We start from the raw sequence: 51,859 nt of genomic DNA on the forward strand, positions 1-51,859 counted from the left end.
GGCGAAAAAATGAGGTTAATGCTGTGGTAAAGTAAGCAAGAATACTTGAGTAAATTAGTCAGGTAAATAGTTGACCAAATTACTCAGGTATGTCACAATTATTGCATATTTTACCACGGAGTATTTATGTTATGAGACTCACTTCTAAAGGGCGTTACGCAGTAACTGCGATGTTAGATGTCGCGTTACATTCTCAGACAGGTCCAGTACCTTTAGCTGACATTTCTGAACGTCAGGGAATTTCCCTCTCTTATCTTGAGCAACTCTTCTCTCGTTTACGTAAAAACGATTTAGTTTCTAGTGTGCGCGGTCCTGGTGGTGGTTATCTGCTTGGGCGTGACGCAGACCAAATTTTTGTTGCTGAAGTAATTGCTGCGGTTGATGAATCCGTTGATGCGACTCGTTGTCAGGGTAATAAAGAAGGTTGTCAAAATGGTGACCGTTGCTTAACTCACGCATTATGGCGTGACCTAAGTGACAGAATTACAAGTTTCCTCAGTAGCATTAGTCTTGATGAATTAGTTAAAAATCAAGAGGTTATGGATGTTGCTGACAGGCAAGATAATGAAAAGCGTAAAACGATGCTAAACGGCATTACGCCAGAATCCATTATCAATATTCGTGCCTAATAGTTCGTATCTAACATAAAGATAGATTATAAATTGCAGTCGATCACCAAATAGTGAAAAAGCCCAGTTATAGCGGTTTCCACTCTTGGGGTCATTAAAAAATTAAAGGCAAAGTTGTCTTGTCCTTTGGAGTATGTGAGCAATGAAATTACCGATTTATCTAGATTATTCAGCTACAACGCCAGTTGACCCACGCGTTGCTGAAAAAATGATGCAATGTTTAACAATGGATGGGAATTTTGGTAACCCAGCATCTCGTTCACACCGTTTCGGCTGGCAAGCTGAGGAAGCGGTAGATATTGCACGTAATCAAATCGCTGAATTAGTGAATGCGGATCCGCGTGAAATCGTTTTCACATCAGGTGCAACAGAATCTGATAACTTAGCTATCAAAGGTGCAGCCCAATTTTATCAGAAGAAAGGCAAGCACATCATCACATGTAAAACAGAGCACAAAGCTGTTCTGGATACATGCCGCCAATTAGAGCGCGAAGGTTTTGAAGTGACTTACTTAGCACCTCAAAGCAACGGCTTAATCGACCTGAAAGAGTTAGAAGCGGCAATGCGTGAAGATACTATTTTAGTGTCAATCATGCATGTGAATAACGAAATTGGTATTGTTCAGGATATTGCTGCAATTGGCGAATTATGTCGCAGCCGCGGTATCGTATTCCATGTGGATGCGACGCAAAGTGTAGGTAAATTACCTATCGATTTGTCAGCATTAAAAGTTGACTTAATGTCATTCTCTGCTCACAAACTATACGGACCAATGGGTATCGGCGCGCTGTATGTTCGTCGTAAACCGCGTATCCGTTTAGAAGCGCAGCAACACGGCGGTGGTCATGAACGTGGTATGCGTTCAGGAACATTACCTGTTCACCAAATCGTGGGTATGGGCGAAGCGTATCGCATCGCTAAAGAAGAAATGGCTCAAGAATCTGAACGTCTGCGTGGTTTACGCTTACGTTTATGGAACGGTATCAAAGATATCGAAGAAGTTTACCTGAACGGTGACTTAGAAAATGGTGCGCCGCACATTCTTAACGTCAGCTTCAACTATGTTGAAGGTGAATCATTAATGATGTCGTTGAAAGACCTAGCAGTTTCCTCTGGTTCCGCTTGTACATCTGCAAGTTTAGAACCTTCTTATGTGCTGCGTGCTTTAGGTATGAATGACGAACTGGCTCATAGCTCAATTCGCTTCTCTTTAGGTCGCTTTACCACAGAAGAAGAAATTGACTATGCAATCAAACAGATTCATGGTGCAATCGGCCATTTACGCGAGCTGTCTCCTTTATGGGATATGTTTAAAGCAGGCGTGGATCTTAACAGCATCGAATGGTCTCACCATTAATCAGACAGTTTTAGGAGTTTAAGAATGGCTTACAGCGAAAAAGTTATCGATCATTATGAAAATCCACGTAACGTTGGTTCATTTGATAACAATGACCCAAGCGTGGGTAGCGGTATGGTGGGTGCACCTGCTTGTGGTGACGTCATGAAATTGCAAATTAAAGTCAATGATGATGGCATTATCGAAGATGCACGCTTTAAAACTTATGGTTGCGGTTCTGCGATTGCATCAAGTTCACTGGTTACAGAGTGGATGAAAGGCAAAAGTTTAGACGAAGCCGAGTCAATCAAAAATACAGCAATCGCTGAAGAGTTAGAATTACCACCAGTGAAAATTCACTGTTCAATTCTGGCTGAAGATGCAATTAAAGCTGCTATTGCTGATTATAAAAGCAAACGCCAAAGCAAATAATAGATAAATATCAGTAAGTAAGAGCTATTTCTTAGATTATATTAACAACAAAATATATAGCTCAGTTACTGATAAATAAGCTCAAATTAATTAAAGATGTATTTATTATGCAACTTTAAATATAATGAGTTGTACCGATGATTTGAAGGCGGATGCTAATAATTTCTAGCATCTGCCTTGTTTGTTTCTAAAGTGAGGTTTGCAATGTCGATTTCTCTTACAGAAAGTGCAGCGCAACGAATTCAATCGTTCTTGAAAAATCGTGGTAAAGGCGAAGGTTTGCGCTTAGGTGTAAGAACTTCAGGTTGCTCAGGAATGGCATACGTGCTTGAATTTGCTGACGTAATTAATGAAGAAGACACCGTTTTTGAAGATAAGGGTGTTAAGGTCATCGTCGATGGCAAAAGCATGGTTTATTTAGACGGCACTGAGCTGGATTTTGTGAAAGAAGGCTTAAATGAAGGGTTTAAATTTAATAACCCTAACGTTAACAGTGAATGCGGATGCGGTGAAAGTTTTCACGTATAATGTCTTTAAATGAGCATGACTTTGACCAATGTAACTAATGCAGCGCTAATAACCACATGATTTTTAGCAAAACTTAGCTACATTGGTACCCGGTTCGAGAAACTGAGCACTTATGGATTACTTTACTCTCTTTGGGTTAACCCCTAAATATGCGATTGATAGTGAGCAACTCACACATCGCTTTCAAGAATTACAGCGACAATATCACCCCGATCGCTTTGCTACCTGTTCAGAACAGGAAAAAATGCAGGCACTTCAGCATGCTGCAACTATCAATGCGGCATATCAATCGCTTCGTCATCCGCTAAAACGTGCGGAATATATGCTGTTATTGCAAGGTTATGACATTAATAACGAACAACATACCTTACATGATACCGCATTTTTGATGGAGCAACTCGAATTACGCGAAGAGTTAGATAACATCGAAAACAGTGCTCAACCTCTTGAGCAGCTGTCTGTTTTTATGAAAAACGTCAAACAAATGCAACAGACTCGTAGCGCTTTGATGGTCTCTGAACTCGACTCTATGCAGTGGGAAAAAGCCGCTGATACCGTCCGAAAATTGCGTTTTCTCGATAAGTTACAGCAACAAGCTGAGCAACTCGAAGAACGGTTACTAGACGACTTTTAAGAGAAAACGATTATGTCTTTATTACAAATAAGTGAACCGGGAATGACCGCTGCACCGCACCAACGTAAATTGGCGGCGGGCATCGATCTTGGTACAACACATTCATTGATTGCGACGGTTCGTAGTGGTGAAGCTGCGGTGTTACCCGATGAACACGGTCGTTATCTGCTACCTTCAATCGTGAACTATCAAACGGATAATCGTATTGTCGGCTGGGAAGCAAAACAACTTTCTGAGCAAGACCCAGTGAACACTGTCATTTCTGTAAAACGAATGATGGGGCGCTCATTGGTTGATATTCAAGCTCGTTATCCAAATTTACCTTATCAGCTGACAGCTAGCGAAAATGGTTTGCCTTTTATCCAAACGGCTGCCGGGCAAGTCGATCCAATTCAAGTTTCTGCTGATATTTTAAAAACGCTCGCAAAGCGAGCAGAGCAAACGCTTGGCGGAGAAATGGATGGTGTCGTGATCACTGTTCCAGCTTATTTTGATGATGCGCAGCGCCAAGGGACGAAAGATGCTGCTCGTTTAGCGGGATTACATGTTCTACGTTTATTAAACGAACCCACAGCAGCTGCGATAGCTTATGGTTTGGACTCAGGCCAAGAAGGAGTTATCGCGGTTTATGATTTAGGTGGCGGTACGTTTGACGTTTCGATTTTACGCCTGAGCCGAGGTGTCTTTGAAGTATTGGCAACAGGTGGTGATACGGCGTTAGGTGGCGATGATTTCGACCACGTATTGGCGCAGTGGATTGCACAGCAAGCGGGACTTTCCATTCAGGGTGACCACCATTTAACGCGCCAATTATTAAACATTGCTACCGAAACAAAAATCGCATTAAGTGACGCAGATTCCGCGACAGTTACGCTGCCAACTTGGCAAGGTACAGTTAGCCGTGAAACGTTTGAGTCACTGATTGAAACCCACATCAAACGTACACTGATGGCGTGCCGTCGTGCCTTAAAAGATGCCGGCGTAGAAAATGACGATGTCTTAAATGTGGTCATGGTTGGTGGTTCGACTCGCGTACCATTAGTTCGTGAAAAAGTGGGCGAGTTTTTTGGTCGCACACCATTAACCTCTATCGATCCAGATAAAGTTGTGGCAATTGGGGCGGCAATTCAAGCTGATATTTTAGTGGGTAATAAACCTGATAGCGAAATGCTGCTATTAGATGTCATCCCACTTTCATTAGGTTTGGAAACGATGGGCGGCTTAGTGGAAAAAGTGATCCCACGAAATACCACGATCCCTGTGGCTCGCGCGCAAGAATTTACAACCTTTAAAGATGGGCAAACCGCGATGAGCGTTCACGTAGTACAAGGTGAACGTGAAATGGTGGCAGACTGCCGGTCATTAGCCCGTTTTACTCTGCGAGATATTCCGCCAATGGCAGCGGGTGGGGCTCATATTCGTGTCACATTCCAAGTTGATGCAGATGGCTTACTCAGCGTGAGTGCGATGGAGAAATCCACGGGTGTAGCAGCATCGATTCAAGTTAAACCCTCTTACGGTTTAACTGATACTGAAATTTCAACCATGATTAAAGATTCAATGACTAACGCGCAAGAGGATTTGAATGCGCGCCGCTTAGCGGAGCAAAAAGTTGAAGCAGCAAGAGTGCTTGAAAGTTTAACGACTGCATTAGAGCAAGATACACATTTACTGACTCCAACCGAAGAGTTAGAAATTGATAATGCAGTCAATGAGTTAATCCAAGCAGTAGAAGGCACAGACCCTACTGTTATTGAAAATGCAATTAAACAACTGGATAAGAAATCCCAAGAATTTGCCGCTCGCCGAATGGATGCTTCTATTCGTCAGGCGTTGTCTGGCCATTCTGTGGATGAGATATAATTATGCCTAAAATCGTTTTTTTACCTCATAGTACGTTATGTCCGGAAGGTGCTGTCGTTGAAGCACAAGAGGGCGAATCTATTTTAGACGTAGCACTGCGCAATGGAATTGAAATTGACCACGCCTGCGAAAAGTCCTGTGCATGTACAACTTGTCACTGCATCGTGCGTGAAGGATTCGACTCACTTGAAGAGAGCAGTGAACTCGAAGATGACATGCTAGACAAAGCTTGGGGTCTAGAGCCGGAAAGCCGTTTAAGCTGCCAAGCATTAGTGGCGGATGAAGATCTGGTTGTCGATATTCCGAAGTATACGATTAACCATGCTAGAGAATGAGTTAGCTATGAGCCTAAAATGGACAAACAGTCGTGAAATCGGTGAAGCGCTCTATGATGCTTATCCGGATACAGACCCAAAAACCGTGCGTTTTACCGACATGCATCAATGGATCTGCGATTTAGAAGATTTTGAGGATGACCCTCAGAAATCTAACGAAAAAATCCTTGAAGCCATTTTGTTAGTCTGGCTGGATGAATACGAATAAGATAGTTGGATAAAGCCGGATAGCAATGAATAATTGCATCCGGTTTTTTTTCATCTGTGATATGACCTATTAGAAAATAAAATGGTCCAAAAGAGCCTATTAATCTGATAGGTACTAAACTCAATATTATGACCATTTTTAGGGTATAGTTGGTGAATTAGCAAAGATTTATAGCAGAAAGTGATAAGCTAAATTTAATGGTCTGCTAAATTCAAGACCCGCAATAATTAACTTAGTGGATAAAGTGAGAAAAATAATGACCAAACAAATTATGCCAGTCATGATTACATGTGAACCAGCAGCGCCATGCTGGGGTGAAGGCGCTCTATTAAGTTCAAACGATAAAGGCATGACTATCCATCTTAAGCACCCAGGCAAACTGTGTGCAGTACAAAGTGCTGGTCGCAAATTAGATAGCCAAGGTATTCGCAATGTGTCATTAACTGGCGAAGGCTGGGACTTAGAAAAAAGTTGGGCATTTTGGCAGGGTTTTCGTGCACCAAAAGGGGCGAGAACCATCGAATGGCCAGCACTGCAAGAAGCGGATCGCAAAGAATTAGAACAGCGTATTAATACGATTGATTGGGTTCGTGACATCATCAATGCGCCTGCTGAAGAATTAGGACCGGAGCAGCTCGCTCAACGTTCAATCGACCTAATGTGCAAAGTGGGCGCTCAAGATATTAGCTACCGCATTGTCAAAGGTGATGATCTATTAGAACAAGGTTACACGGGTATTCATACCGTGGGGCGTGGATCTAGCCGTCCCCCTGTATTGCTGGCGTTGGACTACAACCCAGGCAAAGACGAAAAAGCGCCAGTGTTTGCTTGTTTAGTGGGTAAAGGGATTACTTTCGATTCAGGAGGCTATAGTATTAAGCCTTCTTCTTCAATGAACTCGATGAAAGCGGATATGGGTGGTGCGGCAACATTGGTTGGCTCGTTAGCGCTTGCGATTACTCGTGGTTTAAACAAACGTGTGAAATTATACCTGTGTATTGCTGATAACATGGTGAGTGGTAATGCCTTCAAGTTAGGGGATATTATCCGTTATCGTAATGGTAAATCTGTTGAAATCATGAATACAGATGCGGAAGGTCGCTTAGTTCTGGCAGATGGCTTGATTGATGCAAGCAACGATAAACCAACCTTACTGATTGATGCAGCAACCTTAACTGGGGCTGCGAAAACAGCCGTGGGTAATGACTACCACTCCGTACTGAGCTTCGATGACAAACTCGTGGCAGAATTAATGTCCGCCTCAGATGAAGAGTTCGAATTATTCTGGCGCTTACCATTAGCGGAATTCCACCGTCAACAATTACCTTCTGGTTTTGCTGATCTGAATAACATCGCTGCACCATCTCATACGGCGGGTGCAAGTACAGCGGCCGCCTTCCTGTCTCACTTTGTTGAAAACTACCGTCAAAACTGGGTACATATCGATTGTTCAGCAACTTACCGTAAATCACCAGTGAGTTTATGGGCAGAAGGGGCAACCGGTATTGGTGTGAGAACATTAGCCAACTTACTTCTCAAAAAATCAAAATAATTCGCGTTATAATGAAATCGCAGTGGTGCAGTCAATGCAGCCTGCGATTTTTTCTTTAACATGAATGGTTTTTGAATTTAGACGATATTATTTTTGGTTGTAGAGGATATTGAATGACGCAACAATCCCAAAACCTAACAACAGACTCGCAATCCGATGTTCAGTTTACTGAACTCACGGTGCCGGAAGGTTCTTCATTAAAATTAAGCGTTCTCGAACAAGAACCTGAAGAATTGACAGCGGCGCTCAGTGAGTTTTTTAAACAACATAAAGTCGTACGACGCGCGTTTATTGTTTCGGTTCAAGAAGTGGAAGATGAACAATTTGATGATATTTTGATGATAGCGTTGGAATTTGTCCCGGGCGCAGAAAATATCGATGAAATTATTCAAGAAGCTGGCGCAACCGCGTGCGAATATATCGATGAGGATGAATCCATTGATTTTTGCATCGTTAACGAAGACGAAAAAGGGTTAAGCCACATTATTACCCAGCACGTTGCGCCATTTTATCAACGCCGTCTAGGCAGCTTCTTACGCGACAGCATCCCCATCAAAAATACCTAATTTCCTCCTCTAAAATAAAGATGCGGCTTTTACCGCGTCTTTATTTTTTCATGTCATTTTTTCCGTTTTGTCTGATAGGTGTTGGTGTTACATTCTGTTAAATTATGCATTCAATTAATGCGCATGCTTATTATTGCGGATTACACACTAAGCTCAATCATCGCAACGTATTTAAGTTCAAGAGCTGCTCTTGAGCTTCATTAACATAATAAATTAACTTAATAAGGGATGGGGCGGTAATGAAACAACAATCAAGTTGGACTTCATTGGCGGGTCTAAAAACGAAAAAGCGTTATGTAGCATTAGCCTTAGCGTCCGTTATGGCATTAGCGGGCTGCGATAATACTGACGATACCACGAAAAAAGAGGGTAATGTCTCCACCTCAGCGGCAGAAACGAGTACTAAAACGGCGCCTGTTGCAGAACAAAAACAGGCAGCGCCTAAGCTTTCCAATGAAGAGTTAGTGAAGAAATATGCCGGGAAAGATCTGGAAATTTTGGATGCCTCAGAATTGCAACTTGATGGTGCGAGCGCCATGGTGGTGACGTTCTCGGTGCCATTGCAACCGAATCAAAACTTTGGACAGTACCTAAATCTGGTGGATGTGAAATCCGGCAAACTGGATGGAGATTGGGAACTGTCTGATAACCAAATGGAGTTACGTTTCCGTCATTTACCGCCATCGAAAGAATTAAATCTTTCCGTTAATCCGGGTGTGAAAGCCGTTAACGAGCGTACCATTACAAACAGTTTCGAGAAAAAATTCCAAACTGCGCAGATTATTCCAACCGTTGGGTTTGCGAGTAAAGGGTCGCTGTTACCCAGTAAAGTGGCACAAGGTTTACCGGTTATCGCTTTGAACGTGGATAAAATCGATGTTAACTTTTTCCGTATTGATGAAAAGCAGTTACCGCAATTCCTCGCAATGTGGCAATACCGCAGCAATTATGAATACTGGTATTCCGATGAGTTCCTCGACAAAGTTGAATTAGCCTACACTGGGCGCTTTGATTTAAACCCAGACAAAAATACCCGTCAATCCATTCTCTTGCCATTGAAAGATATTAAAGAGCTGCAACAAGATGGCGTCTACTTGGCGATCATGCAAAAAGCGGGTAGCTACAGTTATCAATTCCCAGCGACAGTCTTTACCTTAAGTGATATCGGTGTGTCATTACATAGCTACCATGATCGTGTGGATATTTTCACGCAATCATTAGCGAAAGGTTCGGCAATCAAAGGCGTCGAACTACGTATTTTAGATGAAAAAGGTCAGTTAGTGACGAAGGGCACTACTGATGGTGACGGTCACGCTCAGCTAGATAAACTAGCGGGTGGTAAATTATTGCTGGCAACCCACGAAGGGCAAACCAGTATGATTGACCTGACTCAGCCTGCGTTAGACTTGTCTGAGTTTGATATCTCGGGTCCTTCCGGTTATGCCAAACAGTTTTTTGTTTTTGGTCCTCGTGATTTATATCGTCCCGGTGAATTACTGTTAGTGAATGGTTTACTGCGTGATGGCGATGGTCAGCCTGTGAAATCTCAGCCAGTTAAAGTGGATGTCTTAAAGACCGATGGTCAAGTCTACAAAAGCTTTGTGTGGCAGGGCGATGAAAAACAAGATGGTCTGTATCAGTATCAGCTAGAGATCCCTAAAAATGCTGAAACGGGTGGCTGGTCACTGCGTTTTGATTTAGGTGACGGGTCTCCACAACGTTACTACAAATTTAACGTTGAAGATTTTATGCCAGAGCGTATGGCTCTGGATATTACAGGCAGCGAAAAACCTGTATTAATCACGCAGCCTGTTGAATTTGATATTAAAGGTCGTTATCTCTATGGCGCACCAGCAGCAGATAATCAGCTGCAAGGGCAAGTATTACTGAAAGCAAACCGCGAAGCAGTGGCGAAATTACCGGGTTTTGAGTTCGGTGCGATTAATGAAGAAGGCTTACCCCGTAAGCTGGATGAGTTTGATTTAACCTTGAATAACAGTGGCGAAACTGTGATTTCCCTACCACAAAGTAATTGGGAATCAACACGCTCCCCGATTACCGCTGTTCTGCAAGCTAGCTTACTTGAGGCGGGCGGTCGTCCGGTGACTCGCCGTGCTGAACAAGCGATCTGGCCAGCGAAAAAACTTGTTGGTATTCGTCCGTTATTCGAGAAAAAAGAGATCTACGATTACCGAACTGACCGTTACGCAAAACGTTATAACGTCGATGAAAACTCTTTAGCTGAGTTTGAAATTGTCATGTCAGACATGGCTGGACACAAGCTGGCTGCTGAAAACCTCACGGCGCGTTTAGTGTATGAGCGTCGTGATTACTATTGGAGCTGGTCAGAAAGTGGCGGCTGGGTCTCTAACTACGACCAAAAAGATTTGGTGATGGCGAATGAAAATATATCTATTGCGAAAGATGGTACCGCTAAGATTTCATTCCCAGTGGATTGGGGCTCATTCCGTTTAGAAATTACCAACCCTGACAATGAGCTTGTCAGTAGCATTCAATTCTGGGCAGGCTTCTCTTGGCAAGATAATACCGGAGGTAGCGGTTCTGTTCGCCCTGACCAAGTGAAACTCAGTCTGAATAAACCAGCTTACTTACCGGGTGAAAAAGCCAAAGTCCGCATCGAAGCGCCAAAAGCAGGTAAAGGTTATATTCTGCTTGAATCTAGCAGTGCCCCATTATGGTGGCAGGAAATTGATGTCCCAGCTGGCGGGTTAGATGTGGAAGTGCCGGTGAATAAAGAGTGGGCACGCCATGATTTATATATCTCTGCGGTGGTTGTTCGTCCGGGGGATGATTCCAAAGAGGCGACTGTTAAACGCGCCGTTGGGGTATTACACCTGCCGCTAGCCGATGAAAATCGTAAGATTGCATTGGCGCTGAACGCACCGACAAAAATGCGTCCAAATGAAGATTTGAAAGTGAAGATCAAAGCCACTTCTCAAGATGGCAAGCCACTGCCTGAAACAGTGAATGTATTGCTGTCTGCGGTCGATACTGGCGTATTGAATATCACGGATTTTAAAACGCCAGACCCTTACGATGCTTTCTTTGGTCGTAAGCGCTACAGCGTTGACCAATACGATGTGTATGGTCACTTAATTGAAGGGCAAGGGAAGCTAGCCAATCTGCGCTTTGGTGGTGATGGTGAAGATGCCGCACTTGAGCGTGGTGGTATGAAACCATTAACTGAAGTGCAGATTATTGCAGAACAAGCGCAACCTGTTGCCTTAGATAAAAATGGCGAAGGAGAAATTACGTTAGCTATCCCTGATTTTAATGGGGAGCTGCGCCTTATGGCGCAAGCGTGGAACCAAAAAGATTTTGGTCATGCTGACAGCAAAGTAGTGGTTGCTGCACCATTAGTGACGCAAATGTCGATGCCGCGCTTTATGGCGGGGGGTGATAAATCTTACTTCGCGTTAGATCTTACCAACATGACCGACAATACGCAGAATGTGACCGTCACATTTAAAGCGTCGGGCATGGTGAAATTAGACGGTGCACCAACCCGTGATATCGAACTGACCAAGGGCAAGCGTACCACAGTGACGCTGCCAGTCAGTGCTGATTATGGTTTTGGTGAAGGTGAAGTCTCCATGACCATTAACGGCGTGAAAGTCGAAGGGGAAGCGGAGAAAGAGTACAAAAACAGTTGGAAAGTGGGCGTGCGTCCAGCACAACCGGCTGAAACTGTGGCATTTGCTACCGCGATTGAGCCGGGTGAAATTTGGTCATTACCAACCAATGATTTTGCTTATTTACAGCAAGATACGCTGGAAGGGCAAGTTCTGTTAACGAGTCGTCCACCACTGCAAATTGCACGCTATATTCGCGAGCTGTTCGCGTATCCATACGGCTGTTTAGAACAAACCGTGAGTGGGCTGTATCCGTCACTGTTCTCTACACAAGCTGAACTGCAAAAACTGGGGATTAATTCACAAACTGACGCGGATCGCCATAAAGCGATTGAGTTAGGGATCCCTCATTTATTGAGCATGCAGCGTGACGACGGTAGCTTCTCCTTGTGGGATAAAATGGGACGTGAAGAGTATTGGTTAACCGCCTATGCGACGGATTTCTTAAATAAAGCCAATCAGCGTGGTTTCTCCGTACCACAAAGTGCATTGAATAACGCTAACGCACGCCTGTTAAGCTACTTACAAGATGGTAGCCAAGTGAGTTATCCGTACACGGATCAGCCAGACGCATCCCGTTTTGCGATCCAAGCCTATGCGGGCTTAGTGTTAGCGACTCAGCAGAAAGCGCCATTAGGAGCACTGCGTCAAATCTATGGTCAAGCCAACAATGCGACCAGCGGTTTAGCGTTAGTTCAACTGGGTGTGGCATTAAACCTGATGGGTGATAAAGCGCGTGGTGAAAGTGCCATTATTGATGGTATGAAGAAACAGAGCGCACGTTACAGCAGCATTGGTGACTATGGTTCAGCGATCCGTGATGATGCGATGATCGTGGCATTGTTAAATGAATATAACTTGATGCCAAAATCCCGTGACCAAAAACTGCAAACGCTATCTAACAACCTGACTTCACAGAAGTATTTCTCAACTCAAGAGAGCAATGCCCTGTACTTAGCCGGTCGTTTCTATGCTAATGAAACAGAAACACCATGGAAAGCGCTAGTCAATGGTCAAGAGCCACCATTGGTTTCAGATAAACCAGTGAGTGAGTTCTTAACTAAACAACAGCTAGTAAATGGTTATAGTGTTGAAAACAGCGGTACAAGCACACTGTATACTCGCTTGAATGTTGTCGGTTATCCGATGCGTTCACCGAAGCCATACTCAAATGTGCTGGATATCAAACGCAGTTACTACGATATGAAAGGCAACCGTATTTTAATCGATAGATTAAGAAGCGGCGAAATGGTGGTGGTGAAGTTGGAAGTGAATGCCAACCAAACTGTCCCTGATGCACTGGTGGTGGATTTATTACCTGCGGGCTTAGAGTTGGAAAACCAAAACTTAGCCAATAGCAGCGCGAATCTCAGTGAATCTGCGCCAAATCTGCAAGAGATGATTGATGATATGCAGCAGTCGCAAATTCGTCACATGGAATACCGTGATGACCGTTTTGTTGCGGCAGTAGAAGTTCAACAATATCGTCCGACAACACTGGTTTACTTAGCTCGCGCGGTAACGCCGGGTGTATATAACAAACCAGTACCACAGGTGGAATCCATGTATGTGCCAGAGTGGCGTGCAACGGGTTACTCCGATGGTCAGTTGGAAGTGGTTCGTTAATTGACATTGAATCAATATCGCTATTGATTTAGATGAAGATAAAGAGGGAAGCGTGTGTTTCCCTCTTTTTTTAGTATCATAAAAACAAATAATAACTCTCGGTATATTGACGAATGAAGAGATGGCTACGTCGCATTGGATGGACGCTACTGGTTTTGGTCGTGGTATTGCCACTGGCCTTTTTAGCCGCAGATAAAATTTGGCCGCTGCCAATCAAGCAGATTGAGATGGCACGCACGGTTGTCGCGGGGGATGGGACTCCGTTATGGCGCTTTGCCGATAAAGACGGTATTTGGCGTTTCCCCGTGAAACTGGATGAGGTCTCGCCTGAGTATATTGACGCGTTATTAACTTATGAAGATCGCCATTTCTATCAGCATCCGGGTGTTAATCCATTTTCACTTATGCGTGCGGCGGGGCAGTTAGTGAGCTCAGGGCGCATTGTCTCTGGGGGCAGCACCATCTCAATGCAGGTGGCAAGGCTGATTGACCCACATGAGCGTACGTTTGGCGGAAAACTCAAACAGTTATGGCGTACCGCACAGCTGGAATATCACTATTCCAAAGATGAAATCCTCGAAATGTATCTTAACCGTGCGCCTTATGGGGGCACGATTGAGGGCATAGGTGCTGCCAGCTGGGTTTATTTGAATAAATCCCCCGCAAAATTAACCGCAAGTGAAGCAGCATTATTTGCGGTTTTACCCCAAGCGCCAAGTCGTTTAAGACCTGATAGATACCCAGAACGGGCGCAAGCAGCACGAGATAAAGTACTCGACAGACTGGCTGAATACCAAGTTTGGAGTACTGAAAAAGTTAATGAAATTAAGCAAGAGCAAATCTGGCTTGCGCCACGTAAAAATCCGCATTTAGCGCCATTGCTGGCGCGTCGGATGGTCAAAGATTCTCAAGAGTCCATCGTGGAGACAACCATTGATGCAAGCCTGCAAAAGCAGCTTGAAGATATGGCGATGAACTGGAAAAACCAATTACCTAAGCAAACTTCTTTAGGATTGCTGGTGGTTGATCACACGGATATGAGCGTGAAAGCGTATATCGGGTCGATTGATTTTCAGGATGATAGTCGCTTTGGTCATGTCGATATGATCAGCGCGTGGCGTTCACCGGGCTCCACACTCAAACCTTTTTTATATGCCTTGGCAATGGATGATGGGTTGATCCATGCAGAGTCGCTTTTGCAAGATGTACCGCGTCGATTTAATGATTACCGCCCCGGTAACTTTGATAGCGGTTTCAATGGTCCCGTGAGTGTTAGTGATGCATTAGTGCGCTCGTTAAATTTACCTGTTGTGCAGCTACTGGATGTGTACGGTAGTAAGCGTTTTACCGCGCAATTACGTAATGTCGGAACCGAGCTGCGTTTTCCTGTGGGGGGAGAACCCAATTTATCGTTGATCTTAGGCGGAACAGCAGCGCGTATGGAAGATTTAGTGTCGGCATACAGTGCATTTGCTCGCCAAGGAAAAGTGTCTCCACTGCGTTATCGACCTGCGGATGTGATTCGCGACCGAGCCTTGATGTCACCGGGGGCGGCATGGATTGTTCGTCGAATTATGGCTGGAGAAGCGCGTCCTGTACCGGATGCAAATCTATCTGGACAACCAAATCTTGCCTGGAAAACAGGAACCAGTTATGGTTACCGTGATGCGTGGGCGATTGGTGTAAATCCTCGATATACCATTGGCGTTTGGGTCGGGCGCCCTGATGCGACACCTGTTGCAGGGCAGCTCGGCTATGCCACAGCGATCCCAATTATGAACCAAGTGAATAACATGCTATTGACGCGGATTTATCAATCTCGCGAAGTGCTCCCCAAAGATTCAAGGCCAGCAAGTGTTAGCCAAGCCGTGATCTGCTGGCCGGGGGGAACCTCATTACTGAAAGAAGATAGTAATTGTCGCCAGCGCCGTTTGAGTTGGATTTTAGACAATACGATTCCACCAACACTCATGGCTCGGGATCAAGAATCCTCTCTTGGACTCAGGCAAAAAGTGTGGGTCAATGAACAAGGTTTACAAGTGGCGGCGGATTGCCCGAATGCGGAAGAAAAAGAGATCCATTTATGGCCGATCACTGTAGAGTCATGGTTGCCGGCAAGTGAAAAACGGGTAAATCGACTACCTAAACCAGATACGGCATGTCCGCCATTGAACCTTGAAATGCCACCATTGTTAATTTCTGGGATCCGCGAAGGGGAAGTTCTCCAGCGTTTACCCGGAAAAACCAGTTTAGACCTGCGTTTACTCACTCAAGGTGGGCAAGGACAAAAATGGTGGTTTTTAAACGGTGAGCAAGTGAACAATACAGAGCAAAATGGGGCAATTTTGCTGACGCTCGAAAAAAGTGGAAACTACCAAATATCGGTCTTAGATATGAGTGGACAGGTGACTGCTATCAACTTTAAGGTGAAGTGATAGCATAAAACAGTGACTTAATTAAAAAGTTAGCATTTTTTGCTATAAAAAGATTAACAAAATGTTGTTGTGACTGTAGGAAATTGTAATCCAAGCCCCTATAATCAACGCCCTATTTTTCTGCTTCCTAACATCAGGAATAGAAATAATATAAAAACTACAACAGACACATATTCTTGGTTCTTCATATGCCCCTCTTGAAATCCTAGTGGGAACATTGGGTTAAGTAAGAGAAATAAAGCAGAGAATAAAGAGTAAAAGTCAAGTCAATCGCTAAGAGGTTATTTATGGCTGTTCAACGTACATTTTCTATCATCAAACCAAACGCAGTTAAGAAAAACGTCATCGGTGCAATTTACAACCGTTTTGAAAGCGCAGGCTTCAAAATCGTTGCAGCTAAAATGATGCACCTGACTCGTGAACAAGCTGAAGGCTTCTACGCTGAGCACAAAGGTCGTCCTTTCTTTGATGGTCTGGTTGAATTCATGACTTCTGGTCCAATCATGTTACAAGTGTTAGAAGGCGAAAACGCAATTCAACGTCACCGTGACCTGATGGGCGCAACTAACCCAGACAACGCATTAGCAGGTACTTTACGTGCTGATTACGCTGACAGCTTCACTGAAAACGCAACTCACGGTTCAGACTCTGAAGAATCTGCTGCACGTGAAATCGCGTATTTCTTCGCTGCTGACGAAATCTGCCCACGCTAAGGCGTTCTCAATAATGCATTAGCATTATTGTTATAATATTTGTACAATATGTCGCCCTGTTAATTATTGCGTTAACAGGGTGATTTATTTTTAGTCGTCCTGACTAATCGCAATCCCTATTTTACGTCGTGCTTTTCGCACTGCCGAAAGTGTAATAACGAGGCAAACTCAATGTCTGATATGACTACTAATGCACAGTGTGCAACTCCTTCTGCTGTATCTGTTACGCCAGAAAAAAACGATCAACCGCAAAGAAATAATCAAAAAATCAATCTACTGGACTTAAACCGTAAACAGATGCGCGAATTTTTTGCTGAGCTCGGCGAAAAGCCTTTCCGTGCAGATCAAGTTATGAAGTGGATTTACCACTATTGTTTCGATGATTTCGATCAAATGACCGATATCAACAAGGTGCTTCGTGCCAAATTAAAAGAAGTCGCGGAAATTCGTGCGCCGGAAGTTGCTGATGAGCAACGTTCATCGGATGGCACAATTAAGTGGGCTATCAAAGTGGGTGATCAACTGGTTGAAACGGTGTATATCCCTGAAGCTGATCGCGCAACACTGTGTGTCTCTTCTCAAGTTGGCTGTGCACTGGAATGTAAATTCTGTTCTACCGCGCAGCAAGGTTTTAACCGTAACTTACGTGTTTCCGAAATCATCGGACAAGTTTGGCGTGCGGCTAAAATCATCGGTTCGCTGAAGTCTAGCGGTCGTCGTCCTATCACCAACGTGGTGATGATGGGGATGGGTGAGCCGTTATTGAACTTAAATAATGTGGTTCCTGCGATGGAAATCATGTTAGATGATTTTGGTTTTGGCTTGTCAAAACGCCGAGTGACTATTTCAACATCAGGGGTTGTTCCTGCGTTGGATAAACTGGGCGATATGATTGATGTGGCGCTGGCAATTTCGCTGCATGCGCCAACAGATGATGTACGTGATGAAATCGTACCAATCAATAAGAAATATAATATCGAAACATTCTTAGCCAGTGTGAATCGTTATTTAACAAAATCCAATGCGAATGCGGGACGTGTCACAGTCGAGTACGTCATGCTTGATCATATCAATGATAGCGTTGAGCAAGCGCACCAATTAGCGGAATGCTTGAAAAACACGCCGAGTAAAATCAACTTAATCCCATGGAACCCGTTCCCAGGTGCTCCCTATGGTCGTAGCTCCAATAGCCGCATTGACCGTTTCTCTAAAGTATTGATGGAATACGGTTTTACCACTATAGTTCGCAAGACTCGCGGTGATGATATTGATGCTGCATGTGGACAGCTTGCAGGTGATGTGATTGATAGGACGAAACGAACCTTGAAAAAACGCCTTGCTGGGGAACCTATCCAGGTTAAATCAGTCTGATATATAGATAATATCTAATCAGTTGGTTAGCTTATGATTCAGGGCGTTTTATGGTTAGGCAAAACGTCCTGGTTCGCCTACAATAGTTAAAGCGGCATATCATGTTTATTGTTGTTGAAAACTATGACGTACGCAGACGGGTAAGGTGGCGTAAAATCCACTTTATATTTATTAAACTTGGAAACAGTGTTGCCAGCAAATGACTATCGAAAATAATACCGAACAAACTTCTCTCACTGTAGGACAATTATTATCCCGAGCGCGTGAACATATGGGTTTAACGCAAGAAGCGGTTGCGGAGCGACTGTGTCTTAAAGTGAGTACGGTAAAGGAAATAGAACAAGATATTCATCCTGCGGGTGTTGAACCGACGTTTTTACGTGGTTATATTCGTCTGTATGCGAGAATGGTTGGAATTCCTGAGAATGACATCAATTCCCTCTTGAAAAGTGATGTTCCCGCACAGGCCCCGAATGTTTCTCCAATGCAAAGTTACTCATTAGGCAAAAAGCGCAAAAAACGTGAAGGTTGGCTAATGAAATTGACTTGGTTGATCGTCATTATTTTGATTGCGATGATTGGTATCTGGTGGTGGCAAGACCATAATGCGCAACAAAAAGATTTGCTGACGATGGCTAACCAAAATGACTTAGTGCTGACTCAGCAAGATACGAGTAGTGAGCCTGTTAGCAATGTCACTGTTGATGCACCGCTTGCGAACAACAATAGTGCCGAACAGGCAGAGCCTGCTCCCGTCTTAACGGATGCCCAAGCAACCACGACGAATACTGAGACAGATGGCGTAAAAACGATCCCTCTGCCGAATGCGCCACAAACTATCCCTTCCGTTGATAGAGTCCAAGCGGATGCGACTCAAACAGCAGATATGCCAGCAGTAACGAGCAATGGCTTAACGTTGAATTTCTCTGGTCAGTGCTGGTTAGAAATTCGTGACGCAAATAATAAAGTGTTATTCAGCGGCATGAAAAATAGTGGCGATAAACTTGAACTTGATGGGGCGCAACCTTACCGTTTAAATATTGGGGCTCCGGCGAATGTCACGGTGCAATTCCAAGGTAAAGACGTTGATTTAAGCCGCTTTATCAAAGCGAAACGTTCCGCGAAATTTAAGCTGCCAGAAGCATAAAAATGTAACGAATTGAAAGAAGCAAACTCTATCCTAAAACACTCTTTGTGATAGTTTATAGTTTGCTTTCTTGTGTATAGTGGGGCGCGTTAAAGCAATGACCATACACTATGCCATGATATTAAAGAGCGCCATGGTATTAATGAGCACATGGATGTTCGGAGAATTAAACTAAAATGCATAACGAATCACCAATCAAAAGACGTAAATCCACGCGTATTTATGTAGGTAATGTTCCTGTCGGTGACGGCGCACCTATCGCTGTTCAATCAATGACCAATACCCGTACAACTGATGTTGAAGCCACTGTCCGCCAAATTAAAGCGCTTGAGCGCGTTGGGGTGGACATTGTGCGTGTATCTGTTCCAACAATGGATGCAGCAGAAGCCTTTAAGCTCATCAAACAGCAAGTTGAGGTACCTCTGGTCGCTGATATCCATTTTGACTACCGTATTGCCCTAAAAGTCGCAGAATATGGCGTTGACTGCCTACGTATCAACCCTGGCAATATCGGCAGTGAAGAACGAATTCGTCAAGTTGTTGATTGTGCTCGCCATTACAATATTCCGATCCGTATCGGTGTGAATGGGGGATCGCTAGAAAAAGATATTCAAGAGAAATACGGTGAACCAACGCCGGAAGCTCTAGTTGAATCGGCAATGCGCCATGTGGATATTCTGGATAGGCTCAACTTTGACCAATTCAAGGTTAGCGTCAAAGCGTCCGATGTCTTCCTTGCGGTAGGATCTTATCGTTTATTGGCACAAAAAATTGATCAACCTCTTCATCTAGGGATCACAGAAGCGGGCGGCGCACGTTCAGGTTCAGTGAAATCGGCTATCGGTTTAGGTATGCTGCTCTCGGAAGGGATTGGGGATACATTACGTATTTCTCTCGCAGCAGATCCTGTTGAAGAAGTTAAAGTCGGTTTTGATATCCTCAAATCATTGCGTATTCGTTCTCGGGGCATCAACTTTATTGCTTGCCCAACATGCTCACGTCAAGAATTTGATGTGATTGGCACAGTGAATGCGTTAGAACAGCGACTGGAAGATATTATTACGCCAATGGATGTGTCTATCATCGGTTGTGTCGTGAATGGTCCAGGAGAGGCGGAAGTCTCTACCTTAGGTGTTGCGGGTGCGAAAACCAAAAGTGGATTCTACGAAGATGGTGTTCGTCAAAAAGAGCGTTTTGATAATGACAACATTATTGACCAGTTAGAAGCCAAAATTCGTGCCAAAGCGGCAATGCTGGACGAAAGCATGCGAATAAATGTTAATCAAATCGAAAAATAATAATTAGAAACTGGCTCCTCATGAGTCAGTTTTTCTATTTATGCCCGTGATTAGCGGTGTTAATCACGGTAATTTTTTCTTAAAATTACGCCATAGCGACCAAAATCAACAGATAATTCCCGATTCCTCGGTGGATTTGCAGTTTGTTGATTGAACCTGATGACATTTCGCTCTTATAATCGACCTTATGTAATTCTGAAAATAGAGAAATAAAGTGGGAAAAAATATCCAAGCCATTCGCGGCATGAATGACTATTTGCCAGCAGATACTAGAGTGTGGCAAAAAATCGAAGCAACATTGAAAAATATCTTACAAGGTTATGGTTTCAGTGAAATTCGTACCCCGATTGTAGAGCAGACCCCGTTATTTCGTCGGGCGATTGGTGAAGTGACTGACGTTGTTGAAAAAGAGATGTACACCTTCAATGACCGTAACGAAGAGAGCCTCACACTGCGCCCAGAAAATACCGCAGGTTGTGTCCGTGCCGGTATTGAGCATGGTTTGCTGTACAATCAGGAACAGCGCTTGTGGTATTTAGGACCTATGTTCCGTTATGAGCGTCCACAGAAGGGGCGTTATCGCCAATTTCATCAACTTGGCGCTGAGGTTTTTGGTCTAGCAGGTCCTGACATTGATGCTGAAGTCATCTTAATGACTGCCCGCTGGTGGCGTGCACTTGGGATCAGTGAGCATGTGACTCTTGAGCTTAACTCAATCGGTTCATTAGACGCGCGTGCAAACTATCGCGACGCATTAGTGGCGTTCCTTGAACAGCACAAAGATAAACTGGATGAAGATTGTAAACGCCGTATGTATAGCAATCCTCTGCGTGTTTTGGATTCTAAAAACCAAGACATCCAAGCATTATTAAATGATGCTCCTGCTCTGTTTGACTATCTTGATGCAGAATCCCGTGAGCACTTTGAAGGTCTGTGCAAGTTACTAGATAACGCGGGTATTCAATACCGAGTTAACCAGCGCCTAGTTCGTGGTTTAGATTACTATAACCGCACGGTATTTGAGTGGGTCACTACCGCGTTAGGCTCACAAGGCACTGTCTGTGCTGGTGGTCGTTATGATGGTTTAGTTGAACAACTGGGCGGTCGTGCGACGCCAGCAGTGGGTTTTGCTATGGGCATGGAACGTATGGTTCTGCTCGTACAAGAGGTGAACCCAGAATTTACAGCGGACACGTCAGTTGCAGATGTGTATCTGGCTTCATTTGGTGAAAATAGCCAACAAGCTGCGTTATTAATTGCAGAGAAAGTCCGTGATGAGTTACCAACCTTACGTTTAATGACTAACCACGGTGGCGGCAACTTTAAGAAACAACTCGCTCGTGCCGATAAGCAAGGGGCGAAAATTGCCCTGATCTTAGGTGAAGACGAAATTAACAATAGCCAAGTGACGTTGAAAGACTTACGTACTGGTGAGCAAGAAACTATTTCACAGCAACTCGTGGCATCGCGTATCGCTGCGCTGTTAGGTTAAGGAGAGACAAGTGGAAGTCTATACAAACGAACAAGATCAAGTTGATGCGATCAAACGTTTTTTCGCGAATAACGGCGTTGCATTAGTTGTTGGGCTGGTAATTGGTGTCGGTGGTGTATTTGGTTGGAACTATTGGCAATCACACAAGTCGAATGTGTTGCAAGAAAGCGCAGCAAAATACGAAGTGGTGAATACACAACTGCGTTCAGGCTCAGCTGAAGGTATTCAAGCTGCGCAAAAATTTGCAGCAGAAACTAACGATGTTTACAGTGCAATGACTGGACTGGAACTGGCGCAAGTTTTTGCTGATAAAGGCGATTTAGCCGGTGCTGAGAAAGCACTGACGGACGCATTAGCGAAAGCAAAAACTGTTGATATGCAAGATGTGATTAATCTGCGTTTAGCACGTATCCAACTTGCGCTCGGTAATGCAGATGCAGCGCTTGCTTCAGTTGCAAAGATTCAAGGTAAGTCATGGCAAGCTACGGCACAGGATGTCCGTGGGGATGCTTTACTCCAGAAGGGTGATAAATCCGGCGCTAAAGCGGCATACACTCAGGGGTTAGAAAGTGAAGGTTCTCAATCACTCAGAGGCATTTTGACTCTGAAATTGAACAACGTATCTAATTCATAAGAAGAAAGGAAACGACACACTATGCAGTTGCGCAAAACTCTTTTGGTAGGCCTGGTTGCTTCAGCTTTACTTGCCGGTTGTTCCAGCGAAACTGATTCTATTGTGATGGCGCCATTACCACAGGTTGAGAATCAATTTACACCTTCAATTGTTTGGGATAAGTCCGTTGGTAATGGTGTTGAGCAGTTCTATTCTGAACTCTCTCCAGCATGGGATGGCTCGGCAGTTTATGCTGCGGATCGCAAAGGTTTAGTTAAAGCGCTTGAGCTTGAAAGCGGCAAAGAGCTGTGGTCTGTCGATTTATCGAAACGTACTGGTTTTCTTTCTGCCAATTTATCTGCGTTACTGTCTGGTGGTTTGACCATCTATGATGACAAAATTTTCATCGGCACTGAGCGTGGTACAGTTATCGCGCTGAATAAAGAAAACGGTGAAGTGCTATGGGATGTGGAAGTGGCGGGCGAAGCCCTATCCAAACCAGTCGTTAATGGCGATATGGTTATCATCCACACTAGCAATGGTCAATTACAGGCACTGGATACCGCGACTGGCGCGATTAAGTGGACTGTGAATATGGACACTCCATCGCTTTCATTACGTGGTGAGTCTGCGCCTGCGGTTGCATTTGGTGCCGCTATTGTTGGTGGTGATAATGGTCGAGTTAGTGCGGTTCTGTTGTCTCAAGGTCAGCTGATTTGGCAGCAACGTATCTCTCAAGTCACCAGCTCAACAGAAATTGGTCGTTTGAATGATGTGGACATGACGCCAGTTATTGATGATGGCAAAGTGTATGCAATTGCTTACAACGGCACATTAGCTGCGTTAGATATGCGTTCCGGTCAGATGTTGTGGAAACGTGATTTGGGTTCTATCAACGACATGGTGTTATCGGGTGATAACTTATATTTAGTTGACCAAACGGATCGCGTTCTTTCTGTTCGTAAGAGTGATGGTGTGACGTTATGGACTCAAGACCAGCTGCTTAACCGCGGATTATCGGCACCAGAAGTTTATAATGGCTACATCGTTGTGGGTGACAAAGAAGGTTACTTACACTGGCTAGATACCAGCACTGGCGGATTTGTGGCACAGAATAAATTGAACAGTTCAGGGATCCACAGCCGTCCTGTCATTGCAAGTGATAAACTGATGGTTCAGGCAAGAAACGGAACAGTTTACCTGTTAACACGTTAATTTCCTGACAAGCAGACAATTTATCGATAAAATAAACGGTTCCTGAATACAGGGGCCGTTTCGTTTTTTTGTTTTCTGAGTTTAAGCCTCAGAATTCTATCAGTTAATTAAAGTTGTGAGGCACTTAAGAATGATACCCGTCGTAGCGCTGGTTGGGCGTCCAAACGTAGGAAAATCCACGTTATTTAATCGATTAACCCGTACCCGTGACGCACTTGTAGCGGACTTTCCCGGTCTGACTCGTGATCGTAAATATGGTCGTGCAGAAGTTGAAGGGCACGAATTTATTATTATCGACACGGGTGGTATCGATGGTACAGAAGAGGGCGTAGAAACCCACATGGCGGCACAGTCGCTCCAAGCGATTGAAGAAGCTGATGTTGTCCTCTTTATGGTAGATGCCAGAGCGGGATTAATGCCTGCGGATGAAGGCATCGCTAAACACTTACGCAGCCGCAAGAAAAAAACCTATTTAGTTGCCAACAAGACTGATGGTATTGATGCCAATATCGTTGTTGGTGATTTTTATTCACTGGGTCTGGGGGAAATCTACCCGATCGCCGCATCTCATGGTCGTGGTGTAACTCAGCTAATTGAGCACTCTTTAAAACCTTTCATTGAGGTTGAAGACGAAGAAATTGAACTCACCGACGAAGAAGCTAACGCAGCTTATTGGGCGGAGCTTGAAGCGGAAGGTGAACTTTCTGAAGAAGATGAAGACGATTTCGATCCCTCTACGTTACCGATTAAACTGGCGATTGTCGGACGCCCAAATGTGGGTAAATCAACGCTGACGAACCGTATTTTAGGTGAAGATCGCGTTGTTGTCTTTGATATGCCGGGGACGACCCGTGACAGTATTTATATCCCAATGGAGCGTGATGAGCGTGAATATATTCTCATCGACACTGCTGGGGTTCGTAAGCGTGGTAAAGTCACCGAAACGGTTGAAAAATTCTCGGTGATCAAAACGCTGCAAGCGATTGAAGATGCGAACGTTGTACTTCTGGTCATCGATGCGCGTGAAGGTATTTCTGACCAAGATCTTTCCCTGTTAGGTTTTATCTTGAACGCAGGTCGTTCACTGGTTATTGCAGTGAATAAATGGGATGGAATGAAACCTGAAGATCGCGAGCACGTTAAAGATATGCTGGAGCTACGTCTTGGGTTTGTGGACTTTGCACGTATTCACTTTATCTCTGCATTGCATGGCAGTGGTGTCGGTAACTTGTTTGAATCGGTACAAGAAGCTTATGAGTCAGCAACTCGTCGCGTCGGTACTGCACTGTTAACCCGTATCATGAAAATGGCAGAAGATGAGCACCAGCCACCACTGATTCGTGGTCGCCGTGTGAAAATGAAATACGCCCATGCTGGGGGCCATAACCCGCCAATCGTCGTGATCCACGGTAACCAAGTCTCTGATTTACCCGATAGCTATAAGCGCTATTTAATGAACTATTTCCGCCGTTCATTAAATGTGATGGGAACGCCAATTCGTATTCTATTCAAAGAGGGTGAAAACCCATATGCGGATAAGAAAAACAAATTGACGCCAACTCAGCTACGTAAACGTAAACGCTTAATGCAGCATTTGAAAAAGCGTTAATAGCGAACTGTTCGCGCGATAAACAGACCAAAGCCGTAACGTAAATGTGTTGTTACGGCTTTTTCTTATTAATAATCGGCACTCCCACAGCCCTAAAAATTAACGTTGTTTTAATGACTGAGGAAAACCATGGAAATCAATTCAACCACACGCCTGAATAAATACATTAGCGAGAGCGGTATCTGCTCTAGACGTGAGGCTGACCGTTATATCGAGCAAGGTCATGTTTTTATTAACGGTAAACGTGCAGGGATCGGCGACCAAGTTTCTGCTGGAGACGTGGTGAAGGTTAATGGGCAGCTGATTGAGCCGCGCAATGAAGAAGATTTAGTGTTAATTGCCTTAAATAAGCCGGTTGGGATCGTGAGTACTACGGAAAGCGGCGAAAAAGACAACATTGTGGATTATGTCAATCACAGCACTCGTATCTTCCCAATTGGTCGCTTAGATAAAGATTCCCAAGGGTTGATATTCCTGACGAACCACGGTGACTTGGTGAATAAAATTTTACGAGCTGGCAATGACCACGAGAAAGAATATATTGTCACCGTCAATAAACCTGTGACGGATGAGTTTATTCGCGGTATGGGTGCCGGAGTGCCTATCTTAGGAACGATGACTAAGAAATGTAAGGTCAAAAAAGAAGCCCCTTTTGTTTTCCGTATTACGTTAGTCCAAGGTTTAAACCGTCAAATTCGTCGTATGACAGAGCATTTTGGTTATGAAGTCACTAAGCTAGAGCGTGTGCGGATCATGAATGTGAGACTGACAGGCATTCCTGTGGGTGAATGGCGTGATTTGACGGATGATGAGCTTATTGAATTGTTTAATCTGATTGAAAAATCAGAATCGGATGTTAAACCAAAAAAAGCTGCAAAACCTCAAGCACGTACCGGTAATAGCAAGTCATCGGGAAAACAAGGCTCCGGTAGTCAAAAACCTAAGGTAAATGCAGAACCACCGAAAAAGAAATTTACCCAGCCTGGACGTAAAAAGAAAAAACGTTAATTGAATTCAGAAGTGAAAAAAGGTTGAGAATAAGTGAATTAACTGCATTCTTGACCTTTTTTTATTATGTTAGGTAAAAGTCAGCCTCTCTGTGGGCCGACAATAATCGATAAATCACAAATTAGAACTTAGTTTAATTTTAATCCTACATCCAACCAGCTTTGGCGAGTTGCCAATTCAATTTTCTCATCAAAGAGATTTTTTGCTGAACGGACTGTGGCATTAGCAAATTCAATAAATGTCGCCGTATTTGACACGCTAGGATCAGAGACTGCCGCCACCCATATTTTGCCTGCAACTTCCCAAGAGTATCCTCCCAGTTTTGTTGCCAATAAATAGAAGGCTTTGTTTGGAATACCTGAATTGATATGAACACCACCATTATCAACATATCGTGGTAAATTTCGGTATTGATCCATATGGCCGACTTGTGGGTCTTGGTTTGATTTTGTGAAATAGTAGGCGGTTCCCGGCGCTTTCATTGAGCGTAAAGCAGGTCCTTTTTTCTTGTCGATGAATAATTTTTCACCCAGTAACCAGTTAGATTGCTCCGCGGTTTGTTTTTGAACATATTGCTTCACCATGATACCTAATACGTCAGCAACAGATTCATTTAATGCGCCGGATTGGTCAACATAGTCAAAATCAGCCTGGGAGCTAATAAATCCATGTGCAAGCTCGTGAGCGATTATATCAATATCGTTGTAGAAGGGACCAAAAACTGTTCCATCACCATCCCCAAAGAAAATAGCTTGAGAATTCCAAAATGCATTGGCGTAGTTTTTATCATAATGGATAACCGCATTGATATCAGCATCACAACCAAACATCTGATCAATATTGAGTTTCTCCTTGAGGAATGAGCGGATCAGTCCAATGGCGTCAAATACGCGATGGGCTGGCTCGGTTGGCGCTACCTTATCCTCCTCTCGCATGATGATTGCAAAATCGCTATGTGCCATATGCTCATCGGCAGGCATTTCTTCGCGGCGACAAATCGGTAGGCTAGAGTGATTATGTGTGTAGTTTTCTACGCGTTGCTGTGCATCGCGGATCAGGCGATTGTAGGTTCCTCCCGTTATATTACAAGCGCTAGATAATAACTGACGTTGATAACTCGCATCTTCATGTGTATAAGTGCGGCTCATAATGTCATTGATATGGAATAATGTAGATTTTAAATTATTACACAGGCTTTCTTGGTAGAAGTGTGAAATTAAGCTAGGTGATAATAGTGAACGACCAAGTATTTGACTCATTTAGAACTCCATTTTGTTTGACGAAATGGAATCATAAACGGTTGTGATTTTATTGTAACTACATGATAATTAAGCTATTAAATCAATATCTGCTAATTTTTATTAGAAAAACCAGCAGATAAAAATCTGATTAATTACAAAAGTTTGTATTATTTATTATGCACGAGCCAATTTTTACCAGTGATTAAGAAATCAGTATATAGCTTAGCCTCTGGGCTGCCTTCTTCAGGATGATAATCGTATTCCCAGCGGACTAAAGGTGGCATGGACATTAGAATGGATTCAGTACGTCCACCACTTTGCAAGCCGAAAAGGGTGCCTCTATCCCAAACGAGGTTAAACTCGACATATCGCCCTCGACGATATAACTGGAATTGGCGTTCACGCTCGCCCCAAGGTATTTCACGACGTTTTTCCACGATGGGAACATAAGCTTGTAGAAAGCCATTTCCAACATCTTGGGTGAAAGCAAAACAGGTTTCAAAGTCCCATTGATTTAGGTCATCGTAGAATAGACCACCGATACCCCGCGGTTCATTCCGATGTTTTAAAAAGAAATAGTCATCGCACCATTGTTTAAACTTAGGGTATACCTCATCACCATAAGGCGCACATAATGCATTAGCGACAGAGTGCCAATGTACAACGTCCTCTTCAAAACCGTAATAAGGGGTTAAGTCGAATCCGCCGCCAAACCACCATACGGGCTCCATCCCTTCTTTTTCGGCAATAAAAAAGCGCACATTAGCATGAGTCGTAGGAATATAAGGATTGAGAGGATGAATAACTAATGAAACACCCATCGCTTGATAACTACGACCTGCTAATTCTGGGCGGTGTGCGGTGGCTGATGCGGGCAGTTTTTCACCTTTTATATGTGAAAAGTTAACACCGGCTTGTTCAAACAGAGCACCTTGAGTTAAAACTCGGCTGCGCCCACCTCCGCCTTCTGCTCGCTCCCATGTTTGTTCGAGGAACGTTTCTTTGCCGTCTAACGCTGTTATTTTCTGGCAAATAGTATCTTGCAAGCTTTGCAAATAGGCTTTTACACGGTCAATATCTGGGTAATTCATTGTTTTTAAATAGAACCATTGGGAGAAAGAAAATGAGTAAAGTATACCCCGTTGAGGTAAAAAAGGCATATTGATTATTGATTGTGTATCAAAAGCAGTGATAATGGCAGGAAGTTTAGCTCAAACGGACAAAATGATGGAAATACGCATATTTCGCCAAAATGATTATGAAGATGTGCTGACGTTGTGGGAACGCTGTCAATTGAATGAAATTTCAGGGGATCCTGAACTAGATATTGAGCGTAAATTGCAATGTGGCGCGGATCTTTTCTTAGTTGCCGAGGTATCCGGTGAAGTGGTTGGCACTATCATGGGGGGATACGATGGGATTCGGGGAAGCGCAGTCTATTTAGCTGTTCATCCTGAATATCGTGGGCGTGGTATTGCCAATGCGTTAGTGAGCCGTTTAGAGAAAAAATTGATTGCCCGAGGTTGTGGCAGAATTGAGCTGTTGGTCAACGAAGAATCTGATGCAGCAATCTGTATGTTTGAAAAAATGTTGTATGAAGAAGAGCAAGCCGAGCGTTTAATTTATTCGAAAAAACTGACCCTCGACGTGGATTTTTAAACTGCCAGTGATTATTTTCTTGGCAGTTTAGCTAACTAGCTTGAATTTTTTATTAAATAGACTGTCTCAATATGCATTATATGACCCGCTAAAGAGGATGGTATGTCCCAAAACGCATTCGTAACCCTATTTAAAGTTTCTTTGCTTGGTGGCGCAGTGATGCTATCAGGCTGTGCTGGAAAAAGTTTTTTCTCTCCATCAACCTGGTTTCACAGCCCATTGATGATTTCTGATGCGGGTGTTGGTGCCATCACCAGCCTGACACCGATGGATCGTGACGTGATTAATAACCAGCTTGATGATCGTTATGTTGTACGTGGCGGTATGCAACTTGAAAATGGTGAAATGATATCTGTATTTCAAGCCATGAAAGATTTAGACGTTGCAGTGGAAGTCTTTGGACCCGAAAAAGGCACCGTTTCACGTATTGTGGTTAATGACCCGGATATGCTGACGGAATGGGATACTCAAATTGGTACTGAGTTTGGTGATATTTATCAGAAAGCTTATGGTTCATGTTCCCTTGGGGAAGCCGTCGATAATATTCCTACGGTACTGTGTGTTGCGCCACAAAGTAGCAAAGTGGTCTACAAATTTAGTGGTAAATGGCAAGGTCCTGATAATTTAATGCCAGCTGATGAAGTATTGAAGACATGGAAGGTGTCACAAATTATTTGGCATAAATAAATTACGAATACATGTACCGTAAGTTTTTGGATTGTAGAAAACAATAACTTACGGTTTTAATTTATTGCTAACACTGATATTTATCTTTTCCTCACGTCAAACCCTTCTGAATGACCTAGACTGATTAACTCTTGCGTTAAAACAAGGTGAAAATCATGATTAATGCGATAAACTATTTTAAAGTATAGGTTTGTGTAATTTATTCATTCTAAGGGGTTTATGCATGTCTCATTCCCAAAGTGGTATTTTGAAGGAACATAGTCGTTTCGGCATTTTTATTGAAGCCATGGTGACTGGGTCACTAGAAGAGGTTAAATCAGGATGCAAAGTTTTTGTTGATGAATTAACCAAACTGCAAGCAAAATTCCCCGATGATCGTCTTGGCGCGGTGATTGCATTTGGCTCTGAGGTGTGGAAGCAATTAGGGCACGCGAGCGTGGCGCCGGAATTAAAACCATTTCGTACGTTAGGTAAAGGATTAGCGCCAGCCACTCAGCGCGATATGCTGATTCACATTCAATCATTACGTCATGATATTAACTTTTCTTTAGCGCAGGCTGCTCTGAAGGCATTTGGGCAATCTATTGAGGTTGTTGAGGAAACTCATGGCTTCCGTTGGGTGGAAGATAGAGACTTAAGTGGCTTTATTGATGGCACAGAAAACCCACAAGGTGAAGAAATCGCTGAAGTCACGTTGATTAATCAAGGCGATGATATTGGTGGTAGTTACGTGATGGTGCAGCGCTATGAGCATGACCTGAAAAAATGGTCTCGTTTTTCTGAGCATGAACAAGAGAAAATGATTGGCCGCACTAAACACGATAGCGTTGAATTAGACGAAGATGCGCGTAATAAAACATCTCATGTTTCTCGCGTGGTGATTGAAGAAGAGGGGGAAGAGCTCTCTATTATGCGCCATAGCCTGCCATACGGCACGGCAAGCGGTAAACATGGTTTATTCTTTATTGCCTACTGCGCAACCATCCATAATATTGAACAGCAATTACTGAGCATGTTTGGTGAAACTGATGGTAAATATGATGATCTGCTACGTATGACTAAAGCCGTTTCTGGCAGTTATTACTACGCGCCATCAATTGAAAGATTATTATCCTTATAATCTTATTGTGATAATTCAAGCTGTCGCGGACAGCGGCAGCTTGAAAGTGTTTACTGATCCGTTTTTTGTAGTCCTTTACGTGCTGCAGCAGAGTGATATTGATCCTCTCGGCACATCCATCATATTTATCCATATCGATATCAACGAATAACCAAAATTTACGCTTAGCAAGTGGTCATGTTTGTTCTCGACATTTTGCCGCAGGATCTTTATGAGCTTTACTCATTACATTAACCTCTTCAATTTCCATCAGATTTTTTAGCTTATTGCTATAACCTCTTTATTATTCCAACTTGATATATCAAATGATGATTGATAACTACAAAGTTATAACCAAAACATATACATTGTTTTTAATTAATGTTTGGGTTTAGTCACAAGTAGGGATCTCATGAAAAAATCAATGTTAAAAAATACGGGGTTAGCGAGTCTGGCGATGTTTTCGTTGATGAGTAGCGCATCCCTAACGGCAGCTGAGTTATTGAACAGCTCTTATGATATTTCACGAGAGCTATTTGCAGCATTAAATCCAGAATTTGAAAAGCAATGGGCGCAGGAAAACCCTCAAGAACCACTGACTATCAAGCAATCCCATGCCGGCTCATCCAAGCAGGCATTAGCGATTTTACAAGGCTTAAAAGCCGATGTGGTGACGTTTAACCAAGTGACGGATGTGCAGATCCTTCATGATAAAGGGCAATTGATCCCTGCAGATTGGCAGGCGCGCTTGCCGAATAACAGTTCGCCTTATTATTCGACAATGGCGTTTTTGGTCCGTAAAGGTAATCCTAAAGGCATTAAAACTTGGGATGACCTTGCACGCAGTGATGTGAAATTAGTTTTTCCAAACCCAAAAACGTCGGGAAATGGTCGTTATACCTACCTTGCGGCATGGGGGGCTTTCAACCAAGAAAATGGAAAAGACAGTCCAAAAACCCGTGAACAAATGCAGCAATTCCTGAAAAACGTCGAAGTTTTTGATACCGGGGGGCGAGGTGCAACGACGTCATTCATTGAACGGGGATTGGGGGATGTCTTAATCAGTTTTGAATCAGAAGTGAATAATATTCGCAGCCAGTACGGTGAATCAGATTATGAAGTGATTGTTCCTCCTGTGGATATTTTGGCGGAATTCCCTGTCACGTGGGTCGATAAAAATGTGCAAAAAAATGGTACAGAGAAAGCCGCGAAAGCGTATTTGAATTATCTGTATAGCCCAGAAGCTCAAAATATTATCACTCGTTTTAACTATCGCGTGAATGATAAGCAAGTCATGGCGGAAAATAAGAGTAAATTCCCAGCAACTCAGTTATTTACGGTGGAGTCTCAATTTGGCAATTGGACGAATGTCATGAATGAGCACTTTTCCACGGGCGGTGAATTCGATCAACTCATGGAACAAGGTCGCCGTTAATGCAGACATCAGGAAAGCGGTTTTTACCGGGTTTCGGACTGACTTTAGGCAGTAGCTTATTTTACGTCTGTTTAATCTTGCTATTGCCTTTAAGCGCGCTTGTTGTGCAGCTTTCCGATATGACATGGCAACAATATTGGGCAGTAATTAGTTACCCTCAGGTTGTTGCGGCCTATAAAGTAACATTACTCGCTGCGCTCGTTGCGAGCTTATTTAATGCGGTCTTTGGAATGTTACTGGCATGGATTTTGACCCGCTATCGTTTTCCTGGACGCTTATTCTTAGATGGACTGGTGGATTTACCCTTCGCATTGCCTACCGCCGTTGCAGGGCTGACCCTTGCAACATTATTTGCGACATCAGGTTGGTATGGTCAGTATCTACATCAGTTTGATATTAAAGTAGTGAATACATGGCTAGGTATTGCAGTTGCCATGGCATTTACCAGTATTCCTTTTGTTGTCAGAACGGTTCAACCGGTTCTGGAAGAGTTAGGTCCGGAATATGAAGAGGCGGCTCAGACCTTAGGGGCAACGCGTTGGCAAACTTTCCGACGTGTGGTGTTACCCGAAGTATCCCCTGCATTAATTGCTGGAACGGTTTTATCTTTTACACGCAGCCTTGGTGAATTTGGTGCGATTATTTTTATCGCCGGAAACATTGCGTGGCAAACGGAGGTGGTCTCCTTAATGATTTTTAGCCAATTACAGCAATTCGATTATCCAGCCGCGAGTGCCATTGCTTCCGTGATTTTAGCCGTGTCATTATTTTTACTCTTTACAGTGAATGTTATTCAAAGCCGTTTTGGTAAACGATTAGGCGGGCACTAATGGGACAAATTACACCGTTTCCGATGACTCAACGTAGAAGCATCAATTGGGGAAAATGGACGCTCATTACGATAGGGCTATTCTTTTCTACTTTGTTATTAGTGGTACCAATTATCTGGATTTTCATCACCGCCTTTCAAAAAGGGTTGGGGGAAGTATTAGCCAATATTGGTAATCCCGATATGCTGCATGCAATTGGACTAACCCTGCTTATTGCATTAATAACGGTACCAGTGAATTTGGTGTTTGGCGTGATGTTGGCGTGGCTTGTAACGCGTTTTCAGTTCCCAGGTCGCCAATTGTTACTGACGTTAGTGGATATTCCTTTTGCTGTTTCTCCGGTCGTGGCGGGGTTGCTCTATTTGTTGTTTTATGGCTCGAATAGTTGGTTTGGCGGCTGGTTAGAAGGGTTTGATATACAAGTCATGTTTTCATGGCCGGGAATGGCATTAGTGACTATTTTTGTGACGTGTCCATTCGTGGTAAGGGAGCTAGTTCCGTTAATGCTGAGCCAAGGAAGCCAAGAAGATGAGGCGGCAACCTTATTGGGCGCATCGGGTTGGAAAATGTTCTGGAGAGTAACGCTCCCCAACATCCGCTGGGCATTACTTTATGGTGTTGTATTAACGAATGCACGAGCTATCGGTGAATTTGGTGCAGTCTCTGTGGTATCTGGTGCTATTCGTGGGGAAACCTATACATTGCCTCTGCAAGTGGAATTACTTCATCAAGATTACAATACCGTCGGCGCATTTACTGCTGCGGCAATTTTAGCGTTATTAGCGATCATCACGTTGATTGTAAAAAGTGCTTTGCAATGGCATTTAAGCCGGCAGCAAACTGAGTCAGGAGCCCATTAATTATGAGTATTGAAATTAATCATGTCGGTAAATTGTTCGGTAGAACGCAGGTGCTGGACAACATCTCATTGGATATCGGCTCAGGGGAAATGGTAGCGTTGTTAGGACCTTCAGGTTCGGGTAAAACCACGTTACTGCGCATTATTGCCGGATTAGAGCAGCAAAGTCACGGTTCGTTACGCTTTCATGGGCAAGATGTTAGCCAAGTACATGCGAAAGACCGGCATGTGGGGTTTGTTTTCCAACATTATGCGCTGTTTCGTCATATGACGGTATTCGAGAATGTCGCATTTGGTTTGACGGTGTTACCGAGAAAACAGCGCCCATCTAAGGCGGTTATTAAGCAAAAAGCCATGGAATTGCTAGAGATGGTGCAACTAGCGCATTTGGCTGAACGGTACCCATCTCAGCTTTCTGGTGGGCAAAAACAGCGGGTAGCGCTAGCAAGAGCATTAGCTGTTGAGCCGCAAATTTTATTGCTGGATGAACCTTTTGGGGCTCTAGATGCTCAAGTGCGTATTGAATTACGTCGTTGGCTACGTCAGCTCCATGAAGAATTAAAGTTTACCAGTGTCTTTGTGACGCACGATCAGGAAGAAGCCATGGAAGTGGCAGATCGGATCGTGGTGATGAGCCAAGGGCATATTGAACAAGTTGGCACCCCGAATGAAATTTGGCAAGCACCTGAAACACGTTTTGTCCTTGAATTTATGGGGGAGGTGAACAAAATTGCTGGGAATATTCGAGGTTCTCAATTGCAGGTCGCGAATTTTACTTTCCCACTGCCTCAAATCAGTGCTCAACAAGGCGATGTTGATGTGTTTATTCGTCCTTGGGATATTCGTTTGCAAAAGCAAGCGGATGAACTTCACCAGCTGCCTGTGAGAGTCATTGAATCAGGACCTAGAGGGCATTTTTGGCAATTAACCGTGCAGCCTTTAGGGTGGAGTGAGGAAACGGTATCTGTGGTATGGCAGGATGCAAATACGGTTCCACTGAGAGGTGAACATTATTATTTAGGAAGCCAGCAGACACAAATTTATCAGGGAAAAGAGCCATTATTTTTCCCCTCTCTTGCTAAAAGCGCGTAGATTTAAAAGGGATGATTGATTTTAGAATTGATTGTTAATTATATTATCAATCAATAAAAAATTATTATAAGGAAAAACACAGTGTCAACGTTGGAACAGTTTATTGGTCATACGCCGTTGGTTCGTCTGCAACGCCTGACCGAAGGTCTGGATGCAGAAATCTGGGTCAAACTCGAAGGTAATAACCCCGCAGGCTCTGTGAAGGATAGGGCGGCTTTCTCAATGATTAACGAAGCGGAAAAACGTGGGGAGATCAAACCAGGGGATACATTAATCGAGGCAACCAGTGGCAATACGGGGATTGCGTTAGCCATGATTGCGGCAGTGAAAGGTTACAAACTGAAATTGCTGATGCCGGACAATATGAGCCAGGAGCGTAAAGCATCGATGCAAGCTTATGGCGCGGAGTTAATTCTAGTCAGCACGACGGTAGGCATGGAAGGCGCGCGAGATTTGGCTCAAGAGATGGCAAACAATGGCGAAGGAAAAGTTCTAGACCAGTTCAACAACCCAGATAATCCGTTGGCACATTTTACAACAACGGGACCCGAGATTTGGCAGCAAACCGCAGGAAGAATCACCCATTTTGTTTCCAGTATGGGAACCACAGGGACAATAACTGGGGTCAGCCGTTATTTAAAAAGCCAATCACCCGATGTGCAGATTGTGGGTTTACAACCCGCTGAAAAGAGTCAAATTCCAGGTATTCGCCGTTGGTCTCCAGAGTATCTACCGGGTATTTTTGATAGTCAGTTAGTCGACCATGTGCTGGATGTGAACCAGCAAGAGGCTGAAGATACCATGAAAGAGTTAGCAAAACGTGAAGGTATTTTCTGTGGTGTGAGCTCCGGTGGTGCTGTTGCGGGAGCTCTGCGGGTGGCAAAAACGAATCCTAAAGCGGTGATTGTCGCGATTATTTGCGATCGTGGAGACCGGTATCTATCAACGGGTGTTTTTGATAAATAAGACATTAATAAACTAAAGTCAGAGTGAAGCTTCCAATAAAAAACCACCAGTATCGATAAGTGACTGGTGGTTTATCATTCAGTGGTTTATTTCAGGTTTAGCGCAATTATTTCTTAATACGCATAATGACGGTTTCACCAACAGTCACTGTACCACTCAATTTATTCAGTTCTTTAATCTCGTCCATGTTTGAAATAACAACAGGCGTTAGAACTGATTTCGCTTTTTCTTCTAACAGAGCTAAGTCAAACTCAATAACGACATCGCCTTTTTTCACAGATTGACCTTCTTCTGCGATGCGTTTAAAGCCTTCGCCTTTAAGTTCAACAGTATCAATACCGAAGTGAACAAACAGTTCGATACCATCATCAGATTCAATTGAAAATGCATGGTTAGTTTCAAAGATTTTACCGATTGTACCATCAACCGGAGCCACAATTTTGTTGCCAGAAGGCTTGATAGCAATACCGTCACCGACAATTTTTTCTGCGAACACAACGTCTGGTACATCTTCAATATTGACGATTTCGCCAGATAATGGCGCGATAATTTCAATATTGCCACTGCTACTCTTGTCTTCCGAAACTAGTGATTTCAGTTTGTCAAACAGACCCATGGACCTTCTCCTAATCGTTTTATATGGGACCGAACTAATGTGCTGCTGTTAGCATAACGTTTTTTCTTGGATAAAGGTATCTACAAGTTTCATCAATTCTTCGGCTGTTGGTTGAGCAAGTGCTTGTTCCGCTAGCGCTTGTGTATCTGCATAATTCGCATTACGAATCAGCTTTTTGATACGAGGAATTGAGATTGCGCTCATACTAAATTCGTCCAGCCCCATGCCTAACAGCAATAAGGTCGCACGTTCATCACCTGCTAATTCACCACACATACCCGTCCATTTACCTTCTGCGTGAGAAGCGTCAATCACTTGTTTAATCAAGTTCAAGACGGCTGGAGACATCGGATTATAAAGGTGAGAAATCAGCTCATTACCACGGTCAACCGCTAAAGTGTATTGAGTGAGATCATTCGTCCCAATACTGAAGAAATCAACTTCCTTCGCCAAATGATGTGCAATAATTGCTGCGGCTGGTGTTTCCACCATAATACCGACTTCAATGGCTTCATCAAAGGCTTTGCCTTCTTCTCGTAGCTGCCCTTTAAGCATCTCAAGTTCTGCTTTCAGTTCCCGAACTTCTTCAACAGAAATAACCATCGGGAACATGATACGCAGTTTACCAAATTTAGACGCCCTTAAAATAGCTCTTAATTGAGAGTGTAGAATTTCTTTGCGATCAAGACAAATACGAATTGCACGCCAGCCGAGGAATGGGTTCTCTTCTTTCGGTAAGTTCATGTATGGTAAGTCTTTATCACCACCAATATCCATGGTACGAACAATGACAGCTTGACTCCCCATGGCTTCTGCTACGGCTTTATAGGCTTGGAATTGCTCTTCTTCTGTAGGTAGAGCATCACGATCCATGAATAAAAACTCAGTACGGTATAGACCCACACCCTCTGCACCATTGCGTTCAGCACCAGCGACATCGCGCACGGTACCAATGTTGGCACAGACTTCGACTTGATGACCATCTAAGGTTATTGCGGGTAAATCCTTTAATTTTGCCAGCTCTTCTTTTTCTTGCAGGTACTCATTTCTGAAGGCTTTCAGTTTGTCAATTTCGCTTTCAGATGGATTGAGATAAATGGTGTTGTTTACGCCATCTAACACAATGAAATCACCGCTTTTCACTTTGCTGGTGGCGTCAGTTGTACCGACGATAGCAGGGATTTCTAGTGAACGAGCCATGATAGAGGTATGAGAAGTACGACCACCGAGGTCAGTGATGAAGCCTAAAACTTTGTCTAAGTTCAACTGAGCGGTTTCGGATGGGGTTAAATCAGGTGCAACTAAAATAACTTCCTCGGTGATTGCGCTTAAATCAACAATTGGAATATTAAGGATGTTTTTGAGTAAACGCTTACCGATATCACGCACGTCTGCTGCACGTTCTTTTAAGTATTCATCATCTAGCGCTTCGAGTGCTTGTGCTTGGTCTTCGATGACCGAATAAACGGCAGCATCCGCTGTTTTTTTATCGCCTTTGATGAGGGAGACAATTTCTTGCTCTAACTCTTCATCTTCCAGCAGCATGATATGACCTTCAAAAATCTCAGCTTTTTCCGCACCAAGATTTTTTTCTGCTTTCTCTTTGATAAGGCTAAGCTGCTCAGCTGATTTGTTTCGTCCATCAATGAAGTTTTGGATCTCTTTATCGATTTGCTCGTCAGTAATTTTACGGGTGCTGACAACAATAGGATCTTCTTTGAGGATGAGAGCCTGACCAAAAGCAAAACCTGGGGATACTAAAATTCCTGAAATCATAATATTACCTTACTACTGATAGGAGTTTTGATGTTGCAGAGACAACAGTAGATATAAGTGATTAAGCAGGCGCCCCCGAATAATGTATTCAGGGACGGGGAATTATTACGTTAAAACAAGATGGCAGAGTGGAAAATTATTCTAACTCGCCCATCAGTTTAACTAAAAACTCAACTGCTTGTTGCTCGTCTTCACCTTCAGCAGAAATGGTGACTACTGTACCTTGAGTTAAACCTAAAGTTTGTAGTTTAAACAGACTTTTTGCGCTCGCTGATTTACCGCCTGAGCTCAAGGTGATATCAGAAGTGAATGCTTTTGCTTCTTTAACGAATTGAGCCGCAGGGCGAGTATGTAAACCATTAGGTGCTGTAATAGTAACTTCTTGCTGGAACATAATATTTCCTCAGTGATTTTAAGTTTTTTATGATGACACAGCCTATTGTAGATGAAATATGCTGTACATGCGTATAGTTTAGATTATCAATGATTCATCTGGTTTGCTACTTTGTTTGGTATCAACCAAATTATCATTTTTTTAGCTTATGTATCACACCACGCTTTTGGTGGGTATTCTGCATTTCAGAACATAAGTGACCAAAAAGTGATTAATTTCGAGGTGTGAAATAATTACTATGTTTAATACTAAACACCGGATAATAAATCATCTCAATCCGTGCTAATTTATGATCTCACCCACAAAAAAAGCACCTAACTGGTGCTTTTTTAACGTAATGTTAACTTAGCGTTTATTATTCTGCATTAATATCGGCAAACAAGGCAGTGGATAAGTAGCGCTCTCCGGATGAAGGCAAAATAACCACAATATTTTTACCTTTATATTCAGGTAAAGCGGCCAGTTTTACTGCTGCTGCAATTGCTGCACCTGATGAAATCCCGGCTAAAATACCTTCTTTTTCCATGAGTTCACGTGCGGTTGAAATGGCTTCGTCATCGCTAATTTGAAGGACTTTGTCGATAATAGAGAGGTCTAAGTTACCTGGAATAAATCCAGCACCAATCCCTTGAATTTTATGGGGACCGGGTTTGATCTCTTCACCTGCTAGCGCTTGTGTAATGACTGGGGAGGTCGTTGGCTCTACCGCGACCATAACCACGTCTTTTTTCCCTTTGGTGTGTTTTAAATAACGCCCGATGCCAGTAATTGTTCCACCGGTACCGACGCCTGACACGACAACATCCACGTTTCCATCGGTGTCATTCCAAATTTCAGGACCGGTTGTTTTTTCGTGAATTTCAGGGTTGGCGGGGTTGCTAAATTGTTGAAGTAACAGATATTTATTAGGATTGCTATTGACGATCTCTTCCGCCTTGGCAATCGCACCTTTCATGCCTTTTGCTCCTTCAGTCAGGATCAGATTTGCGCCAAGGGCTTTTAGTAGCTTACGGCGTTCAACGCTCATGGTTTCTGGCATGGTCAATGTTAATTTATAACCGCGCGCAGCGGCCACGTAGGCAAGGGCAATACCGGTGTTTCCGCTGGTTGGTTCTACCAATTCTTTATCTTTTGTCAGGATGCCTTTTTTCTCTGCGTCCCAGATCATGTTTGCGCCGACACGGCATTTTACACTGAAGCTTGGGTTGCGAGATTCCACTTTCGCTAAAATATTTCCATTGCCAAAATGCTGTAAACGCACTAATGGTGTATTTCCAATGGTCAACGAATTATCTTCATAAATTTTGCTCATGGGACATCCTTAAAATTAACGGTTAGCCAAGAATTAGGTGTGCTTTTCACAATTGAATATGAATTCAACATACTCGAACAACTGATTATTGCAAATATGATTTAACGCTAGAATATAACCATAGGTTATTTAAAAACACATTATTATAACCAAGATTGAAAGTATGATGGAGAGCAGAATAGTGAGAAGCGTTGACAGTAGGGATATGCAGGTGGGGTACCTGCATATCCCTAAAAAGTATTAGTAGCGAGCATAACGAGCGCGATAGCGGTCGACCCACATTAATGTTGCTCCACAGACGGCAACAGGCATGATCACTAAGTTCAGAATTGGAATCATCATGAGTAAGCTGACAGCACCACCAAATTGAACATTATTCACGCGGTCTTTTGAGAGCGCTTGCTTCATGTCATTGAATCCAACGCGATGGTTATCAAAAGGATAGTCACAATATTGAATGGACATCATCCATGCGCCGAATAGGAACCATAAAACAGGGGCGACAGTTTGCCCAATCCCTGGGATAAAGAACAGGACCAATAGCACGATAGCGCGTGGTAAATAGTAAGCAATACGCACAAATTCACGTTTAATCATGCGTGGCACATCTTTTAGTAGTTCAGCCATACCTGTATCAGGAGCAGGTTTACCCGTCAGTTCAGCTTCTAAATGCTCGGATAACCAGCCGTTAAATGGCGCCGCAATAATATTGGCGATGGTACTAAAGAAATAGCTAAATACCAGTAAGATAGAAATGACAGCGACGGGCCAAATCAAATAGTCAAGCCATTGTAGCCAGCTAGGAATATAGCTCATGACCTGCTCAATCCATCCACCCAGTTTGCTATATAACCACCAAAAAGCACCACCAAGTAACAGAATGTTTGCTAACAGAGGCAAAAGTACAAAACGTTTAATACCAGGACGAGTGATTAGTCGCCACCCTTGGGAAAAGTAATAAAATCCAGAGTGATTTTTTTGTGGCGAAAATGTCGATTGGGTCATACTTCTTATTATCTCCTTTACGGGTGAGCATGTATCATATAGGTATGAAATTACACTGACTAGTGATAATTTTGTATAAAAAAGCAGCAAATGAAAGCGGAATATTCTCTTTCTTGTAAGAAAATCGTTCTGAGGGTTGCACTTAGAGCAATTGAGAAATAATCTTAAGGTAGTTTCCGCCGTGATGGCATCATTATTCATCAACTAGAGATAGCAGCGATGCAGGATTTGCGTCTAATATTAGTGGTCGTAGGTGCGATAGCGATTGTCGCTTTATTACTGCATGGTTTATGGACCAGCCGTAAAGAGCGCTCTAAGTTATTTCGCGACAGACCTGTAAAACGTAGAAAGAATGACACGCAGGAAAACTCATCTGAATATGATGATTCTGCTTTGTTTACTGAGAATCAACCGACACAAAAGGTCGCTGTTGACGATCAGCCTATCTATATGGTGAAAGAAGAGCCGCGTGTTGAGCCCGTTGTTCAACCTCATATTTCTCCATCTCATACAACGCAACGTGATGCAGAGCCTGAGTTTAATTTAACGGCAGAGCACTCACCGCAACTTGCTCCTAAAGTCGCTAAATCAGTTGCTTCTGAGCCAGTATTTGCTCCACATGCCGATAATCGTCAGGCACCAGAGCAATTAACGATTAATATTGCGGATGATGCTGATGTTCAAGAGCATGTTTCAGAGCCAGTAAGAATTTATCCTGAGCCGGCAACCTCTGTTGCCCCCGTTCAAGAGCGAGCACCTCAATCGCCTGCAACACAAGCTCCAGTTTCTCAGGAAACGGCGCAGTCAGTTGCACATTCTCACGCTGAAGTTGCACAAGAGCCTGAGACTGCATCGACCGAGAAAGCCGCCTCTGCAAGCGAAAAAGAAATTGTTCTGGTACTGCACGTTGCGGCACATCATGGTCAAGTTCTTGAAGGTGAAGCTTTGTTGCAAAGTATTCTTCAGGCAGGTTTCCAATTTGGAGCCATGAATATTTTCCACCGCCATGTGCACCCAGCGGGGTCTGGTCCAGTCCTCTTTAGTTTGGCGAATATGGTGAAGCCAGGCTCATTTGATCCAGAAGCTATGGCTGATTTCACGACGCCGGGTGTCTCTATCTTTATGATGGTGCCATCGTACGGTGAGGCGAGCCAAAACTTTAAACTTATGCTTCAAGCCGCGCAGCGCATCGCATCAGATGCAGGCGGTGTTGTATTGGATGATGAACGAAAAATACTGACACCTCAAAAAATAGAGGTGTATCATGCAAGAATTCGAAATACATTAAGTTAATTAAAACCCCCGACTTAGGGGGTTTTTTATATCTATTGGTGAAACATGACGACGAAAAAAAATCCTGACGCACTCACACAAAAAATAGACGCGTTAAAACAGCAATTGCGCCATCACGAATACCTCTATCATGTTATGGATGCCCCTGAAATTCCCGATGTGGAATATGACAAACTGATGCAAGAGCTCAAGGCGCTTGAAGCAGAACATCCTGAGCTGATCACAACGGACTCACCAACGCAGCGCGTAGGGGCAGCACCTTTAGCGGCATTTGACACTGTTCGCCATGAAATTCCGATGCTTTCTTTAGATAACGTATTTGATGAAGAAAGCTATCTCGCATTTGATAAACGCGTGAAAGACCGACTGCATAACCACACTGAATTAACATTTTGCTGCGAACTCAAATTAGATGGTCTAGCTGTCAGTTTGCTGTATGAAAATGGTGAGTTAGTTCAAGCGGCAACCCGTGGTGATGGTACGGTTGGCGAAAATATCACGGCCAACGTACGCACGATCAAAGCAATTCCGCTACGTTTACGCGGGGATAATATTCCTGCGCGTGTTGAAATTCGTGGTGAAGTTTTTATGCCTCAAAAAGGCTTTGAGGCGATGAACGAAGAAGCACGTAAAACGGATGGTAAGATTTTCGCTAACCCACGTAATGCGGCAGCAGGTTCCCTTCGCCAGTTAGATCCACGTATTACGGCTAAACGTCCATTAACCTTTTATTGCTATGGCGTGGGGCTGGTGGAAGGAAAAACACTTCCGGATACCCATTATGAACGGTTAATGCAATTTAAAGCTTGGGGATTACCAGTCAGTGAGCATGTTCAACTGCGTGTGGGTTGCCAGCAAGTTCTCGATTTTTATCATCATGTTGAAAAAATTCGCCCAACACTCGGTTTTGATATCGATGGTGTAGTGATTAAAGTGAACGATATTGCAATCCAAGAGGAATTGGGGTTTGTCTCGCGTGCGCCACGTTGGGCTACGGCATTTAAATTTCCAGCCCAAGAACAGATAACATTGCTGAAGGATGTTGAATTCCAAGTTGGGCGCACTGGAGCCATCACACCTGTGGCGCGTTTAGAGCCAGTACAAGTTGCAGGTGTCGTCGTCAGTAATGCGACACTTCATAATGCCGATGAGATAGATCGCTTAGGTGTTCGCATTGGTGATACGGTCGTAATCCGTCGAGCAGGGGATGTGATCCCACAAATTGTCAGTGTTGTCATGGACAAACGCCCTGCGGATAGCCGTGAAATCATATTTCCAACACACTGCCCAGTATGTAATTCGGATATTGAGCGTGTAGAAGGGGAGGCGGTAGCTCGCTGCACAGGCGGGTTAACCTGCGGGGCGCAGTTGAAAGAGTCTCTGAAGCACTTTGTTTCTCGCCGTGCAATGGATGTGGATGGCATGGGAGATAAAATCATTGAGCAATTGGTGGATGCAGAGTATGTCGCAAATGCGGCGCAGCTCTACCAATTATCAGCGGGTAAATTAACGGGTCTAGAAAGAATGGGACCAAAATCCGCGCAAAAACTGATTGATGCGTTAGAGAAATCTAAACAAACTACACTCGCCCGTTTCATCTATGCATTAGGGATCCGTGAAGTGGGTGAAGCCACTGCGGCAAACCTCGCCGCACATTACGCGTCGTTAGATGCGGTGATGGCAGCAGATGAAGATTCACTGAAAACTGTACAGGATATTGGTGAAGTGGTTGCGAAGCATGTCGTGCATTTTTTCCGTGAAGAACATAATCGCCAAGTTATTCATGATTTACTGACTATTGCGAATATCCATTGGCCAGAAGTTAAAGTCATTAATAGTGCTGAAATTGACAGTCCATTTGCGGGTAAAACAGTTGTTCTGACAGGTTCGATGTCAACACTTTCTCGTGATGATGCCAAGGATAAACTGGTCGCTTTAGGTGCGAAAGTCGCAGGTAGTGTGTCGAAAAAAACGGACTTAGTTATTGCGGGTGAAGCGGCGGGGTCTAAGTTAGCAAAAGCTACTGAACTCGGCATAAAAGTCATTGATGAAGAAGAGTTAATTCGTTTGCTGAATATCTAATCGTGACCTATATTTAATGCGCAATGCCATTATCAACCAAGGGGATAATGGCATTTATTATTTTCTGGCTAACATTTATCCTGTTGTTATTGGGACGTGACTCGTGAAACGTGATCTGGTCGTTACTTTTGGAAAAATGGTAGAGCCAGTTTTCATATTAATGTGACTTTAATCTCATTTAAATGTTGCCCATTACATAGAATATGCGCATAGACTGATTCGTAACTTTGTTGGAGTCAAATATGACCTCGATCCTGCACTTTATTTTATCCATAGTTATTATCGCTGCACTTGCGATTCTAGCGAGTAGTAACCGTAGAGGGATTCGTCCACGCTACGTTATTCAATTGCTCGTTATTCAAATTGCGCTCGCTTACTTGTTCTTAAAATCAGGTATTGGTGAGTCCTTCGTTCTTGCTGTTGCTGGTGTCTTTACCCACTTGTTGGGTTATGCAGCAGAAGGGACTAAATTCATCTTCGGTGGAATGATTGAAGGAAACTTGGCCTTCTTCTTCCTGCAAGTGCTGTGTCCAATCATCTTCATTTCAGCGCTGATTGGTATTCTACAACACATTAAAGTACTGCCTTTTGTCATTCGTATCATCGGTACGGTGTTATCGAAAGTTAACGGTATGGGTAAACTTGAGTCATTCAACGCAGTGAGCTCATTATTGCTGGGTCAGTCAGAAAACTTTATTGCATATAAAGACCAATTAAGCAGCATGTCAGAAAGAAGAATGTACACGATGGCAGCAACGGCGATGTCGACCGTTTCAATGTCAATTGTTGGCGCATACATGACGATGTTGGATCCAAAATATGTGGTTGCAGCGCTGGTGCTGAACATGTTTGGTACGTTCGTTGTATTATCACTGATCAACCCGTACCCACCTGAAGGGGAAAAAGAGATCCAAATGCGTAGTCTGCATGAAGGTCAAAGTTTCTTCGAAATGCTAGGTGAATATATTCTTGCAGGGTTTAAAGTTGCGATTATCGTTTCTGCGATGCTGATTGGTTTTATTGCACTGATTGCCATGGTTAATGGTATCTGTTCCGCGATATTCGGCGTGAGCTTCCAGACCATGCTGGGTTATGTGTTCTATCCATTTGCTTGGATGTTAGGTATTCCTGCTAATGAAGCACTGCAAGTTGGCGGCATCATGGCTGTGAAGATGGTCACTAACGAATTCGTAGCAATGGATGGCTTAAAAGCAGTGGCATCAGGTTTATCAGACCGTTCTGTTGGTATTTTATCTGTATTCTTAGTTTCGTTCGCTAACTTCTCTTCTATCGGTATTATTGCTGGTGCGATTAAAGGGTTAGATGAAAAACAAGGAAATACCGTTGCACGTTTTGGTCTGAAATTACTGTATGGCTCAACACTGGTAAGCTTCTTATCTGCGGCAGTGGTTGGATTAATCCTGTAGTTACCGCTATAAAAAGTGTTACAGTGAAAAACGGCATTCAGTGAATGCCGTTTTTTTATGTCTAAGGCTTTTTATCGATAAAGCATGAGGAAAGAATGGAAAAACAAGACTTAATTGATATAGCTAATACATCGATGCCGTTTGGTAAATATAAAGGTTGCATACTGATTGATCTGCCAGAGGAATACCTATTATGGTTTTATAAAAAAGGGGAGTTTCCGGCAGGGCGGTTAGGACAGCTGATGGAAATGACACTAGGGCTGAAGATTGAAGGGCTAGATAGCATTGTTAAGCCTCTAAAACGCCAATAAGGGGTAGAGGCTTAATGGCCTATTATTGTGTGCTGATCACTGTATTAGCCGTTTTTATACCTGATTGGTAAGCGCCATGCACAGTACCTGCGCCTAATAGTGCTAAATGCTCTCCCGCAAAGAAGATTTTACTATCAATAGGCTGTTTTAATTGTGCGATTTGATTGGCTGAATAGTTAGATGCAGGATAACTAAATGAGCCATACGCATAAATATCTTTTTCCCATTCGGTTTTCATCAAACGTATTGGCGCGGGAACATGATCAAACACTTTACAGAGTGATGCTTGTAATTCATGCCATGCGGTCTGCTCATCACACTCCTCAAGCCATTTTGCGGACAATCCACCAAATAGAAAGAGTAGGGTTGGTTTTTGGTAAATCGTGCTTACATCCATAAAATTGAGCCAGTAATCAGACTCATGGATATACATACTATTCACATTATTGAGTGAATCCTTACGCCAAAATGCATGCTCAAAAGTGACAAATAGTTTATTGAATACACCAAATCCAAGTTGGTTAATCGCATCTTGAGTTACATTAGGTAGTGCAGGTGAGAATTGAATAGCTTCTTTCTTCAGGACACCAAGCGGTACAGTAATAACCACTTTAGTGGCATGAAATTGTTGGTCATCATGGGTTGTCACGGTAACGTGGTTATCATGGTAATCAATATGCTTAACGGGATGGTTAAGACGAATATTTAGCCCATCAGATAGCGTTTCGATGATTTGTGAGTACCCTCGAGGGAAAATCACTTCATCGCCTTCACAAAAGCCTTCTAATTGTAAAAAATGCGGTGATAAGGTCTCTAGCGTACATGCACAGGGATCTTCTGCGATGACCTCAAAAAATTCATGTAAACTCACTTGAAGCTGCTCAAATAGTGATTGATCCGCATGGTGTTGTACGGTGAGCAAATGGTGAAACTCCGGGCTCTGAAGCCAGCTAGTTAGCGCTTCTGCCGCATTATTAAATTGGCAAGGAGATGACATGATTTCAAACTGATTCATCAAATAATCAAGGCCTGCTTCAAAAGCCTCTTTTTCATCTTCACATAAAACCAAGCCATTTTTCTTATAGAAAATCGCATCTTGGTAATTGAAAACGACAGTTTGAATATGGTGCTGCTGAGCAATCGCATTAATTGGATTATTGGTGATCCCGTGGATCCATGATGCGCCTAAATCATAAAATTGGTTGTCAATTTCTTGGGTATGGATTCGTCCACCGAGGCGATTGCGAGCTTCTAAAATAAGGACTTTTTTATGTTGAGATTGTAACTGATTTGCGACTGATAAACCTGAAACACCAGCTCCTATCACGATGATATCGGCATCTATGTGTGGCATAACTCACCTAGTTGAAATGGAAAACAAACGATATGCGATTGCACATCTGAATAATTTTATTTAAATAAAATTATAAGTTAATTATATATGAGTAAATTAGTTGTGAACAGATAGATAAGTAGGATTGAATGAGTTAAGTGAAATTTTAGGTGTTATTTTTAGGAAAGTAGGTAAGAACAATTAAGTAAATAAGAATGGGAAATAAGGGAGATTTGGTGGAGCTAAGCGGGATCGAACCGCTGACCTCTTGCATGCCATGCAAGCGCTCTCCCAGCTGAGCTATAGCCCCGAACGAAGTGTTTTGTTGAATTTATTGTTCAAATTCTACCATCTAAACTGGTTTTTAGATGGTGGAGCTAAGCGGGATCGAACCGCTGACCTCTTGCATGCCATGCAAGCGCTCTCCCAGCTGAGCTATAGCCCCAAACAAAATCTTTTGGACGGGAGGCATCATATTCAAGCTCGGTTGGAGTGTCAATATATTAATATGTTTTTCGGGTTTAATTGCTGAAATATAGAACATTTTGCAATCAATTCCCATTTGAAGGGGGAGGCAAAAAGAAAACTGCCCCTGAAGTTAAGAGGCAGTAAATAGAGAGGCTTATTGTGCAGATGCTTCGCGTTCTGCGATATACGCTAATGCTTTTTCAATGCGAGCAATGGAGCGTGCTTGACCAATAGCGTGAACGGTAACATCTAAAGCTGGGGATTGACCCGCACCTGTCACTGCAACACGTAGTGGCATACCCACTTTACCCATACCGACGTTTAACTCAGCAGCTGTTGCTTCGATTGCCTGATGAACATTTTCCGCAGTCCAATCTGAGATAGCGATGAGTTTATCTTTCACTACTTCTAATGGTTGACGAGCGACTGGACGTAAATGTTTTTTCGCTGCATCAGCATCAAATTCGTCAAAATCTTGATAGAAGTAATGGCATGATTCCGCCATTTCTTTCAGTGTCTTGCAACGTTCACCTAATAGTTTGATTAATTCAACTAATTGTGGACCTGTGCTGGTATCGATATTTTGTTGTTCGATATGCCATGCGAGGTAGGTTGCTACTTCTTCAGCTGGCAGGGTATTGATGTAGTGATGGTTCAGCCACTGTAATTTTTCAGTGTTGAATGCACTTGCTGACTTGCTGATAGCATCAAGAGAGAAATATTCTTTCATCTCTTCAATCGTGAAGATTTCTTGGTCGCCGTGTGACCAGCCTAAGCGAACTAAATAGTTTAGTAGTGCTTGTGGCAGATAACCGTCATCACGGTATTGCATAACGCTAACTGCGCCATGGCGTTTAGAGAGTTTTTTGCCATCATCGCCTAGAATCATCGAAACGTGAGCATATTCAGGCACTGGTGCTCCCAATGCTTTCAGAATATTGATTTGACGAGGTGTATTATTAATATGATCTTCACCACGAATGACATGAGTAATTTCCATATCCCAGTCATCAATAACAACACAGAAGTTGTAAGTTGGTGAGCCATCAGTACGGCGAATGATCAGATCATCCAGTTCTTGGTTACTGAATTCAATTGGTCCACGAATGGTATCATTGAAAATAACAGAGCCATCTTGTGGGTTACGGAAACGGACAACATGTGGCTCTGCCGCCGTGTGGTTATGTTCATGGTCACGGCAGCAACCGTCATAGCGTGGTTTTTCACCCTTAGCCATTTGATCTTCGCGTAATGCTTCTAAACGCTCTTTAGAACAGTAGCAACGGTAAGCGGTGCCAGCTTCTAGCATTTCGTCGATCACAGCATTGTAGCGATCAAAACGTTTAGTTTGGTAGTAAGGGCCTTCATCCCAATTTAAATTCAACCAGTTCATACCGTCCATAATGGCATCGATAGCTTCCTGGGTTGAGCGCTCTAAGTCGGTGTCTTCAATACGCAGGACAAATTCGCCCTGATTGTGGCGACTAAATAACCAGGAATACAGGGCGGTACGAGCACCACCAACGTGCAGGTAGCCAGTTGGGCTTGGTGCAAAACGGGTTTTGATTTTACTCATCGAGATTGCCTTAATTGCGAAACGTTGTTTCTTGTGCGCTTATATTCATCGGATTTTATGCAACACAACAATAGGGAATGAACACGATTGTTATATTACGGGCTAAAAGGGAGACGCGCATCCATGAAAGGATGACTTCATGCGCTGACCTTGCATCCTGATTTTATTAAGCATTGCTAAAATGTCCCTCTATTCTATCATCCTATAATGAATCCTCAATCAGCTTCTCTCTTTACAGATAAAGAAAATCATCAAATTGAAAAAATAGTGTCTAAGATTTTTAGTCTGGATAGCTTTTGGTGATTTTTTTCTAAGAAAATTTAGTAAGATATTGTAGATAATTGATTAAAAAGGGCACTTGTTAGGTGATAATTAAAACATCTTGATTATTTTTGCAACGAACAGAAAAAATCTATTCAAAAACCGTTGACTCAGAATGTAGTATCCCTATAATGCACCTCCATCGACGACGGGGCGATTAGCTCAGTTGGTAGAGCACCTCCCTTACAAGGAGGGGGTCAGTGGTTCGAGCCCGCTATCGCCCACCACCGCCGACGATGACAACATAAATGATTGGGCGATTAGCTCAGTTGGTAGAGCACCTCCCTTACAAGGAGGGGGTCAGTGGTTCGAGCCCGCTATCGCCCACCAATTATTTATGGCAATGTAATTATTATGAAGTGGGCGATTAGCTCAGTTGGTAGAGCACCTCCCTTACAAGGAGGGGGTCAGTGGTTCGAGCCCGCTATCGCCCACCACTTCATCTTTTCTTGCATTAAAAAATTCAGATGGGTCATTAGCTCAGTTGGTAGAATCGTTAACTGTTAACAAGATGGTTGCAGGTTCGATCCGAAGGGTAAAGAACCAAGAATAATGTTTTAAGATGGGTCGTTAGCTCAGTTGGTAGAGCAGTTGACTTTTAATCAATTGGTCGCAGGTTCGAATCCTGCACGACCCACCATCTAAAGTAGTAAACAATTCAAAGCAGTATCGATGGGTCGTTAGCTCAGTTGGTAGAGCAGTTGACTTTTAATCAATTGGTCGCAGGTTCGAATCCTGCACGACCCACCATCAAAATATTAGCGTCATGAAGTGGGCGATTAGCTCAGTTGGTAGAGCACCTCCCTTACAAGGAGGGGGTCAGTGGTTCGAGCCCGCTATCGCCCACCACTTCATCTTTTCTTGAGTCAAAAATCCCTATTATTTCCTACTTAGTCTTTCATCAATAAGTATTGTGATATGTTTTGAATCATTTGGTTATAGTATAAAACACCAAACGAGACAAAATAACACATCCTCTCATGATGATTATCATTTATCTTGCGTAAATCGTCATTTCACTTGCCACGTGCTATTCCTATTAAGCCTCAATAGATATCTATATATACTATTATATTATTCATATAAATTACTGAATTGCAGATACTGTTATTTATCGAATAATTCGATAACAAGGTTTTTCCTTGCGTAGCGAGGAACCAGATTGCTTCTAGGTTTGTATATAGTTAACTAAAATAAATCATAAAAATTACATAAGTTAAATTTCATGCATGATAAAATGGGTATATCATAATATCTATTTTTTGTATGAAAATGAATTTTGATGATTAAGAATTAGGTTTATAAAAGGTACGATAGAAATGAAATAGTGCTATACGATACAGATAGTCTATGTTGGCTTAAATAAATTATTCAGAATATTCTTAAGATCTAAATAGGGAAGTTTGCAATTAAACATTTTCTTTTTTTGCAGATAAAGAATATCTGTAAAGTAGTATATTAGTGAATAATCCTAGTTACTCATATTTTGATAATCTTAAATTTCAATAATTTCATCATGTTTGAGAATAAATAATATTAAAATAAGATTATCGATAATCATTAAAGTTCATATTTTTGTGATACTCATCAAGTAAAGTGAATGTTCGACTTCCTTAACGTTAATGTTTTGTTATGTTGAATAAGGCGGTACATTACATTCACTATGGTACTTTAAAAATATAGCATTAATTAATTTGCGGCATGCTGTTCAAAAATGTAAGTGATTGATATCTTATGTTGCAAAATAGTTATATATGTAAAACATATATTTTTTACTTTCTTTTACAGAAAATGTTCACATGGAGTGGTTTTTC

The 51,859-nt window shown here is 43.1% G+C and carries 43 protein-coding genes and 8 tRNA genes (1 of these 51 running past the window's edge); 40 read left to right on the plus strand and 11 right to left on the minus strand.

Features of this window, described 5'->3' with window-relative positions:
- From trmJ to rluF, 22 genes are all read left to right on the plus strand, one after another.
- Positions 1–13, plus strand: the 3' end of a protein-coding gene (trmJ, locus tag PSF16_RS01425; protein WP_006658646.1) for a tRNA (cytosine(32)/uridine(32)-2'-O)-methyltransferase TrmJ. 719 nt of this gene lie to the left of the window's left edge; only the last 13 of its 732 coding nucleotides appear in the window; the start codon falls outside the window, past its left edge; it ends in the stop codon at positions 11–13.
- 118 nt (positions 14–131) lie between these two features.
- A complete protein-coding gene (gene iscR / locus PSF16_RS01430; RefSeq protein ID WP_006658645.1) occupies positions 132–629 on the plus strand; it encodes a Fe-S cluster assembly transcriptional regulator IscR in 498 nt (165 codons plus the stop codon).
- Positions 630–771: 142 nt separating this feature from the next.
- Positions 772–1,986 carry an IscS subfamily cysteine desulfurase gene (locus PSF16_RS01435; RefSeq protein WP_006658644.1) on the plus strand — a complete coding sequence of 405 codons (1,215 nt, stop codon included), beginning with the start codon at positions 772–774 and terminating at the stop codon, positions 1,984–1,986.
- 24 nt (positions 1,987–2,010) lie between these two features.
- The gene (gene iscU, locus PSF16_RS01440; protein WP_006658643.1) at positions 2,011–2,397 is read left to right on the plus strand and encodes a Fe-S cluster assembly scaffold IscU; all 387 of its coding nucleotides are present in this window, start codon (positions 2,011–2,013) and stop codon (positions 2,395–2,397) included.
- Between the two features lie 204 nt (positions 2,398–2,601).
- Positions 2,602–2,925, plus strand: coding sequence for an iron-sulfur cluster assembly protein IscA (gene iscA / locus PSF16_RS01445; RefSeq protein WP_006658642.1), 324 nt, complete (start codon positions 2,602–2,604; stop codon positions 2,923–2,925).
- A 112-nt stretch (positions 2,926–3,037) separates the two neighbouring features.
- Positions 3,038–3,559, plus strand: a complete 522-nt coding sequence (gene hscB / locus PSF16_RS01450) for a co-chaperone HscB (protein ID WP_006658641.1) — start codon at positions 3,038–3,040, stop codon at positions 3,557–3,559.
- A gap of 12 nt (positions 3,560–3,571) precedes the next feature.
- Entirely contained in the window at positions 3,572–5,422 is a 1,851-nt protein-coding gene (gene hscA / locus PSF16_RS01455) for a Fe-S protein assembly chaperone HscA (protein ID WP_272688656.1), read from the plus strand.
- 2 nt (positions 5,423–5,424) lie between these two features.
- Positions 5,425–5,757: an ISC system 2Fe-2S type ferredoxin gene (gene fdx / locus PSF16_RS01460; RefSeq protein WP_006658639.1), complete on the plus strand. Its 333-nt coding sequence runs from the start codon at positions 5,425–5,427 to the stop codon at positions 5,755–5,757.
- A gap of 7 nt (positions 5,758–5,764) precedes the next feature.
- On the plus strand, positions 5,765–5,965 hold the full coding sequence (gene iscX / locus PSF16_RS01465; RefSeq protein WP_006661301.1) for a Fe-S cluster assembly protein IscX: 201 nt from the start codon (positions 5,765–5,767) through the stop codon (positions 5,963–5,965).
- Between the two features lie 256 nt (positions 5,966–6,221).
- Positions 6,222–7,517 (plus strand): aminopeptidase PepB, encoded by a 1,296-nt coding sequence (gene pepB / locus PSF16_RS01470; RefSeq protein WP_036963906.1) that lies wholly within the window; start codon positions 6,222–6,224, stop codon positions 7,515–7,517.
- Between the two features lie 113 nt (positions 7,518–7,630).
- Positions 7,631–8,083, plus strand: a complete 453-nt coding sequence (locus PSF16_RS01475) for an enhanced serine sensitivity protein SseB C-terminal domain-containing protein (RefSeq protein WP_154628963.1) — start codon at positions 7,631–7,633, stop codon at positions 8,081–8,083.
- Positions 8,084–8,322: 239 nt separating this feature from the next.
- On the plus strand, positions 8,323–13,362 hold the full coding sequence (locus tag PSF16_RS01480; protein ID WP_272688657.1) for an alpha-2-macroglobulin family protein: 5,040 nt from the start codon (positions 8,323–8,325) through the stop codon (positions 13,360–13,362).
- Positions 13,363–13,475: 113 nt separating this feature from the next.
- Entirely contained in the window at positions 13,476–15,797 is a 2,322-nt protein-coding gene (gene pbpC / locus PSF16_RS01485) for a peptidoglycan glycosyltransferase PbpC (RefSeq protein WP_224050424.1), read from the plus strand.
- A 287-nt stretch (positions 15,798–16,084) separates the two neighbouring features.
- The gene (gene ndk, locus PSF16_RS01490; RefSeq protein WP_006658631.1) at positions 16,085–16,510 is read left to right on the plus strand and encodes a nucleoside-diphosphate kinase; all 426 of its coding nucleotides are present in this window, start codon (positions 16,085–16,087) and stop codon (positions 16,508–16,510) included.
- Positions 16,511–16,681: 171 nt separating this feature from the next.
- Positions 16,682–17,881 carry a bifunctional tRNA (adenosine(37)-C2)-methyltransferase TrmG/ribosomal RNA large subunit methyltransferase RlmN gene (locus PSF16_RS01495; RefSeq protein WP_006658630.1) on the plus strand — a complete coding sequence of 400 codons (1,200 nt, stop codon included), beginning with the start codon at positions 16,682–16,684 and terminating at the stop codon, positions 17,879–17,881.
- Between the two features lie 199 nt (positions 17,882–18,080).
- Positions 18,081–19,028 (plus strand): cytoskeleton protein RodZ, encoded by a 948-nt coding sequence (gene rodZ / locus PSF16_RS01500; protein ID WP_272688658.1) that lies wholly within the window; start codon positions 18,081–18,083, stop codon positions 19,026–19,028.
- 176 nt (positions 19,029–19,204) lie between these two features.
- Positions 19,205–20,326, plus strand: a complete 1,122-nt coding sequence (gene ispG, locus PSF16_RS01505; RefSeq protein ID WP_272688659.1) for a flavodoxin-dependent (E)-4-hydroxy-3-methylbut-2-enyl-diphosphate synthase — start codon at positions 19,205–19,207, stop codon at positions 20,324–20,326.
- A gap of 214 nt (positions 20,327–20,540) precedes the next feature.
- Positions 20,541–21,818 carry a histidine--tRNA ligase gene (gene hisS / locus PSF16_RS01510; protein ID WP_006658626.1) on the plus strand — a complete coding sequence of 426 codons (1,278 nt, stop codon included), beginning with the start codon at positions 20,541–20,543 and terminating at the stop codon, positions 21,816–21,818.
- 10 nt (positions 21,819–21,828) lie between these two features.
- Positions 21,829–22,452, plus strand: a complete 624-nt coding sequence (locus PSF16_RS01515) for a YfgM family protein (protein ID WP_006658625.1) — start codon at positions 21,829–21,831, stop codon at positions 22,450–22,452.
- A 21-nt stretch (positions 22,453–22,473) separates the two neighbouring features.
- Positions 22,474–23,646, plus strand: a complete 1,173-nt coding sequence (bamB, locus tag PSF16_RS01520; protein ID WP_036963899.1) for an outer membrane protein assembly factor BamB — start codon at positions 22,474–22,476, stop codon at positions 23,644–23,646.
- A gap of 130 nt (positions 23,647–23,776) precedes the next feature.
- Entirely contained in the window at positions 23,777–25,255 is a 1,479-nt protein-coding gene (der, locus tag PSF16_RS01525) for a ribosome biogenesis GTPase Der (protein ID WP_006658623.1), read from the plus strand.
- Between the two features lie 129 nt (positions 25,256–25,384).
- On the plus strand, positions 25,385–26,263 hold the full coding sequence (gene rluF / locus PSF16_RS01530) for a 23S rRNA pseudouridine(2604) synthase RluF (protein WP_006661308.1): 879 nt from the start codon (positions 25,385–25,387) through the stop codon (positions 26,261–26,263).
- Between the two features lie 128 nt (positions 26,264–26,391).
- Here rluF and PSF16_RS01535 read toward each other — a convergent pair whose 3' ends face one another.
- On the minus strand, positions 26,392–27,522 hold the full coding sequence (locus tag PSF16_RS01535; protein ID WP_006661309.1) for a M4 family metallopeptidase: 1,131 nt from the start codon (positions 27,520–27,522) through the stop codon (positions 26,392–26,394).
- Positions 27,523–27,671: 149 nt separating this feature from the next.
- Positions 27,672–28,595: an oxygen-dependent coproporphyrinogen oxidase gene (gene hemF / locus PSF16_RS01540; protein ID WP_006661310.1), complete on the minus strand. Its 924-nt coding sequence runs from the start codon at positions 28,593–28,595 to the stop codon at positions 27,672–27,674.
- Positions 28,596–28,731: 136 nt separating this feature from the next.
- Here hemF and PSF16_RS01545 point away from each other — a divergent pair, with 136 nt between their 5' ends.
- From PSF16_RS01545 to cysM, 8 genes are all read left to right on the plus strand, one after another.
- Positions 28,732–29,163 carry a GNAT family acetyltransferase gene (locus PSF16_RS01545; protein WP_272688663.1) on the plus strand — a complete coding sequence of 144 codons (432 nt, stop codon included), beginning with the start codon at positions 28,732–28,734 and terminating at the stop codon, positions 29,161–29,163.
- A 102-nt stretch (positions 29,164–29,265) separates the two neighbouring features.
- Positions 29,266–29,850, plus strand: a complete 585-nt coding sequence (locus PSF16_RS01550; RefSeq protein WP_006661312.1) for an RpoE-regulated lipoprotein — start codon at positions 29,266–29,268, stop codon at positions 29,848–29,850.
- A 223-nt stretch (positions 29,851–30,073) separates the two neighbouring features.
- Positions 30,074–30,970: a Dyp-type peroxidase gene (locus tag PSF16_RS01555; RefSeq protein WP_006658617.1), complete on the plus strand. Its 897-nt coding sequence runs from the start codon at positions 30,074–30,076 to the stop codon at positions 30,968–30,970.
- Positions 30,971–31,361: 391 nt separating this feature from the next.
- Positions 31,362–32,384 carry a sulfate ABC transporter substrate-binding protein gene (locus PSF16_RS01560; RefSeq protein WP_036979689.1) on the plus strand — a complete coding sequence of 341 codons (1,023 nt, stop codon included), beginning with the start codon at positions 31,362–31,364 and terminating at the stop codon, positions 32,382–32,384.
- Positions 32,384–33,214 carry a sulfate/thiosulfate ABC transporter permease CysT gene (gene cysT / locus PSF16_RS01565; RefSeq protein WP_006658614.1) on the plus strand — a complete coding sequence of 277 codons (831 nt, stop codon included), beginning with the start codon at positions 32,384–32,386 and terminating at the stop codon, positions 33,212–33,214. The genes PSF16_RS01560 and cysT overlap by 1 nt, the downstream gene beginning before the upstream one ends.
- Positions 33,214–34,074 carry a sulfate/thiosulfate ABC transporter permease CysW gene (gene cysW, locus PSF16_RS01570; RefSeq protein ID WP_272688660.1) on the plus strand — a complete coding sequence of 287 codons (861 nt, stop codon included), beginning with the start codon at positions 33,214–33,216 and terminating at the stop codon, positions 34,072–34,074. Before cysT ends, cysW begins: the two co-directional genes overlap by 1 nt.
- Before the next feature lie 2 nt (positions 34,075–34,076).
- Positions 34,077–35,165 carry a sulfate/thiosulfate ABC transporter ATP-binding protein CysA gene (gene cysA, locus PSF16_RS01575; RefSeq protein WP_272688661.1) on the plus strand — a complete coding sequence of 363 codons (1,089 nt, stop codon included), beginning with the start codon at positions 34,077–34,079 and terminating at the stop codon, positions 35,163–35,165.
- 81 nt (positions 35,166–35,246) lie between these two features.
- The gene (cysM, locus tag PSF16_RS01580) at positions 35,247–36,131 is read left to right on the plus strand and encodes a cysteine synthase CysM (RefSeq protein WP_006661316.1); all 885 of its coding nucleotides are present in this window, start codon (positions 35,247–35,249) and stop codon (positions 36,129–36,131) included.
- A gap of 106 nt (positions 36,132–36,237) precedes the next feature.
- Here the strand turns inward: cysM and crr are convergent, their stop codons facing one another.
- From crr to cysZ, 5 genes are all read right to left on the minus strand, one after another.
- Entirely contained in the window at positions 36,238–36,747 is a 510-nt protein-coding gene (gene crr / locus PSF16_RS01585; RefSeq protein WP_006658610.1) for a PTS glucose transporter subunit IIA, read from the minus strand.
- 48 nt (positions 36,748–36,795) lie between these two features.
- Positions 36,796–38,523 (minus strand): phosphoenolpyruvate-protein phosphotransferase PtsI, encoded by a 1,728-nt coding sequence (gene ptsI, locus PSF16_RS01590; protein WP_006658609.1) that lies wholly within the window; start codon positions 38,521–38,523, stop codon positions 36,796–36,798.
- Between the two features lie 136 nt (positions 38,524–38,659).
- On the minus strand, positions 38,660–38,917 hold the full coding sequence (gene ptsH, locus PSF16_RS01595) for a phosphocarrier protein Hpr (protein WP_006658608.1): 258 nt from the start codon (positions 38,915–38,917) through the stop codon (positions 38,660–38,662).
- Positions 38,918–39,272: 355 nt separating this feature from the next.
- Entirely contained in the window at positions 39,273–40,229 is a 957-nt protein-coding gene (cysK, locus tag PSF16_RS01600) for a cysteine synthase A (RefSeq protein WP_006658607.1), read from the minus strand.
- 240 nt (positions 40,230–40,469) lie between these two features.
- Positions 40,470–41,234 carry a sulfate transporter CysZ gene (gene cysZ / locus PSF16_RS01605; protein ID WP_006661317.1) on the minus strand — a complete coding sequence of 255 codons (765 nt, stop codon included), beginning with the start codon at positions 41,232–41,234 and terminating at the stop codon, positions 40,470–40,472.
- Between the two features lie 219 nt (positions 41,235–41,453).
- On the opposite strand from cysZ, the gene zipA reads away from it, so the two are divergent.
- From zipA to PSF16_RS01625, 4 genes are all read left to right on the plus strand, one after another.
- Complete coding sequence (gene zipA / locus PSF16_RS01610) at positions 41,454–42,527, plus strand: cell division protein ZipA (protein ID WP_181480081.1); 1,074 nt, start codon at positions 41,454–41,456, stop codon at positions 42,525–42,527.
- A gap of 45 nt (positions 42,528–42,572) precedes the next feature.
- The gene (gene ligA, locus PSF16_RS01615; RefSeq protein ID WP_006658604.1) at positions 42,573–44,609 is read left to right on the plus strand and encodes an NAD-dependent DNA ligase LigA; all 2,037 of its coding nucleotides are present in this window, start codon (positions 42,573–42,575) and stop codon (positions 44,607–44,609) included.
- Between the two features lie 242 nt (positions 44,610–44,851).
- Positions 44,852–46,036, plus strand: coding sequence for a NupC/NupG family nucleoside CNT transporter (locus PSF16_RS01620; RefSeq protein ID WP_006658603.1), 1,185 nt, complete (start codon positions 44,852–44,854; stop codon positions 46,034–46,036).
- 95 nt (positions 46,037–46,131) lie between these two features.
- On the plus strand, positions 46,132–46,347 hold the full coding sequence (locus PSF16_RS01625; RefSeq protein WP_006658602.1) for a DUF3820 family protein: 216 nt from the start codon (positions 46,132–46,134) through the stop codon (positions 46,345–46,347).
- A gap of 22 nt (positions 46,348–46,369) precedes the next feature.
- Here PSF16_RS01625 and PSF16_RS01630 read toward each other — a convergent pair whose 3' ends face one another.
- From PSF16_RS01630 to gltX, 4 genes are all read right to left on the minus strand, one after another.
- Positions 46,370–47,701: a flavin monoamine oxidase family protein gene (locus PSF16_RS01630; protein ID WP_272688662.1), complete on the minus strand. Its 1,332-nt coding sequence runs from the start codon at positions 47,699–47,701 to the stop codon at positions 46,370–46,372.
- 213 nt (positions 47,702–47,914) lie between these two features.
- Positions 47,915–47,990 (minus strand) — tRNA-Ala (locus tag PSF16_RS01635).
- 59 nt (positions 47,991–48,049) lie between these two features.
- Positions 48,050–48,125 (minus strand) — tRNA-Ala (locus PSF16_RS01640).
- A gap of 177 nt (positions 48,126–48,302) precedes the next feature.
- Positions 48,303–49,724, minus strand: a complete 1,422-nt coding sequence (gene gltX / locus PSF16_RS01645) for a glutamate--tRNA ligase (RefSeq protein WP_006658600.1) — start codon at positions 49,722–49,724, stop codon at positions 48,303–48,305.
- 472 nt (positions 49,725–50,196) lie between these two features.
- Between gltX and PSF16_RS01650 the strand changes: the two genes are divergently transcribed.
- The 6 genes from PSF16_RS01650 to PSF16_RS01675 all read left to right on the plus strand — a co-directional run bounded on the left by PSF16_RS01650 (position 50,197) and on the right by PSF16_RS01675 (position 50,894).
- Positions 50,197–50,272 (plus strand) — tRNA-Val (locus tag PSF16_RS01650).
- Positions 50,273–50,299: 27 nt separating this feature from the next.
- Positions 50,300–50,375, plus strand: a tRNA-Val gene (locus PSF16_RS01655).
- A gap of 31 nt (positions 50,376–50,406) precedes the next feature.
- A tRNA-Val gene (locus PSF16_RS01660) sits at positions 50,407–50,482 on the plus strand.
- Positions 50,483–50,609: 127 nt separating this feature from the next.
- Positions 50,610–50,685, plus strand: a tRNA-Lys gene (locus tag PSF16_RS01665).
- A 34-nt stretch (positions 50,686–50,719) separates the two neighbouring features.
- Positions 50,720–50,795 (plus strand) — tRNA-Lys (locus tag PSF16_RS01670).
- A 23-nt stretch (positions 50,796–50,818) separates the two neighbouring features.
- Positions 50,819–50,894: transfer RNA gene (locus PSF16_RS01675), tRNA-Val, on the plus strand.
- Positions 50,895–51,859 lie beyond the last annotated feature (965 nt).

Source organism: Providencia sp. PROV033 (assembly GCF_028484855.1).
GTDB classification, from domain to species: Bacteria; Pseudomonadota; Gammaproteobacteria; order Enterobacterales; family Enterobacteriaceae; genus Providencia; species Providencia alcalifaciens.

Coding starts and splice junctions, on each gene's coding strand:
- der (WP_006658623.1), top strand. CDS start 23,777: ATGATACCCGTCGTAGCGCTGGTTGGGCGTCCAAACGTAGGAAAATCC.
- iscU (WP_006658643.1), top strand. CDS start 2,011: ATGGCTTACAGCGAAAAAGTTATCGATCATTATGAAAATCCACGTAAC.
- cysW (WP_272688660.1), top strand. CDS start 33,214: ATGGGACAAATTACACCGTTTCCGATGACTCAACGTAGAAGCATCAAT.
- PSF16_RS01630 (WP_272688662.1), bottom strand. CDS start 47,701: ATGCCACACATAGATGCCGATATCATCGTGATAGGAGCTGGTGTTTCA.
- PSF16_RS01625 (WP_006658602.1), top strand. CDS start 46,132: ATGGAAAAACAAGACTTAATTGATATAGCTAATACATCGATGCCGTTT.
- hemF (WP_006661310.1), bottom strand. CDS start 28,595: ATGAATTACCCAGATATTGACCGTGTAAAAGCCTATTTGCAAAGCTTG.
- PSF16_RS01495 (WP_006658630.1), top strand. CDS start 16,682: ATGTCTGATATGACTACTAATGCACAGTGTGCAACTCCTTCTGCTGTA.
- ligA (WP_006658604.1), top strand. CDS start 42,573: ATGACGACGAAAAAAAATCCTGACGCACTCACACAAAAAATAGACGCG.
- hscB (WP_006658641.1), top strand. CDS start 3,038: ATGGATTACTTTACTCTCTTTGGGTTAACCCCTAAATATGCGATTGAT.
- cysA (WP_272688661.1), top strand. CDS start 34,077: ATGAGTATTGAAATTAATCATGTCGGTAAATTGTTCGGTAGAACGCAG.
- iscA (WP_006658642.1), top strand. CDS start 2,602: ATGTCGATTTCTCTTACAGAAAGTGCAGCGCAACGAATTCAATCGTTC.
- pepB (WP_036963906.1), top strand. CDS start 6,222: ATGACCAAACAAATTATGCCAGTCATGATTACATGTGAACCAGCAGCG.
- PSF16_RS01550 (WP_006661312.1), top strand. CDS start 29,266: ATGTCCCAAAACGCATTCGTAACCCTATTTAAAGTTTCTTTGCTTGGT.
- PSF16_RS01555 (WP_006658617.1), top strand. CDS start 30,074: ATGTCTCATTCCCAAAGTGGTATTTTGAAGGAACATAGTCGTTTCGGC.
- PSF16_RS01535 (WP_006661309.1), bottom strand. CDS start 27,522: ATGAGTCAAATACTTGGTCGTTCACTATTATCACCTAGCTTAATTTCA.
- fdx (WP_006658639.1), top strand. CDS start 5,425: ATGCCTAAAATCGTTTTTTTACCTCATAGTACGTTATGTCCGGAAGGT.
- PSF16_RS01560 (WP_036979689.1), top strand. CDS start 31,362: ATGAAAAAATCAATGTTAAAAAATACGGGGTTAGCGAGTCTGGCGATG.
- PSF16_RS01480 (WP_272688657.1), top strand. CDS start 8,323: ATGAAACAACAATCAAGTTGGACTTCATTGGCGGGTCTAAAAACGAAA.
- gltX (WP_006658600.1), bottom strand. CDS start 49,724: ATGAGTAAAATCAAAACCCGTTTTGCACCAAGCCCAACTGGCTACCTG.
- ptsI (WP_006658609.1), bottom strand. CDS start 38,523: ATGATTTCAGGAATTTTAGTATCCCCAGGTTTTGCTTTTGGTCAGGCT.
- zipA (WP_181480081.1), top strand. CDS start 41,454: ATGCAGGATTTGCGTCTAATATTAGTGGTCGTAGGTGCGATAGCGATT.
- iscR (WP_006658645.1), top strand. CDS start 132: ATGAGACTCACTTCTAAAGGGCGTTACGCAGTAACTGCGATGTTAGAT.
- PSF16_RS01620 (WP_006658603.1), top strand. CDS start 44,852: ATGACCTCGATCCTGCACTTTATTTTATCCATAGTTATTATCGCTGCA.
- bamB (WP_036963899.1), top strand. CDS start 22,474: ATGCAGTTGCGCAAAACTCTTTTGGTAGGCCTGGTTGCTTCAGCTTTA.
- crr (WP_006658610.1), bottom strand. CDS start 36,747: ATGGGTCTGTTTGACAAACTGAAATCACTAGTTTCGGAAGACAAGAGT.
- cysK (WP_006658607.1), bottom strand. CDS start 40,229: ATGAGCAAAATTTATGAAGATAATTCGTTGACCATTGGAAATACACCA.
- PSF16_RS01435 (WP_006658644.1), top strand. CDS start 772: ATGAAATTACCGATTTATCTAGATTATTCAGCTACAACGCCAGTTGAC.
- hscA (WP_272688656.1), top strand. CDS start 3,572: ATGTCTTTATTACAAATAAGTGAACCGGGAATGACCGCTGCACCGCAC.
- PSF16_RS01475 (WP_154628963.1), top strand. CDS start 7,631: ATGACGCAACAATCCCAAAACCTAACAACAGACTCGCAATCCGATGTT.
- PSF16_RS01545 (WP_272688663.1), top strand. CDS start 28,732: ATGGAAATACGCATATTTCGCCAAAATGATTATGAAGATGTGCTGACG.
- iscX (WP_006661301.1), top strand. CDS start 5,765: ATGAGCCTAAAATGGACAAACAGTCGTGAAATCGGTGAAGCGCTCTAT.
- ispG (WP_272688659.1), top strand. CDS start 19,205: ATGCATAACGAATCACCAATCAAAAGACGTAAATCCACGCGTATTTAT.
- pbpC (WP_224050424.1), top strand. CDS start 13,476: ATGAAGAGATGGCTACGTCGCATTGGATGGACGCTACTGGTTTTGGTC.
- cysZ (WP_006661317.1), bottom strand. CDS start 41,234: ATGACCCAATCGACATTTTCGCCACAAAAAAATCACTCTGGATTTTAT.
- rodZ (WP_272688658.1), top strand. CDS start 18,081: ATGACTATCGAAAATAATACCGAACAAACTTCTCTCACTGTAGGACAA.
- cysT (WP_006658614.1), top strand. CDS start 32,384: ATGCAGACATCAGGAAAGCGGTTTTTACCGGGTTTCGGACTGACTTTA.
- rluF (WP_006661308.1), top strand. CDS start 25,385: ATGGAAATCAATTCAACCACACGCCTGAATAAATACATTAGCGAGAGC.
- ndk (WP_006658631.1), top strand. CDS start 16,085: ATGGCTGTTCAACGTACATTTTCTATCATCAAACCAAACGCAGTTAAG.
- ptsH (WP_006658608.1), bottom strand. CDS start 38,917: ATGTTCCAGCAAGAAGTTACTATTACAGCACCTAATGGTTTACATACT.